This is a genomic window from Streptomyces sp. NPDC088553, from assembly GCF_044752965.1.
GTDB lineage: Bacteria > Actinomycetota > Actinomycetes > Streptomycetales > Streptomycetaceae > Streptomyces.
This window is the reverse complement of sequence record NZ_JBIVMG010000005.1, coordinates 162,881-217,235: the sequence shown is the minus strand read 5'-3', so window position 1 is coordinate 217,235 and position 54,355 is coordinate 162,881. Positions and strand designations below refer to the sequence as shown.

Sequence of the window (54,355 nt, the reverse complement as noted above, 5' to 3'; positions counted from 1 at the left end):
CTGCACGCGACGCGGTTCGTCCTCATCGGCATCGGGTTCGCGATCGCGCTGCGGTCGCTCACCACCCTCTTCATGACCAAGGGCGACTTCCTCGTCGCCCAGCAGGCCCAGATCTGGATGACCGGCTCGCTCAACGGGCGCGGCTGGGACGAGTCCGCGCCGATCCGCTGGACGCTGCTGCTCATGCTGCCCGCCGTGCTGTGGGCGGCCCGCGCGCAGCGGACCGTGTCCCTCGACGACGACACGGCGACGGCGCTCGGCGTACGGCTCGGGCGGGTCCGGCTCGGGCTCGTCGCGGTGGGGGTCGTGCTCGCGTCCGTGGCGACGGGCGTCGCGGGCCCGGTCGACTTCGTGGCGCTGCTCGCGCCGCAGATCGCCCGCCGGATGACCCGTACCGCGCAGATCCCGCTGCTCGCCTCGGCGCTGACCGGAGCCGCGGTCGTCGTCCTCGCCGACCTGCTCGGCCGGCGGCTCCTGTCGCCGATCGAACTTCCGGTGGGCGTCCTCACGGCGGCCGTCGGCGCCCCGTACCTGATCTGGCTCATCGTCCGGAGCCGTACCGCAGCATCCGCAGGAGGCAAGGCGTGAGCAGGCTGACCGCGCGCGAGCTGACGCTCGCCTACGAGGACCGCACCGTCGTCCACGAGCTCGACCTGGCGATCCCCGACGGCAGGGTGACCGTGATCGTCGGCCCCAACGCCTGCGGCAAGTCGACCACCCTGCGGGCGCTCGGCCGGCTCCTGAAGCCGGCGGGCGGCGCGGTCCTCCTCGACGGGGAGGAGCTGGCGAAGCTCCCGACGAAGCGGATCGCCCGCTCGATCGGGCTGCTCCCGCAGACACCGGTCGCGCCGGAGGCGATCACCGTCGCCGACCTGGTCTCACGCGGCCGCCAGCCGCACCAGGCCTGGTGGAAGCAGTGGTCGGAGGAGGACGAGCGGGCGGTCGTCGAGGCGATGGACCGCACGGACGTGGCCGCGCTCGCCGACCGCTCGGTGGACGAGCTGTCGGGCGGGCAGCGGCAGCGGGTGTGGATCGCGATGGCCCTCGCCCAGGAGACGGACCTGCTGCTCCTCGACGAGCCCACCACCTACCTGGACATCTCCCACCAGGTGGAGGTCCTCGACCTGGTCCGCCGCCTCAACCGGCTGCGCGGCCGCACGGTCGTCCTCGTCCTCCACGACCTGAACCAGGCGGCCCGGTACGCCGACCACCTGATCGCCATGAAGGCGGGCCGGGTGGTGGCGGAGGGGCCGCCGGGGGAGATCGTGACGGAGGAGCTCGTACGGGACGTCTTCGGGCTCGCGTCGGTCGTGGTCCCGGACCCGGTGACGGGGTCGCCGCTGGTGGTGCCGGGGGCGCCGTGGCATGCGGATGCCGATGCGGACGCGGGTCTGGATGACGGTGCCGAGGTTCCCGCGGGGTGAGCTGAGCCCGCCCGGTCGGTGCCGCCTGAGCCCGCCCGGTCGGTGCCGCCTGAGCCCGCCCGGTCGGTGCCGCCTGAGCCCGCCCGGTCGGTGCCGCCTGTGAGCTGCGCCCCCCGGTCAGTGCCTCCGGGCCCTCCACAGCAGGAACAGCGCCGACGCGACCGCCGCGCCCCGGAGGACCCACGGCCAGGTCTCCGAGATCGCCGCGCCCATCGCCTCGCCCCCCGCGGCCACCGGCTCGCCCCAGCGGCCCTCGACGCGGCCCCACAGCCAGGCCATGCCCGACGCGGCGGCCAGGCCCGGGATCACCAGGACGGCGCCCTTCACCTCGCCGGGGGTCAGCCGGCGGGAGGCGTACGCGATGAGCCAGCCCGCGGCCAGGGCGACGAGGGAGCCGAAGAGCGCGCCGCCGAGCAGGAGGAGCGCGGCGAGCAGGACGAAGGGGCTGGCGAGGCGGAGCCGGGAGACCGGCGCCGCCGCGGGCCCCATGTCCACGTCCGCGTCCGGCTCGGCCTCGGGGGCCGACCGCCTGCGGCGGAGGATACGGGCGAGGCGGCGGCGCTTGCCGGGGGACGGGTCCGGTTCGTCCGCGGCGCCCGCCCGGTTCTCGTCGTCGTACGCGTCCGCGTCGTCTTCCGCGACGGGTTCCTCGAAGAGGTCCGGTCGCTCGACGCCGCCCACGAAGCCGGGGAGGCCGTCGGCGGCGTCGACCTGCCACCAGTCCGTGTCGGCACCGGCTCCGGCACCGTCTCCGGCGAGGCCCAGGGCGTCGGTGGTGCCGGTGACCGTGGCGTCCGGGGCCGGGGCCGGCTTCGGCACCGCCGCCGGGGCCGCTCCCTCGCGTGACCGGCGGCTGCCCGGCACCCACCCGAGGCGCTTCCCCTCGCGCTTGCCCTCCCGCTCCCCCGCGCGAGGCTTCGGCACGGGCTTGCTCACCGGCTTGCCCACAGGCTTCTTCGCCGCTGTCGGTGCGGGCGTCGACGGCGGCTGCGGCGCGCCCGGGCCCTCCGCCCGTTCCACCACCTCGTCCGGGGTTCCCAGCGCGCCGAGGATGCCCCGTATCGCCGCCGGACTCTCCTCGCCGTGCGTGGCACGGCGGCGGTCGATCTCGTTGCGGAGGGTGGACACCAGCCGCATCCGGTCGCTCGCCGGCAGCTGGCGCTGCTGGGCCAGATCGCCGACCCGGCTCAGATAGTCGTAGACCAACTGGTCGCTCTCGATCCCCACGGTGCCCCTCCACGGCCGGTTCGCCCGGTACGGCCCGACGTTAGCGCCTGCGCAGCGGCTAACGTGGTCCGGATGGGGATCGGTGAGCTCGACCGGGAGGCGCACGTGCCCGAGGTAACTGGCGCCGCCGCGGCGCCCCGCACACTCGCGGAGGCGCTGCGCGCGCGGGGCGACGAGGGGCTCGCCGCGCTGTTGCGGGCCCGGCCCGATCTGCTGAGTCCCGTGCCGAACGATCTGACGCAGCTGGCGACGCGCGCCGGGACGCGGGGCTCGGTGGTGCGGGCCCTGGAGCGGCTCGACCGGTTCGCCCTCCAGACGGCCGAAGCGCTCGCGGTGGCTCAGGACCCGACGCCGTACCCCGTCCTCCTGGGACTGCTCACCGGCGACGAGGGTGACGCGGAGATCGAGGCGGCGCTGCCGGGTGCGGTGGCGCTGCTGCGCGAGCAGGCGCTGGTGTGGGGCGAGGACGACCGGCTGCGGCTGGTGCGGACGGCGCGGGAGTTGCTCGCGCCGTCGGCGCAGCATCCGTCGCCGACGGGTCTCGGGCCGACGGTGGCCGAGGCGACGTCGGGGATGTCACCGGGCCGGGTGCAGGAGATCATCGCGGCGGCGGGGCTGCCGGCGACGCACGATCCGGTGTCGGCGGTGGCGGCGCTGACGGAGCTGTTCACGGACCGGGACCGGATGGGGGCGCTGCTGGACACGGCGTCGCCGGACGCGTTGTCCGTCCTGGACCGGCTGGTGTGGGGTCCGCCGTACGGCGAGGTGACGGCGAAGCCGGCGGCGCCGGTGCAGTGGCTGCGCGACCACGGCCTGCTGCTTCCGGTGTCGCCGCGGACGATGGTGCTGCCGCGTGAGGTGGCGCTGCATCTGCGGGGCGGGCGGGCGCACCGGGCGCCGGAGCCGGTGGCACCGGTGCCGAGGGTGCTGCGGGAGTACCGCCCGCAGGTGGTGGACAGCGCGGCGGCCGGGCAGGCGCAGCTGGCGCTCGCGACGGTCGAGGAGCTGCTGAAGTCCTGGGACCGGGGCGGGCCGCAGGTGCTGCGGGCGGGCGGTCTGTCCGTACGGGATCTCAAGCGGACGGCGGCGGCGCTCGACGTCTCGGAGGAGACGGCGGCGTTCTGGCTGGAGCTCTGTTACGGGGCGGGGCTGCTCGCGTCGGACGGTGAGGCGGACGAGCGGTACGCGCCGACGCCGGCGTACGACGACTGGCTCGATCTGCCGCCGGCGGAGCGCTGGGCGCTGCTCGTCACGCCGTGGCTGACGGCGACCCGTACGTCGGGTCTGGTCGGCGGTCAGGACACGAAGGGCCGGACGCTGTCGGTGCTCGGCCCGGATCTGGACCGGTCGCCCGCGCCGGAGGTCCGGCACCGGGTGCTCGGGCTGCTCGCGACGCTGCCGCCGGGTTCGTCGGCGGAGCCGGAGTCGCTGTTCGCTCGGCTGCGGTGGGAGCGGCCGCTGCGGGGCGCGTCCGCCGCGGAGGGGGGCGGCGACCTGCGGTCGCAGCTGGCCCGCTGGGCGCTGGCGGAGGCGGAGCTCCTCGGGCTCACGGGGCGGGGTGCCCTGTCGGGTCCGGCCCGGGCGCTGCTGAACCTTCCGCTGGCGGAGGCGGCGTCCGCCGGGGCGCTGGGCGGGGGCGTGGAACTGTCGGTGGCGGCGGACCGGGCGGCGACGCTCCTGGCCCCGCTCCTGCCGGAGGCCGTCGATCACGTCCTTCTGCAGGCGGACCTGACGGCGGTGGCGCCGGGGCCGCTGCGGCGGCCGCTCGCGGACGCGCTGGCGGTGCTCGCGGACGTGGAGTCGAAGGGTGGCGCGACGGTCTACCGGTTCACGCCCGGGTCCGTACGGCGTGCGCTCGACTCCGGGCAGACCGCCACCGACCTGCACGAGTTCCTCAAGGCGCATTCCCGGACGCCGGTGCCGCAGCCGCTCGCGTATCTGATCGACGACGTGGCGAGACGCCACGGCCATCTGCGGGTCGGGGCGGCGTCGGCGTACGTGCGCTGCGACGACGACACGGTGCTGGGCGAGATCCTGGCGGACCGCCGCTCGTCGTCGCTCGGCCTGCGGCGCCTCGCGCCGACGGTGCTCGCGGCGCAGACGGATCCCGCGTCGCTGCTCGACGGGCTGCGGTCGATGGGGTACGCGCCGGCGGCCGAGTCGACGACGGGCGATGTCCTGATCACGCGGGCGGACGCGTACCGCACGGGCGCGCGTAGGGCCCCGGTGCCGGTGCCGGACGGCCCGCCGGCGCCCGACACGACGCTGCTCGGCGCGGCGGTCAAGGCGATCCGCGCGGGCGACCGGGCGGCGACGGCGGTCCGCAAGGAACCGGCGGCGGCCCCGGCGGCGGCGGGCGGCCTGCCGCGCACGTCGGCGGCGGAGACCCTGGCGACGGTCCAGGCGGCGGCGATGACGGGCTCGGCGGTCTGGATCGGCTATGTGAACGCGGAGGGCGGGGCGAGCCAGCGGGTGATCGCCCCGGTGCGGGTGGAGGGCGGCTTCGTGACGGCCTACGACCACACGGCGGACGAGGTCCGCACCTATCCGCTGCACCGGATCACGGGCGTGGCGGAGCTGGCGGACGACCAGGTCTGACGGACGCGTCCGGCGTCCGCGCCGTGGGCCTTCGCAGCATTCACCCCGGTCAGGCACACTGGAGGATTGGCCGTTACGGGAACGGCACGGTGTCGGAAGGACCTGATCACGTGAATGGACCTCTTATCGTCCAGAGTGACAAGACGCTGCTCCTGGAGGTCGACCACGAGCTCGCCGATGCCTGTCGGCGGGCCATCGCGCCGTTCGCCGAGCTGGAGCGGGCGCCCGAGCACATTCACACGTACCGGCTGACGCCGCTCGGGCTGTGGAACGCGCGGGCCGCCGGCCACGACGCCGAGCAGGTCGTCGACGCGCTCGTCGAGTACTCGCGCTATCCCGTGCCGCACGCGCTGCTCGTCGACATCGCCGAGACCATGGCCCGCTACGGGCGCCTCACGCTGTCCAAGCATCCGACGCACGGGCTCGTGCTGACCAGCACCGACCGGCCCGTGCTCGAGGAGATCCTGCGGTCGCGGAAGGTGCAGCCGCTCGTCGGGGAGCGGATCGACCCCGACACCGTCGTCGTGCACCCCTCCGAGCGCGGTCAGATCAAGCAGACGCTGCTGAAGCTGGGGTGGCCCGCCGAGGACCTCGCCGGGTACGTCGACGGCGAGGCCCACCGGATCGACCTCGCCGAGGACGGCTGGGCCCTGCGGCCGTATCAGAAGCAGGCTGTGGAGGGCTTCTGGCACGGCGGGTCCGGGGTCGTCGTCCTGCCCTGTGGTGCCGGAAAGACGCTGGTCGGGGCCGGTGCCATGGCGCAGGCCAAGGCGACCACGCTCATTCTCGTCACCAACACCGTGTCCGCCCGCCAGTGGAAGCACGAGCTGGTCAAGCGGACCTCGCTCACCGAGGACGAGATCGGCGAGTACAGCGGTACGAAGAAGGAGATCCGGCCGGTCACCATCGCCACGTACCAGGTGCTCACCACGAAGCGGAAGGGGATCTACCCCCACCTGGAGCTGTTCGACTCCCGCGACTGGGGGCTGATCGTCTACGACGAGGTGCACCTGCTTCCCGCGCCCGTCTTCAAGTTCACCGCCGATCTGCAGGCACGCCGCCGCCTCGGGCTCACCGCCACCCTCGTCCGCGAGGACGGCCGCGAGTCCGACGTGTTCTCGCTCATCGGGCCCAAGCGGTTCGACGCGCCCTGGAAGGAGATCGAGGCGCAGGGCTACATCGCGCCCGCCGACTGCGTCGAGGTCCGGGTGAACCTGACCGACTCCGAGCGGCTCGCCTACGCCACCGCCGAGGCCGAGGAGAAGTACCGCTTCTGCGCCACGACCGCGACGAAGCGGAAGGTGACCGAGGCCCTCGTGAAGAAGTTCGAGGGGCAGCAGATCCTCGTCATCGGGCAGTACATCGACCAGCTCGACGAGCTCGGCGAGCACCTGGACGCGCCCGTCATCAAGGGCGAGACCCCGAACGCCCAGCGCGAGAAGCTCTTCGACGCCTTCCGGACCGGCGAGATCAGCGTGCTCGTCGTGTCGAAGGTCGCGAACTTCTCCATCGACCTGCCCGAGGCGACGGTCGCCATCCAGGTCTCCGGCACCTTCGGCTCCCGCCAGGAGGAGGCACAGCGCCTCGGCCGGGTGCTCCGGCCGAAGTCCGACGGCCACCAGGCGCACTTCTACTCGGTGGTCGCCCGCGACACCATCGACCAGGACTTCGCCGCCCACCGGCAGCGGTTCCTCGCCGAGCAGGGGTACGCGTACCGGATCGTCGACGCGGACGAGCTGCTCGCGCCGTAGGGCGGCCGGGCGGGGCTCAGTCCATCAGCGCGAGGAAGGGGCCCGCGAACGCCAGGCAGTACTGGGCGACGACGAGGCCGCGGCGGGGCACGATCAGGGCCGCCACGCCCGCGGCGGCCCCGAGGGCCAGGGCCCAGAAGCCTGCCGTGATGAAGATGCCGCTCGAGCCGTCGCCCTCGATGGCGTCGCCGAGAGTGATCATGAAGGTGAACACCAGACAGGCGAGGAGGAGCGCCAGGCCTGCCCCGGCGGTGAGGCGCAGGTTCAGGGTGCTCCGGGCGTGGGTGCCGGTGCCGGTGCCGGTGTCGGTGCCGGTGTCGGTGCCGGTGCCGGTGTCGGTGTCGGTGCTCCTCGTCGTCATGTCCTGATCACATCAGGGGTACGGGGCGGGCACCAGGCGTACGGGTACTCAGTCGGGGCCGGGCGCGTACTCAGGACGCGGGTTCCTGACGCCGGCCTCCGGCGGGCCGTAGTCGCCCAGGAGGACGACGCCGGCCGCCGCGCCGCCGAAGGCGCGTATCGCGCGCAAGGCGGTGTCGAGGGGGCGGACCCGGGGGCGGGTCACGGTGGTCACGAGGGTGAAGGTCGTCGCGGTCATGTCTCCATGATGGAATTCGGACATTCATGACACATCGGTCTGGGGGGTGAACCTGGCCGGGGGCGGTGTCCGACGTGAGGCGGACCCCGTCCCCTACGGGGTGGAGAAGGGGGAAAACCGTTCGCCCCCGGCCCCGCCCAGGAGTTACACTCGCCAGCTTCCCCGCCTCCCTCCGTGGAGAGCCGCCGCCCGGTCGGTAACCGGCGGCCACCTCGACGTGTCCGCGTACTTCTCCCCGGAGGCTCCGCCGTGTCCGTGCCCGTGTCCGACGATCCCCTCGCGCGCGAGCGTGCCCATCTGACCTCCTCCCGCGCCGCGCTGCGCGCGATGCGCGAGGACGTGGAGGCGCTCGACATCAAGGACGTCACCGCGAACTGGGTGAACTCGCTGGTGCTCGGGCGGCAGATCGAGGACCGGATCAAGGCGCTCGCGGACCTGTCCCACACGCCGCTGTTCTTCGGGCGGCTCGACTACCTGCACACCACGCAGGAGGGCCAGCGCTTCTACATCGGGCGGCGGCACGTGCACGACGCCGACGGCGACCCGATGGTGATCGACTGGCGTGCGCCGGTCTCGCAGCCGTACTACCAGGCGTCGAAGAAGGACCCGCAGGACGTCGGGCTGCGCCGGCGCTTCGGCTACACGGGCGGCGAGCTCACCGCGTACGAGGACGAGCACCTCTCCGACCCCGAGGAGCTCGAACAGACCAGCCGGCTGCTCCAGGCCGAGATCGAGCGGCCCCGCGTCGGCCCCATGCGGGACATCGTCGCCACCATCCAGCCCGAGCAGGACGGGATCGTCCGGTCCGACCTCTCCGGGACCGTGTGCGTCCAGGGCGGGCCCGGGACCGGGAAGACCGCCGTCGGTCTGCACCGTGTCGCCTATCTGCTGTACGCGCACCGGGAGCGGCTGGCCCGGACCGGGACGCTGGTCATCGGGCCCAACCGGTCCTTCCTGCACTACATCGAGCAGGTCCTGCCCGCGCTCGGCGAGCTGGAGGTCAAGCAGGCCACCGTCGACGATCTCGTCGGCGGGCAGGTCGAGGTGCGGGGCACGGACGAGGCCGCCACCGCCGTCGTCAAGGGCGACGCCCGGATGGCGGAGCTGCTGCGGCGCGCGGTGCGTTCGCACGTGGCGCTGCCCAAGGAGTCCCTGATGGTGGTGCGCGGCTCGCGCCGCTGGCGGGTGCCCGCGTACGAACTGGAGGAGATCGTCCGGGAGTTGATGGACCGCGACATCCGGTACGGGGCCGCCCGTGAGGCGCTGCCGCAGCGCATCGCGCACTCGGTCCTGGTGCGGATGGAGGAGGCCGGTGAGGCGCCCGACGACCGGGTGCAGAACGCCGTCGCGCGCAACACGGCCGTGAAGGCCGTCGTGAAGGAGTGCTGGCCGCTGGTGGAGCCCGCGAAGCTGGTGCTCCGGCTGCTCGGCGACGCGGAGTTCCTGGCGGAGCACGCCGAGGGGCTGTTCACCGAGGACGAGCAGAAGCTGCTGCTCTGGGCGAAGCCCGCGCGGAGCGTGAAGACGGCGAAGTGGTCGGCGGCGGACGCGGTCCTCGTCGACGAGGCGCGGGACCTGGTGGAGCGGACGCACTCGCTCGGCCACGTCGTCCTCGACGAGGCGCAGGACCTGTCCCCGATGCAGTACCGGGCGGTGGGCCGGCGGTGCACGACCGGCTCGGCGACCATCCTCGGCGACCTCGCGCAGGGCACGACGCCGTGGGCGACGGCGAGCTGGGCGGAGGCGCTCGGGCACCTGGGGAAGCCGGAGGCGGTGGTGGAGGAGCTGACCGCCGGTTTCCGTGTGCCGCGTGAGGTCATCGCGTACGCCTCGCGGCTCCTGCCGCACATGTCGCCGGGGCTCGCGGCGGTGGAGTCGGTGCGGGAGAATCCGGGTTCGCTGGACGTACGGCACACGGACGCGCTCGACCGGGACGTCGTCGCGGCCTGTGTCGAGGCGCTGGGCCACGACGGCTCCATCGGGCTGATCGCCGCCGACGCGCGGATCGCCCCGCTCACGGAGGCGCTGACGGCCGCCGGGCTCGCGTACCTCTCCCCCGGTGAGGAGACCACGGCCGAGTCCCGGCTGACGCTGGTCCCGGCCTCGCTCGCGAAGGGCCTGGAGTACGACTACGTGGTCCTGGACGAGCCCGCGGCCGTCGTCGACGGCGAGCCGGACGAGCGGACCGGTCTGCGCCGGCTGTACGTGGCGCTGACCCGTGCCGTGTCCGGGCTGACCGTCCTTCACTCCGCCCCGATCCCCTCGCAGTTGGAGCAGCCGTGAGCCGACCCGGCGCACCGCATCACGTCGAGGTGTGGGTGGGGGATCTCGCGGTGGCCGAGGCCAGTTTCGGCTGGCTCCTCGGCGCCCTCGGGTACGAGCCCTTCCAGCGCTGGGAGGGCGGTCGCAGCTGGGCGCTCGGCTCCTTCCACCTCGTCGTCGAGCAGTCCCCGGCCCGCACGTCGGACCGGCACGACCGGCTGAGGCCCGGCCTGAACCACCTCGCGTTCCACGCCGGCGACCGGGCCGCCGTCGACGCGCTCGTCGACGCCGCGCCGTCGCACGGCTGGCGGCTGCTGTTCGCCGACCGCCATCCGTACGCGGGGGGGCGAGGGCGTCTACGCGGCCTACCTGGAGAACGCCGACGGGTTCGAGGTGGAGCTCGTCGCCGCACCGGAGGGCGACGCGGACGCATCGGCCGGCGACCGATGAGTTTCTTCGAGAGCGCCGGTCTATAGGTTTGTGTTCGCTGCTGAGCGCCAGGGCTGAGCGGCCGTCATGAACCTTACGGGAGAACCCAGATGCGTACCCTGATCAGCTCCGTCTTCGTCTCGCTCGACGGTGTCGTGGAGGCTCCGGGCGGCGAGCCCGGTTACCGGAACTCGGGCTGGACCTTCAAGGAGGTGGAGTTCGTTCCGGAGGCGTACGCGCTGAAGAGCCAGGAGCAGGAGGAGGCCGGCGCGATGCTGCTCGGCCGGGCCAGCTACGAGGCGTTCAGCGCCGTCTGGCCCGGCATGGAGGACTTCGCCCGCTACAAGACGCTGCCGAAGTACGTCGTGTCCACGACCCTCACCGAGGACGACCTCGTCGACAACTGGGGCGAGACCACGATCCTGCGCTCGCTCGACGAGGTCGCGGCGCTGAAGGAGACCGAGGGCGGCCCGATCATCATGCACGGCAGCGCCTCGCTGGGCCGTGCGCTCTCCGACGCCGGTCTGATCGACCGGTACCACCTGCTCGTCTTCCCGCTGCTGCTCGGCGCGGGCAAGCGGCTGTTCAGCCAGACGGACAAGGACACGCAGAAGCTGGAGCTCGTCGAGCACGAGACGTACTCCAACGGCATCCAGAAGAACGTCTTCGACGTCGTCCGCTAGACACTCCTAGGGGGTGATCGACCCCGCGTACTCCGCGAGCGCCTCGGTGCGGGTGCGGCGGGCGACGGCCGCGAGCACCGGGTTCGTCTCGCGGTAGTAGTGCTCGGTCACCAGGCCCCAGGCCAGGGCCCAGCCGCGCCCCCGTGCCCAGGTCGCGTCGTCGACGCGGGCCGCCTCGCGGAAGAGCGGGCGGGTGCGGGCGGTGAACAGGGTCCAGGCGGGCATCGTGTCGCAGGCCGGGTCGCCCGTACCGACGCCGCCGAAGTCGATGACGGCGCTGAGGCGGCCGTCGCGGCCGAGCAGGTTGCCCGGCAGCAGGTCGCCGTGGACCCAGACCGGCGGGCCGTCCCACTGCGGGAGCCGCAGGACGGCCTCCCAGGCGGCCGTGGCGAGGTCCGCGTCGATCAGGCCCTCGGCGCCGAAGTCGCGGATGACGCCCGGCAGGTGGCCTTCCTCCCAGCTGGTGACGTGGCCGCCGCGGAAGGACGCGGGCCCGTCGCTCGCGTCGACGGCGCGCAGGGCGGCGCCGAAGCGGCCCAGCGCGACGGCCGCGTGGGCGAGGTCGGTGAGCGGGACGTCGTACGTGTCGTCGCCGTCGAGCCAGCGGTAGACCGACCAGGGCCACGGGAACTCGGCGCTCGCCGCGGCCCGCCCCACCGGGACCGGGACGTCCAGCGGCAGGTGCGGGGCGAGCAGGGGCAGCCAGCGCTGTTCCTTCTCGACGTGGCGCGCGGCGTAGGGGACGCGGGGCAGCCGTACGACGAGGTCGTCGCCGAGGCGGAACATCACGTTGTCCGTCCCGGCCGAGTCCACGCGCCGTACCGGGAGGCCCGCCCACTCGGGGAACCGCCCGGCGACGAGCCTCTCGGCGAGTGCGGTGTCGATGTCGAGCTCGCCGGGTTGCATCGGGGTGGCTGCCATACCGGGGAGGCTAACGAGCGTTCGCCGCCGCGGGCGAGGCATTTTCGCGCCCGCCCCGAGCCGGTCCGGAGGGCCGGTCCCGAGCGCCGCACCCGGGCCGCCCGTCCCCCGAGCCGCCGCGCCGCCGGTCCCGGGCCGCCCGTCCCCGAGCCGCCGCGCCGCCGGTCCCGGGTGCCCGCCCGAGCCGGTCCCGTGCGCTCGGGCCCGCCGCCGGAACCCCTACGCGTCCAGCGCCTCGCGCCACGTCCGTACCGCGTCCGCCGAGACCGGGGCCGCCCAGCCCTGGGGGCGGGCCGCACCGCCGATGTGGAAGGCGTCCAGGCCCGCCGCGCGCAGACCGGGGAGGTGATCGAGGCGGAGGCCACCGCCGACGAGGATCTGGGCCTCGTAGCCGGGTTCGCCCGCGCGGGCGGCCTCGGCCTTGAGGGTGGCAAGGCCGTCGTCGACGCCGGTGGCGGCGCCGGCCGTCAGATAGGTGTCGAGGCCGGGCAGGTCGGCGAGCCGCTTGCGCAGTCCGTCGCGGTCTGCGGTGCGGTCGATCGCCCGGTGGAAGGTCCAGCGGCAGCCGTCGAGGACGGCGATGAGGCGCTCGACGGCCACCAGGTCGGGCTCGCCGTCGGGGGTGAGGAAGCCGAGGACGAACTCGTCGGCGCCCGCCTCGCGCAGGTCCAGGGCCCGGGCCACCAGGGCGTCGACGCCCTCGGGGCCGCCGGCCGAGAAGCCGTCTGCGAGGCGGAGCATCACGCGCAGCGGGATGTCGACGGCGGCGCGGATGGCGGCGAAGCCGGTCCGGGACGGGGTGAGTCCGTCCGCCGCCATGTCGGTGACGAGTTCGAGCCTGTCGGCTCCACCGGTCTGGGCAGCGACCGCGTCTTCCTCGTCGAGGGCGATCACCTCAAGGACTGCACGGTTGCTCATCGAGCCCATTCCTCCATGAATGCGTCTCTACAGGTCTAGTCCAATGACCAGCCTAGCCGTGCGCGTGGTCTCCCGCATCGTGCGTGGCCTCACCGGCTGCGGGAACGGGCGCCTTGCCGGCGGCGGTGGACCCCGCCCCGGTCGCGCCCGCCGTCACCGTGAAGGCCGCCGTCCGCACCGTCCCCTCGTGCTGGAAGTCGAGGAACAGGCGGTACGTGCCGGCGCTGGGTGCCGTCGCCGTGAAGGAGACGTCGGGGCCGGGGCCGCCCTCGTTGGGGTGCACGTGGAGGTAGGCGAGGTCGCCGTCGCGCAGGGCGACGAGGTGCCCGTATGCCCCGAGGTAGGGCTCCAGGTCGGTGACCGGCTTTCCGGCCTTGGTGACGGTGAGCCGGAGTTCGCCGGCCTTGCCGGGGTTCAGGGTGCCGCCGAGGCGCACCTGGTAGCCGTCGACGGTGGCGGTCGGGGCGACGGCGGGCAGCGGCTTCGGCGCGTACGCCCCCGGGACGGAGAGGTCGACGCCGAGCGTGACGTTCCGGGCGCCGGGCGCGGCGGGCTTGAAGTCGGCGAAGGCCTTGTAGCCGCCGGCGGCGGGCAGGTCCGCGGCCACCGACCAGGTGCCGTCGGCCGCCTTCACGGGGTGCAGGTGGCGGAAGGTGTTGAGGTCGCGCGAGGCGACGATGAAGTGCAGCTCCTTGCCGTGCTCGGTGGTGAACGCGGTGACCTTCCTGCCGGCCGAGTCCTTGATGGAGAACGTCAGGGTGCTCCTGCCCGCGGCGGGGACGGGGGTCTCCATGGCCAGGGTGTAGCCGCCCTCGGAGATCTGGAGGCCGCCGGGGGTGTCCGCGGCGGCGCCGGGGGTGTCCGCGGCGGCGCCCTCCTCGTGCCCGGCGTGGCCGTCCGCCGCCGCGCTCTTCGACGGCGCGGGCGCGGCCGCGTGCTCCCCGTGCCCGGCCGTCCTCGGCTCCTCGACGGGGCCGACGCCCGTGCCCACTCCGTAGGCGGCCCCGAAGGTCGCGGCGAGCGCGGCGGCATAGGCAGTGATCTTCACTCCGGTGTTCATGGCTGCTCTCCCGTACGTGGGTGGTGGCGGCGTCGGTAGCCGTTCCATGCACTTCACCATACCCCTGGGGGGTATCAAGTCAAGCCAGGGAACTGCTTGCGTGGAATACGGGAGGGGGGTATACATTGGAATCGAAGCCGATACCCCCCGAGGGTATCCCGCCCCACCGGAACCGACCGAGGAGAAGCCATGGGCTCCTGCTGCACCCCCGACAACAGCTGCTCGACCACCACGGAGGCCACCGCCGTCGCGGTCGCCGACAGCACCGTCACGGTCTACGCCGTCACCGGCATGACCTGCGGCCACTGCAGGACCGCGATCACCAAGTCCGTCAGCGCGCTCGACGGCGTCATCTCCGTCGACGTCGACGTGGACGGCGGCCTCGTCACCGTGACCACCGGCGGCGAACCCGACGACGCGGCGATCACCGCGGCGGTCGACGACGCGGGCTACGAGCTCACCGGCCGCGCCTGACCGACAGCCCCCTCGGCCGCCGGGGCCCGCCCACCATCCCCGGGCCCCGGCCCCCGACACCCGTACGCACGAGGAGCAGGAAGAGCTAATGACAACGACGACACCGGGCAGCGCCCAGGTCGAGCTCGCCATCGGCGGCATGACCTGCGCCTCGTGTGCGGCCCGCATCGAGAAGAAGCTCAACCGGATCGACGGGGTCGAGGCCACCGTCAACTACGCCACCGAGAAGGCGAAGGTCACCTTCGACGCCGACATCGACGTCGCCGACCTCATCGCCACCGTCGAGGCCACCGGCTACACCGCGGCCGAGCCCGCGCCCCCACGGTCCGAGACCCCCGGCGCCCCCGACGGCCCCTCCGACGAGGAGCGGGCCGACGAGGAGCTGCGGCCCCTCAAGCAGCGGCTGGTCACCGCCGTCGCCCTCGCCGTGCCCGTCATCGCCATGGCGATGGTCCCGGCGCTCCAGATCGAGTACTGGCAGTGGCTGAGCCTCACGCTCGCCGCGCCGGTCGTCGTCTACGCCGCCTGGCCGTTCCACCGCGCCGCCTGGACGAACGCCCGGCACGGCGCCGCCACCATGGACACGCTGATCTCGGTCGGCACGATCGCCGCCTTCCTGTGGTCCCTGTGGGCGCTGTTCCTCGGGACCGCCGGTACGCCGGGGATGACCCACCCGTTCGAGTTCACCATCGCCCGGACCGACGGCGCCGGGAACATCTACCTGGAGGCTGCGGCCGGCGTCACCGCCTTCATCCTCGCCGGCCGGTACTTCGAGGCCCGCTCGAAGCGCAAGGCGGGCGCCGCCCTCAAGGCGCTGATGCAGCTGGGCGCCAAGGAGGTCACCGTCCTGCGCGGCGGCCGCGAGGTCACCGCACCCACCGCCGAACTCCAGGTCGGCGACCGCTTCCTGGTCCGCCCCGGGGAGAAGATCGCCACCGACGGCACCGTCGTCGAGGGATCCTCCGCAGTGGACGCCTCCATGCTCACCGGCGAGTCCGTCCCGGTCGAGGTCTCCGTCGGCGACTCCGTCACCGGCGCCACCCTGAACGCCGGCGGCCGCCTCGTCGTCGAGGCCACCCGCGTCGGCGCCGACACCCAGCTCGCCCGGATGGCCAAGCTCGTCGAGGACGCGCAGAACGGCAAGGCCGCCGCCCAGCGCCTCGCCGACCGGATCTCGGCCGTCTTCGTCCCCATCGTCATCGCGCTCGCGCTCGGCACCCTCGGCTTCTGGCTGGGCACGGGACAGGGGCTGACCGCCGCCTTCACCGCCGCCGTCGCCGTCCTGATCATCGCCTGCCCCTGCGCCCTCGGCCTGGCCACCCCGACCGCCCTCATGGTCGGCACCGGCCGCGGCGCGCAGCTCGGCATCCTCATCAAGGGACCCGAGGTCCTGGAGACCACCCGCAAGGTCGACACGATCGTCCTCGACAAGACCGGCACCGTCACCACCGGCCGGATGACCCTCATCAAGGTCCACACCGCCGAGGGCGACAGTGCTGCCGGCGAGATGGACGTCCTGCGGCTCGCGGGCGCCCTGGAGCACTCCTCCGAGCACCCGATCGCCCAGGCCGTCGCCACCGGCGCCGCCGCCAAGGTGGGCACCCTGCCCACCCCCGAGGACTTCGCCAACATCCCTGGACTCGGCGTCCAGGGCGTCGTCGACGGCCACGCCGTCCTCGTCGGCCGCGAGAAGCTCCTCGACGAATGGTCCATGGCGCTCCCCGCCGACCTCAAGTCCGCGAAGGACACCGCGGAGAAGGCCGGCAGGACCGCGATCGCCGTGGCTTGGGACGGCGAGGCCCGCGCGGTCCTCGAGGTCGCCGACGCGGTGAAGGAGACCAGCGCCGAGGCCATCAGGCGGCTCCGCGCGCTCGGCCTCACCCCGATCCTGCTCACCGGTGACAACAAGGCGGTCGCCGAGGCCGTCGCCGCCGAGGTCGGCATCGACGAGGTCATCGCCGAGGTCATGCCGCAGGACAAGGTCGACGTCGTCAAGAGGCTCCAGACGGAGGGCCGTTCGGTCGCCATGGTCGGCGACGGCGTCAACGACGCGGCCGCGCTCGCCCAGGCCGACCTCGGTCTGGCCATGGGCACCGGAACGGACGCCGCCATCGAGGCCGGCGACCTGACCCTCGTACGGGGAGACCTGCGGGCCGCGGCCGACGCGATCCGGCTCTCCCGCAGGACGCTCGGCACGATCCGCTCGAACCTCTTCTGGGCCTTCGCCTACAACGTGGCGGCCCTGCCGCTCGCCGCGGCCGGACTGCTCAACCCGATGATCGCGGGCGCGGCCATGGCCTTCTCCTCGGTCTTCGTGGTCGGCAACAGCCTCCGGCTGCGGGGTTTCCAGGCCGCCGACAAGTGATGTGACGCCGACTAGCGATGTGACGGGGAGACTGCCGTGGCCGGTTACGGACAGCACAAGGAAGACATCATCAGACGCCTGCGCCGGATCGAGGGCCAGGTCAGGGGGGTGCAGCGGATGGTCGACGAGGACGTCTACTGCATCGACGTCCTCACCCAGGTCTCCGCGATCAACGCGGCCCTCCAGTCCTGCGCGGTGGCCCTGCTCGACGAGCATCTGAGCTGCTGCGTCACGGAGGCCATCGCCCAGGGCGGGGACCAGGCGAAGGTGAAGGTGGGCGAGGCGTCGAAGGCGATCGCCCGGCTGATCCGGACGTGACCGGGTGCCACGGATCCGGGCGCGGCCCGGTGACCTGACGGACTAGGCAGGCGGGGTCAACCGCCCTTGCGTGAGGGACAGTCGGCGGACAGCGTGAGACTCAGCCGGAGACAGAGGCCGAGCAGCTGCCGGAGGAGCACCAGCTCCACCGTTCCGGGCGGACCGGAGCCGCAGACCGTCACGCAGGGGCGGTTCCGCGTAGGGATCTTCAGGAGGGTCGACATCCCGCCAGCGTACCCCTGGGGGGTATACCTGAGCGAGGGGACCGGCCCGTACGATGAGCCGCCCGTAGGGGGAGGGGATGCACGTGCGCCGGCTGGGAGAGCTGGAGGCCGAGATCATGGACCGACTGTGGGCCTGGCAGCGGCCCGCCACGGTCCGCGAGATCGTCGACGACATCAACCGCGGCCGGCGGGTCGCCTACACGACCGTCATGACCGTCGCGGACATCCTGCACCGCAAGGGCTGGCTCCGCCGCGAGAAGGCCGGCCGGGCCTGGCTGTACGAGCCCGTCCGCAGCCGCGAGGAGTACACCGCGGGCCTGATGCGGGACGCCCTCGGCGACAGCCAGGACCGGCCCGCCGCCCTCCTCCGGTTCGTCGAGGTCATCTCGGACGAGGACATGGACGCCCTCGACGCGGCCCTCCGCGCCGCCCGCGGGGACCACGACCCGCACCCCGGCGGCGGGGGCGGGGGCGGCGCGTGAACGTGAACCATCACGTCCTCGTCCCGCTCGGCCTCTTCGTCCTCACCGGCTTCCTCGTCCCCTGGCTGCTCGTCCGGGCGCGCTGGGCCCAGCAGGCACCCCGGCTCGCCCTCGGCGTGTGGGCCGCGTGCGGCACCGCCTTCGCAGCCGCGACCGCCCTCCTGCCGGCCCAGCTGGTCCTGTCGAGCGCCAGCAGCCACCGCCTCGCGGACATGATGTTCGCGCTCGAACCGCCCACGGTCGAGCAGCTCCTGGGCCTCGACGGGCGCGAGCGGTTCGCCCTCGCGCTCTCCCTCGCCGTGCTCTCGCTGCCCGCCGCCGCGTTCGTCCGCCGGCTGGTCAGGGCCCGCCGGGTGCGGGTGCGGCACGCGGGGGTGCTGCGGCTCGTCGGACGGTACGACCCCGCGCTGCGGGCCACCGTCCTCGACGACGAGCGCCCCGCCGTGTACTGCCTGCCGGGCCGCTCGCGCCGGGTCGTCGTCTCCTCGGGCGCGGTGGACACCCTCACCCCCGCGCAGCTCGCGGCGGCGCTCGCGCACGAGCGGGCCCACATCGCGGGGCGCCACCATCTCCTCGTGGCCGCGGCGGAGGCCTTCGCCGCCGTGTTCTCGCGCCTGCCGCTCGCGCGGCACGGGGAGGGCTCCGTACCGCTGCTGCTCGAAATGGCCGCGGACGACCGGGCGTTGCGCCGGTGCACGCGGGACGCGCTGGCCACGGCGCTGTACGCGCTCGCGTCGGGGCGGGCGCCGCGGTCCGCGTTCGCGGCGGGCGGGCCGTCGGCGGCGCTGCGGATGCGGCGCATCCTCACCCCGCACAGCGCCGGACATCCCGTCCTGCGCGGTCTGATGACCATCGCGGCCGCCGGTCTCGCGATGACGCCCTTGATCGTCGCCTGCTGTTCCTTCCCCGGTTAATTGACTCGCTTCAGTACGTCCGATCAGTACGTCCGACCTGTCGAACCGCGCTATTTACTAAGCGAATTCGTAGATTTCGCATCGGTCACGAACAACTGAATTCCCCGCTATTGTGGGTATGTTGGGGCTCGGGCTCGGCACGTCGAAGGGTACAGAACCGATGCAGCTGGCTGGCGTTCGGACGGCCGCGGCCGGCGATGCGACGACGATATCCAGGCTGCTCGCCGACGTCATTCGGAGCAGCTACGCGGGAATCCTGGACGAAATCCCGATGCGACGGCTGATCTCCGCACAATGCGCACTCCCCCGCATACGCGCGGAAATTGAAATTCCCGGGGGCGCGCCCGGCTGGCTCGGCTGGCTCGTCGCGACCGACACGGAGGGCACGGTCGTCGGTGTCGCCGCGGGCGGTGTCCCGGTGCCGGGCGAGGGCGAGGTGTACGCCCTCGCGGTGGCGTCCGGCTCCCGCCGCCGGGGCGTGGGTACGGCCCTGCTCGCGGCGGCCACGGACCGGATGCGGAACTTCGGGGCCGGGGACCAGCGGGTGGAACTCCCCGCGGAGGCGGACCCGGCCCTGCCCTTCTACACCCACCTGGGCTTCGCCGCCCTCTCCGCCAGGCGCTGGAGCAGAACGCTGTAGCGGCAGCCGTACTCCCGGGCGTGGCAGATCCACGCCATCGCGTGTTCACGCAGCCCGATCCGCTGGATCGGGGTTCCTCCCCCAGGTCAGGATGGGTCCAGCGGCGCGGGCCCCGGCGGCACGGGTACCTCGCCCGGACGGCATGGACCGAGCGAGCCCCTGGAGGAGCGATGCACACACCGAGCGGCACTTCCCTGCCCGTCGTGCCCGCGACGTTCGCTCCGGTCCTGCCGTCCCGATACGGCCGGGAGCCGGAACCGGGCCCCGGGGCCGGCGTCCGGGTCACCTCGGACACCCTGCCCGGGCTCGAATCCGTCTCCCCCGCCGACGAGAACTCCGGCTGGCTGCACGACGCCCTGCTCGGCCCGCACAGCGCGGACATCATCCGGTACCTCAGCCTCGCCCGCTCCACCGGCGGACCCGTTCTGGACCTCGGCTCCGGCGCCGGGCGGCTCGCCGTCCCGTTCGCCCGGCACGGCTTCGCCGTGGAAGCCGTGGACCGGGACGCCTCGGCCCTTGAGCGCCTCGACGGCTGGGCCCGCCGGATCGGTCCGCAGGTGGCCGGGCTCGTCGTCACCCACCGGACGGACCTCACCGAGCTCCGGCTCGACGGCAGCTACCGGCTCGCGCTGCTCGCGGGCGCGATGGTCACCGCCGTACCCCCGGCACGGCGGCCCGAGCTGCTGCGGGAGGTGGCGTCCCATCTGCAGACGGGCGGGGCGCTCGCCCTCGACTACACGGCGCACCAGCTGCCGGGGCTCATCGCGGAGCCGCGGCGGACCTGGGCGTTCCAGGTGCCCCGCTTCGACGGCATCGACGAGTGGGTGGTGGCCCGGCAGGTCTTCGACCTGCCGTCGATGAGCGAGCGGATCACGTACTACGCGGCGAGGACCGGGAAGCTGTCCACCGAGCGGGTCGTGCTGACCACCGACAAGTGGATCGTCGACCCCGAGCGACTCTCGGCGGAACTGCACGCGGCGGGCCTGCACATCGAGGGCCGGCGGCGGCACCGGATCGACGAGCGGACCGAGTCCGTCCTGCTCGTCTGCCGGACGGACGACTGACCGGAGGGACGGCTGGACGCACCGCCGGAGGCACGTCCGTCCGGCCGGCCGGACGGACGAAGAGCCCTGACGAGGTTGACGAGCAAGAGGTACGATGCCGACAAAAGTTTGAGCCGACCAGATGGCGGGCGGGCGGAGAAGATGGCAGTCGTGGAAGAGCTGACGGGCCGCGAGGCGGTGATCCAGCGCCTGCGCGACGTCGGGCTGCGGGTCACGGGCCCGCGCCTGGAGGTGCTCACGGTGCTCGCCGCCGGCGGCCATCTCGACGTCGAGGCGATCACCACGACCGCCCGCGAGCGGCTCGGCACGCTGACCAGCCAGGCCGTGTACGAGATGCTGCGGCACTTCCAGGAGACGGGCCTGGTCAGCAAGTTCGACCGGCCCGGCCTGCCCGCGGTCTTCGAGATCTCGGGTCCCGCGCACCAGCACGCGCTGTGCACGGTGTGCGGCCGCGTGGAGAACGTCGCGGCGGCCGCGCCGAAGCCGCCCGAGGGCGCCCTTCCGGAGTGGCGGGTCGACGACGCGGAGATCGTGTTCAAGGGCCTGTGCCCCGATTGCCGGGCAGGCGCCCCCGGCGCCTGACCCCTGTTCAACTCCGTGCGTGTCGTTCGATTTTGTGGCAGGGTCTAGCGGGGCGATTCAACAGGATCCGCGTGGATCCGAGGGGAGTCTGCTGCGCCGTGTCCAGAAACGCCGCCGTGTCCCGCGCGGGCAGCGAGCAGGCTCTCGCCGTCTACCAGGAGCTCCGCACCCGCCCCGGCAGCACCTTCGACCAGGTCGCGGACGGCCTGGAGCTCTCCGCCGAGGAGCGGGAGCGATGTCGCGAGGAACTCGCCGCGTTAGGACTCACCGCCTCGGGCCGCTCCGGCGACCGGACCGTCGTCGACCCCGACGTCGCCCTGCTGCGGCTGCTCCGCCGGGAGCGTGACCGGCTCCAGGAGCGCCTCGCCGCGACCAGCCGTGCGCACACCGCCCTCGAATCCCTCGCCGGACCGTTCCTGCGCGCCGGGGCCGCGCCCCGCTCCGAGGTCGAGGTGGAGATCGTCACCGACCCGCAGCGGGTGCTGCGCGAGCTGACCGAGCTCACCGCCTCCGTCCGTACCGCCGTCCACGTCATGCACACGGGGTCCGTACGCCGTGAGGACATGGCCGCCGAGCTGGACCGGGACCGCTGCCGGGCGGCCCGCGGGGTGCGGGTCCGCGCCATGTACAGCCGGCGGGTCGGCACCGTGCCCGAGATGACGCAGCACCTGGCCGACCGGGCCGCGCTCGGCGTCGAGCTGCGGCTCTCCCCCGTCGTCCCGATGAACATGGTCCTCGCCGACGAGAACTTCGCCCTGCTGCCGACGGACCCGCACGACCCGGACTCGCCCACCATCCTGGCCCGCGGCCCCGGCCTCGTCCGCTCCTATCTCGCCCTGTACGAGTACTGCTGGCAGGCGGCCTCCCGGTACGGCGAGGAGCCCGGCGGGAGCGGCGGTGACGGCGACGGGCTGTCCGACCAGCAGCGGGTCGCGCTGCACATGCTGGCCTCGGGCATCAAGGACGAGCAGATCGCGCGGAGTCTCGGGGTGTCGCTCCGGACCGTCAGCCGGCTGCTCTCGGAGGTCATGCAGGAACTGGGCGCGGCGAGCCGCTTCGAGGCCGGGGTGAAGGCGGCGCGGCTCGGCCTGCTCGACGGCGAGGGGTCCGAACAGGGTTCCTAGTACGAGGAGTTCCGGTGCGACACGGTAGGTGCAGGTACGGGTACGGGCATTGCAGGACGGACTCCCGCCGAGCCGTATGACAAGGTGAGGGCGGGGCGACTCGGAGGATGAGGGGGTCACTTCGCCATGGTCACTGGGGGCGACGGCATCGGGGACGGCACGACCGAGGTCCTGCTTGCCGTGTACCAGGAGCTGCGCCGTCGGGGCGTCTCGGACTTCGGGGAGGTCCGCAGGGAACTCGGGCTCGCGCCGGAGGAGTACGAGCGATGTCGCGGCGAACTCCTCACCCTGGGCCTGATCGTGCCGACGGGCCAGGCACACGCCACCGTCACAGCCCTGCGGGACGGCAGTTGGCGTTCCGAGACGGACACGGTGGCGGCGATCGACCCGGAGATCGCGCTGCTCCGGCTCCTGGAGCGGGAGCGTGAGCGGCTGCGGGAGCACCTGGCGGAGGCGGACGAGACGTACAGCACGCTGGAGATCCTCGCGGGTTCCTATCTGCGGGCCGAGGCGCTGACGAAGGCGGAGGCGCACGTCGAGGCGCTGACCGACTACCGCAGGATCCAGCAGGCCATCGAGGACATCACCGATGTGATGCAGGAGAGTTCGGCGGCGCTGCACCCGGGGACGCCGGGTCGGCAGAACCCGGACCGGATGCTCGACCGGGACCGGCGGCAGATCGCCAACGGGGTGCGGGTGCGGGCCATCTACGGCCGGCAGGAGGCCACGGACCCGCAGATGGAGAAGTTCCTGGGGCAGCGGGCGGAGCTGGGTGTGGAGATCCGCCTGGCCCCCGTGGTCCCGATGAACATGATCATCGCCGACCAGCAGTTCGCCCTCGTGCCGATCCGTCCCGAGGAGCCGGGCGAGGGCGCGATCCTGGCGCGGGGCAGCGCGCTCGTACGGCCGTATCTGAGCCTGTACGAGCACTGCTGGCACACGGCGACGCCGTACGGCGACGAGGCGGCGGCGGAGGCGGGCGGCGACGGTCTCTCGGAGCAGCAGCGGGCGGCGCTGCACATGCTCGCCTCGGGGATGAAGGACGAGCGGATCGCGCGCACGCTCGGGGTGTCGCTGCGGACGGTCAGCCGGATGATCTCGGAGCTGATGCAGGAGCTGGGCGCGACGAGCCGCTTCGAGGCGGGGGCGCGTGCGGTGCGGCTCGGCTGGCTGGACTGACCTCCGGAACGAGGGAATGGGCCGGAGGTCGCGGAAAATACCGGGGCCCCGCAATCGTGGCAGCGATTGCGGGGCCCGGCGGCGCGAGAATACGGCCGGCGAAATTCGCGAGGGTGACGTCAGTTGGTCGGGGTCGGCTTCGGCGGAACGACCGGCCAGCCGTTGTCCTCGGCGACGCCGGCGACGGTCTGCGGGGTGACCGTGTGGTCGATGTCGGAGCCGACGGCGAAGGTGGCGCCGCCCGCGACGGCGGTACAGGCGGCCACCGCGACCAGGAGCTGACGGACGGTCTTGCGGATTCCGGTGTTCTGCGCAATGGACATGATTCCTCCAGGACTTGGAATGTGAATTCCGCTTCCGGGGGCCCGTGCCGCCGGGCGTTCCCTGAAGACATCTCCATTCTGTCCCGGCCCCCGAATCGAATCCATAGCTCGCCTCTGCGTGGACTCGCCATGGCGTGGATGCGTCAATCCGCCTTCCCCGCAACGGAATTGGCGCATCCGGAGCTCCCCATATCTTTGGTCGAACCAAAAGAGATGCTAGACTTGTGCTACGGCCTTCTCGTTCCTCCAGGAGAGAGGGGCCGACGGGGCAGGGGCGTGCCGCCGCCCCTGCCCCACCGCCCGCTCCCCGCCCGGGAACACCGGCCGGCGCGTCTCCGCCAGCGCCCCCCGGTACACCTCGACGGTGCGCGCGGCCGACGCCCGCCAGCTCATCCCGTGGGCGTGCCGCACCGCCGCCTCCCCCATCGCCCCCACCGCCTCCGGATGTGCGGCGAGCCGACCGAGCCGGCGCGCGTACTCCACCGGGTCGTGACCCCGCACCAGCATCCCCGTCACCCCGTCCCACACCGCCGTCGGCAGCCCGCCGACCGCCGCCGCGAGCACCGGAGTCCCACAGGCCTGCGCCTCCAGGGCCACCAGACCGAAGGACTCGCTCCGCGAGGGCACCACCAGGACGTCCGCCGCCCGGTACCAGTCCGCGAGCCGCGCCTGCGGTACGGGAGGGAAGGACCGCAGCACATCCGTCACCCCGAGATCCGCGGCGAGCTGCCACGCCGACCCCTCGCGGGTCGCGCCCGAATGCCCGCCGACCACCGGCACCAGGAGCCGGCGGCGCAGGTCCGGGGACTCCCGCAGCAGCTCGGCGACCGCCCGTACGAGCACGTCCGGGCCCTTCAACGGCTGGATGCGGCCCGCGTACAGCGGCACGAACGCGTCGGCCGGCAGCCCGAGCCGGGCCCGCGCCGCCGCCCGCCCGTCCCCCGGGTGGAAGGTCCGCAGATCGACCCCCGGACGCACCACCTCGGTCCGCTCCGCCGCCGCCCCGTACAGCGACCGCAAGGCCTCCGCCTCGTCCGCCGTGTTCGCGATCAGCCGGTCGGCGGCCCCCACCACCTGGCGCTCGCCCCTGACCCGCAGCTCCGGCTCGGGGGTGTCACCCGCGGCCAGCGAGGCGTTCTTCACCCGGGCCAGGGTGTGGGCGGTGTGCACCAGCGGGATCCGCCAGCCCACCGAGGCGATCCGGCCCGCCTGCCCGGACAGCCAGTAGTGCGAGTGGACCAGGTCGTACCGCCGCTCCTCCTTGAGCAGGGCCAGCGAGAACGGCACCACCAGATCGGGCATGGCCTCCTTGGGCAGCGCCCGGCGCGGCCCCGCGTGCAGATGCCGGACCCGCACCCCGGGGGCGAGCTCGACGAGCGGGGGCAGGCCCTCGCCCCGGCAGCGGGTGAACAGATCGACCTCCGCGCCCTGTTCGGCCAGGGCGCGGGAGAGCTCGACCATGTAGACGTTCATGCCGCCGGCGTCCCCCGTCCCGGGCTGGTGGAGCGGCGAGGTGTGGACGCTGAGCATGGCGACGCGCAGGGACACGAGGACTCCTGGGGAAGAGGGGCCACGTGTCCCTGCGCGTCGCTCGCGCGCGGTCACGCGGCGGAGAGCTACTTATGTACTTAGTTGCTTAGTAGTGTGGGGCTTCAAGGGGACTTCAGAACCCGAAGACCGGGCCCGACGGGGGTGCCAGCCGAGTCCCCGGAAGGGGTGCCGTCAGGGCCTGCCAGTCGACCGGGCGTCCCGGCGCCGCCTGGAGCGCCGCCGCCAGCCGGTCCGCACCCTCCGGCATCACCGGCCGCGACCACGCCGCCAGGGCGGAGGCCACCGCCAACTGGGCCGCGAGCGCCGGGAGATGACGGCAGGAGGTGCTGGGCCGGCAGCGTTCGTGGGCGTTGACATGACCGAAGTCGGCGGCCGAGCGGACCATCTCGTCCAGGACGGCGACCGCCCGGCGCGGGTCGAAGGCATCGGGGCCGTACGCCTCACGCAGGTCGTCGACGCCCCGGTGCAGCCGCCGCTCCAGGATCTCCCAGCCCGTGCCGCCGGGCAGCGCCTGCGGGGCGAGCCCGCCGCACTCCTCCCGGACGGCGGCGAAGAGCCGGGACAGCCAGCTGTTCCAGTTCTCGTCCAGCTCGCGGCGGGCGGTGGCGAGCCGCTCCCGGTGGAAGACGGTGCGGCGGCCCAGCGGGCGGGCCTGGAGCACATGGCGGCGCAGGGTGTCGGAGCCGTACTCGGTGAGCAGGTCGAGCGCCCAGACGTTGCCCTCCTGGACGCCCTCCTCGATGACGTACGACTCGTTGACGTTGAAGTCCTGCGGCAGCTTGATGTCCTGCGCGAGGAGCAGCACCGGCAGCAGCACGGCGTGGCAGAAGGCGTGCCCGAAGCCGCAGAAGTGGATCGCGCGGCGGGGCAGCGGGCCCTGCACGTCGTAGCCGAAGAGATGCATCGCGGCGGCCTCGAAGCAGCCGTCGATCCGGTGGTCGGGAAAGCCCTCGACGGGCACCTGGAGACCCCACTCGGCGGGGTGGCCGACCGCGATGTCCGGCAGCCCGTCCTCGACCAGCGACTCGCACAGCGCGGCCAGCCGCGGCGGCAGCCCGGCCGTCGCCCAGTAGTCGGCGAGCGTCTCCCGGAACGGCTCCAGGGGTACGTAGAGCCGGCGGCAGCGGCGGGCCACCGCCGGGGTGTCGCAGAGCGCGCAGCGGGCGCCGATGAGGTCGCCGCCGTCGTTCGGCCGCGCGCACTCGTGACACATGCCGCCGTCGCTGACCGCGCCGCAGTGCGGGCAGGTGCCGGTGGCGTGAGCCCCGTACAGCCAGCGGTCGCACGGCTCGCAGTACGGCAGGAGGCGGGTGCGCGGGGCGATGACGCCCTGCGCGAAGAGCCGCCCGAAGAGGTCCTGCACCCAGCGCCCGTATCCCTTGTCGCGGCGCGGACGCACGATGTGGTCGAACTCCACGCCCGACCGCAGCCAGTCCGCGGTGATCGCGGCCCGGTAGCCCTCCGCGACCTCCTCGGGCTTGCGGTGGTGGCGCAGCGCCCGGACCTCGACGGAGCTTGCGTGGTCGGCGGTACCGGTGGTGAACCGGACGGCCTCGCCCTCGGCGCGCAGATAGCGGGTGAGGACGTCGGCGGCGACGTACGGCCCGGCGAGGTGGCCGATGTGGAGTTCGCCGTGGGTGGCGGGAGGGGTCGCGGTGATCCAGACAGGGGTGCTCATGGGACCTCCTTGACGCTGTGGTGCGGTGGGCTTCAGCGGTCGCGTGCGGCGGAGCGCTGTCGGCGCAGGGCGGGTCAGCGGGCTCGGGCTCGAAGGGGTGACGGGGTCGGCGCGGTCGGCGCGGTCAGCGGGGCTCGAAGTGGAAGGAGCGGATGAAGCAGTCGCGGGGCTGCTCGACCGCGTAGACGACGCATTCGAAGAGCGCCTGCGTCGTCAGCTTCTCGTCGGGCGCGATTCCGTCCGGGTTCGAGCCGTCCCATTCCGCGAAACGCGGGTCGGAGGTCGAGAAGTCCGGCGGGAAGAGGGAGAACACGCGGACGCCGGAGGGGCGGAGGCGGCGCGAGAGGATGTCGGCGAATCCGGCCTGGGCGCTCTTCGCCGCCCAGAAGGCCTCGTGGGCGGCGCCGGCGGCCGCGGCGGAGGCGCCCTCGGCGTCGCGGACGGCGACCATGTTGACGATGTCGGGCCGCAGCGAGCCGCGCAGCAGGGGCAGGAAGTGCTTCACCATGAGGACCGTGCCGCCGGCCGTCGACTCGATCGTCTCGACGATCTCGGCGTCGCTGGCCGCCTCCAGGTCCATGCCGTCGAGCCAGCGGGCGCCGTTGTTGACCAACAGGTCGACCCGGTCGGTGCGTTCGCCGACGCGGGCCGCGAACTCCCGGATCTCGGCGGGCCTGCTGAGGTCGCAGCCGAAGGCGTGGATACGGTCACGGGCCGAGCCCATGACCTCGGTACGGGTGCGTTCGGCGGCCTCGACGGTCCGCGCCGAGACATAGACCTCGGCGCCGAGATGCGCGAATCCGACGGCCAGCGCGCGACCGAAATAGCGGGACGCTCCGGTCACGACGACACGCAGATTCTCGAATTTCATGTGTGTCTGCTCTCCCCACGGAACGGATACCGATACCGATTGCCGGTCCATTTCAGCGTGGCAGAGGAAGCGGACCCCGGGCCTGGTGAGAGGGGTGCGCGTTCACGCCGTTGCGTGGATACGCCACGGCAGTTCGAGCCTTTCGAGCAGCTCGGCGCGCTTGTGGTGGACGCGGACGCGGTCGGGCCCGGTGGAGACGGTGACGGTGCCGCCGGGGGTGTGGACCTCGCCGTCCACCGGCGGCACGACGGTCCCGTCGAGCGCGCCGGCGGCGGCGAGGGCGGCGGCGCCGGTCAGGGCGAGCCGAGGGTGCCAGCCGCCGACGGTGAGCGCCCGGACGGCGATCCCGCCGGGGCCCTCGGTGAAGACGGCGATCTTGGGGAGGGCGGAGTGGGGCGGATGCCCGAGGAGCCGGGCGGCGTGGGCGCGGAGCCCTTCGAGCCGCTCCCGGAGCCTCTCCTCGGGAAGGTGTCGGGCGTCGACGAAGACGTACGGGTTGCCGTAGCGGACGAGGGAGACGGGGGTGCCGTCGAGGAGGTCGAGAGGGCGGCCGGTGGGGAGGGTGCCGGGGGCGGTGGGGGCGCGGAGGAAGTGCAGGGTGTACGCGCCCCGCTGTGTCTCGGGCACGCACGCGACGGTGTCGCCGGTGGTCACGGCGCGGACGGTGACGGGACCGGGGCGGCCGTCGGCGACGACGCAGGCGAGGAGGGAGTGGCCGCAGCCGGCGCGGAAGTCGAAACGGCCGTCGGGGAGGGCCTGGACGAAGCGGTAGTCGAGGCGGGCGGGGTGGGTGGGCCCGGCCCCGGCCCCGTACAGGGCGATCTTGCCGATCCCCGCGTAGGGAGTGCCGGCGAGGGCCTGCCGCAAGGCCGCGAGCTCGCGGGCGGAGGCGAGCGCGCCGGGGGGTAGGTGGTCGAGCCGGAGGACGAGGGTGGGGCCGGGGGCGTCGTGGGCGCGAACGAGGGCGGCGGAAGTGGCGCTCGTGGCGGGGGCGCCACGGCCGCCTGCCGTTGCCCCTGCGGCGCGGACGCCACCCCCGCCGCCGCCCGTTGTGGGCATGCGTTCCGCTGGGGCGGAGGCGCCGCCGGGCGCGCCGTCCCGTGTGCCCACCCTCCCCCGGACTTCGTCCGGGGGGACCCCCACCGCCCCTGGGGGTCCCCCCGGACGGAGTCCGGGGGAGGGGCGATTGCCCACCCGGGGGGCGGGCGCGGACGCGGGCGTGGCGGGTTTCGTCGACCGGGCGGGGGCGGGACGGCGGGGTCCCGGGGAGTCAGGCCGCACAGCCGGTGGGGATTCGCATGCCCTGGACCACCTCCGTCCACAGTTCGTGGACCGCCAGGGCCCAGAGCGCTTGGGCGTCATGCTGCGACGGGCGTTCCTCGTGCCGGGTCAGGAGTTTCTGCACGCGGTCCGCGCGGACCTTCCCGCCCAGGACCAGCCGCGCCGGGGACAGCAGCTCCCGGACCGTTTCCAGGAGCGGGCCGCCCGGTGCGAGCATCGCCGACAGCGGCAGGGTGAAGGGCTGTTTGGGGCGGCGCAGGACTGCCGAGGGAAGCAGTTCCTCCCCCGCCTCGTACAGCGCCCGCTTCCCCGTCCGCGCCGCCGTCGGCAGCGCACGCGCGTGCGTCACCACCGCCGGCTGGCAGAACGGCATCCGCGCCTCGACCGCCCACGCCATCGACAGGTGGTCCACGCGCCGCAGGTGGTACGCGGGCAGCCGCCAGCGCGTCTCGAAGGCCGTCATCGCGGTGAGCCGGTCCTCGCCGACCGCCTCGGCCGAGCGCAGCTCCTGCTCGATGCGGTCGGCCGCCGACCCCTGATCGGCGATGTGCGCACGGTAGTTGGCGGTGTACAGGTGCTCGCGGAGCAGCCTCGGCGCCGCCGAGAGCGCGTCCGCGTACGTCCCCGCCCAGTCCGTGCCCGCCGGCGCCGCGAGGGCCGCCCGCATCCGGTCGTACCCGCCGAAGAGTTCGTCGGCGCCGTCGCCGGTGAGCGCGACGGTGAAGCCGTTCTCGCGGACGGCGCGGAACAGCGCGTACGTGGAGAGGGTGATGGGGTCGGCGTTGGGCTGGCCGAGGTGGCGGACGGTCCGGGTGAGGAGGGAGCCGATCTCGTCGGGGTCGACGGCGACCTCGTGGTGCACGGTACGGGTCCGGCGCGCGACGGAACGGGCGTACGCCGCCTCGGAGTCGGGCCACCGGCCCCGGTAGGTGAGGTGGAAGGTGTGCAGCGGCGGCGCGTCGTTCTCGCGGGCCTGTTCGGCGGCGAGCGCGGTGACGAGCCCGGAGTCGAGGCCGCCGCTGGCGATGGCGCAGACGGGCACGTCGGCCTCGGCGAGCCGCCGCACCTCGTGCCGCAGGACGTCCTGGGTGTCGCCGACGGGCGTGCTCCGGTGCGTCCCCCGGCGGCGAACGACGGGCGCGGCACCGGGCCGTACGAAGGCGGTGGCTCCGGGCGGCAGGACGCTGACGCCGTCGAGCGCGGTGTGCGTGGAGAAGGACGTACGGGTGGCGAGGACCGTGTCGAGGGAGTCCTCGCGCGGGGAGATCCGTACTCCTTCGAAGGCGAGGAGCGCGGGGATCTCGGAGGCGAACCGGGTGGATCCGTCGTACGGGTCGTGGTGGAGATGGATCGGTTTCATGCCCATGTCGTCGACGGCGAGGACGAGTCGGGTGCTGCCGGGGCGCAGGTCGAGCATGGCCACGGCGAACATGCCGTCGAGGCGCTCGGCGAACGCGGGTCCGTACTCGGCGTAGAGCGCGGGCAGCAGCGTGCCGTCGCAGCGGTCGGGGAACCGGTGGCCGCGGGCGGCGAGGGCGCGGCGCAGCTCGGCGTGGTTGTAGATCTCGCCGTTGAGGACGGCGAGGACGCCGGGGAGGTGCGGCAGCCGGTAGGGCTGCTGTCCGCCGCAGGGGTCGGTGACGGCGAGCCGGTCGCAGCCGAGGGACCAGCCGGGTCCGGTGAGCACGGCGTGTTCGTCGGGTCCGCCGTGGCGCTGGCGGGCCGACACGGCGGCGAGTTGCGCCGGGTCGGGGCGGTCGGCGTGGGCCGCCGCTCCGGCGGCGAAGGAGCCGAGAATCCTGCACACAGCGGTCACCCTCCAAGCACATCACTCACTCACCCATGCAAACCAATGATTTGAATCTACCAAGTTTTTGAATGGCGCGTAAGTGCCATGTCCTGTTCACGCCACGGCACGGCCTTGCGACGCCCCCGCCGCCCCAACAGGCTGACCCCATGAGGGACATGGAGGACTACGACCACACCGCCCGCACCGCACCCGAGTCGCTGCTCGTCGTGGCCGCGCACCCCGACGACATCGAGTTCTGCGTCAGCGGCACCGTCATGCAGTGGATCGAGCGCGGCACCCGCGTCACGTACTGCATCGTCACGGACGGCGGCGCCGGCGGTTACGACGACAGGCTCCCCCGCCAGGCCATGGCGGATCTGCGCCGCGCCGAACAGGTCCACTCCGCCAAGCTCAGCGGCGTCGCCGACGTCCGCTTCCTCGGCTACCCCGACAGCTTCGTGGAGGCCTCCGTGGAACTCCGCCGCGACCTGTGCCGGGTGATACGGGAGGTACGGCCGCAGCGCGCGATCATCCCCTCCCCCGAGATCAACTGGGCGCGGGTCGCCGACCTCCACCCCGACCACCGCGCCGTCGGCGACGCCTGTCTGCGCGCGGTCTACCCCGAGGCCCGCAACCCCTTCGCCCACCCCTCCCTGCTGAAGGAGGAGGGCCTGAAACCGTGGATCGTCCACGAACTGTGGCTGATGACCGGCCCCACCCCGAACCAGTACGTGGATGTCACCCCGGTCTTCGAGCGCAAGGTCGAGGCACTGCGCATCCACACCTCCCAGACGGCCCACTTCGACGACCTCGCGGGACTCCTGCGCACCTGGCTGGGCGAGCACGCGACGGCGGGCGGGCTGCCGGCGGGACGGATGGCGGAGGCCTTCCAGATCGTGCACATCGACTGAGCGCGGGCCCCCGCCGACGGCCGGCCCGGGCCGGGACGGTCGGCCTTGTGACCTTCAGGGGCGCGTGAGACCGTGAGCGCCACACGTGGGGGCGCGTGGGACCAACGCGCGCGTGACGAGGGGGAGTTGACGGCATGGGGATCGAGCTCGACAGCGCGACTCGGCTTGCGGTCCAGAAGTACGGCCTGTCCTGGCCGGAGGTCGACGAGGACGTGTACGCCCTCCTGGCAGCCGGTCTGGACTCGTTCGCCGCGCTCATCGACGACGACACCGCGGTCGCCGGCAAGTGCATGGACCGCCTGCTCCCCTCCGGGAAGGGCGAAGCGATCACCGCCCTGGCGGAGCACTGGGACCGGGTCAAGAGGGACGACATGACGCCCCTCGGCACCGCGGCCCGGGCCCTGGCGCTCAGGGTGAGGGAGCTGCCGGGCACGATCGCCGCGCTCAAGCTGTCCGTCACGAACACGGCCGTCGCGCTCACCGCGAACGAGGCCGCGGCCGATGCCGCGGTGGCCCTCAGCCCGGCAGGCCCGGCCACGGTCGCGCGCGCGAACGCCGAGACGGCACGGAAGGCGAACGCCGAATACCGGTCGGACGTCCAGAGCCTCCGGAAGGCGCTCCGAACCGTCCTCACGGACCCCGCCGTGATCGCCCTGGAGAAGATCCCGAACGATCTCGCGGGCACGTCCGGCGACGGCGGGGGCGGCTCCGGCGGGTCCCACTGGAAGGACGCCTTCGACCGGGCGGGCGGCGGGGCCGAGAAGGGGATCGCCGACGGCATCGCCACGGGCGCCGCGGCAAGCGGGGCCCACGGCCGCGCGATCGGCAGCGTCCTGAAGGTGGACCACGAGGAACACCAGCTCGCGGCCCGCAGGATCGCCGAGGTCGGCGGCGAGGTCCTCGGCGACACCGGCACCAAGCTGAACGAGGCCGTCGGAGAGCACGGCACCGCCAAGGGCAGCGGCGCCCTCGGCATCGAGCTGGCCGAGGCCGTCGACCTGGTCCTCGACCGGCTCGCCGCGGCCACCACCGCCGTCGGCAACCACCTGAGCACCGCCCTGCCCGACGCGATCCTGCTGGCGTCGAGCAGCCAGCAGGACACGGACGACGGCAACAGGCGGCGCATGGCGCAGCTGGACTGAGGACGGCGGTCAGCCAGTCGGCCGGTGCGCCGGTCCGCCGGTCCGCCGGTCCGCCGGTCCGCCGGTCGGGGCGTGTCTCCCGTCCCCGGTGCGGGAGACACGCGGGCGGAGGGAAGCGATTCCTCCGCGTGACCGGCGGGTACGTGGCGGACATGTCAAAGTGGCGTTGGTGGATCCTTGCCCTGTTCGTCGTCTGGACGGTCCTCGCGCTCCAGTGGACGGACGTCGGCTGCGACTACCCGGAGGCGTACCTCGCGGTGGTGCGCTTCGGGACCCCGGAAGGCCTGGAGTTCCTGCCGGCCTGCGGGGGTTAGGACTGCTCGTACGCGCCCACGCGTCGCCCGCGCACACCGCTCCGAACGCCCCTACGATCGAGGTATGACCTCTCGCCACGGTTCGTCGCTGTCGCTCTGGTCGCGGGACTCGTTCCTCTCCGTCGCCTCGGTCGGATCGACGCTCTCGATCGGCTCGGTCGGGTCGTTCCTGTCCGTCGGCTCCGTCGGTTCCGCGATGTCGGCCGGCTCGGTGGGCTCCTGGGCGAGCGTCGGTTCCCTGCTCTCCGCCCAGTCGTGCTGGTCGGTGCTCTCCTGGCGCTCGCGCCGGGGCGTGCTCGCGGCGGGCGCGGTGCTCGCGGGCGCGGTGCTCGCGGTCGCGGGAGCCGTGGCGGTCGCGGGAGCCGTGGCGGTCGCGGGAGCCGTGGCGGTGTCCGCCTCGACCCCGGCGTCGGCCCCGGCCTCGCTCAGGCCGTCGCGTCGATCTTGTCCTTGAGCGCGGTCAGCAGTCCCTGCACGAGTCCGATCGTCGCCTCGTCGACCAGGTTGCCGTCGGCGTCGAAGCGGTCGTTCGACTGGAAGACGTGCACCTCGGGCTTCACGACGACGTCGGCGTCGACGCAGACGAAGATCTGACGGAGCGCCAGCTGTGCGCGGACCGTGCCGAACGCGCCCGGTCCTGCGCCGAGGATCGCGGTGGGCTTGCGGCGCAGAGGCACGCCCTCGGTGCGGGTCCAGTCGGTGCTGAGCCAGTCGATCGCGTTCTTGAGGACGCCGGGGATGGAGTAGTTGAACTCCGGGGTGGCGATGAGCACGCCGTCCGCCTCCGTCACACGGCGGCGGAGCTCCTCGACGGCGGCGGGGCGGCGGTCGGGGGTGTCGATGTCGAAGTCGTACGGCGGGATGTCACGCAGGCCCTCGTAGATCTCGATCGCCAGGCCGCCGGGGTTGAACTTCTGGGCGGCGCGCAGCAGTTGCGTGTTGTGCGAGTCGGCGCGGAGCGAGCCGGAGATGGCGAGGATCGTGGACTCGGTCATGGAATGCCCCCTGTGCGTCAGTGAATGGATCCGGCCGGCCGGCTGCTGCCGCGGCCCGACGACCAGAAAGCTAAACCGATCGGTTCAGTCTGTCAACAGAACCGTTCAGTCTTGACACTGAACCGAGCGGTGTAGTTGATTCCTTCCATGGCCACCACCCGTACCGACCAGGAATCCCGGACGCGGACGCGGACCCGGACCCGGACCGGCCTCCTGCTCGCCGCCCTCGCCGCGCCCGCCGCGATGGGGGTGTCGGGGCCGAGCCTCGCCCTCCCCGAGGCCGCCCGCGAGCTGGCCGTCTCCCCCGCGTCGGCCGCCTGGCTGATGACGGCCTTCGGGCTCGGCATGGCGGCCGGCACCCCGCTGCTCTCCGCCGTCGCCGGGCCGCGGCGCGGCACCGCCGGGGTCATTGGGGCGGGCGCCGCCCTCGTGGCCCTCGGCGCGGCCCTCGTCCTCCTCGCCCCGGCCCTGCCCCTGGCCGTCGCCGGGCGCGTGATCGAGGCGGCGGGCGCGGCCGGGCTCAACGTCGCGGCCTTCCAGATCGCGGGCCGCGACCGCTCGGGCCGTACCGCGGGCGTGGTCGCGATCGGCAGCGCGGCCGGCGGCACGGTGGGCCTGTTCGCCGGGGCGGCCCTGGCGGGGGCGGTCGGGTGGCGCGGGGCCCTGGTCCTTCCGCTGCTGAGCCTGCTCGCCGTGCTTCCGGCGCGGAGGGCGGCGGGCGGCACCCCTCCTCGTACAGGTGCGGACGGACGGCTGTCCGCGCTCCCCCTCGACGTCCTGCGCGCTCCGGCCTTCCGTGTCGCCGCCGGACTCATGCTCGCCGTCGCCACCGTCAACTTCGGTCTGCTGTACGCGGCTCCGCGTCGCGTCGCCGCACTCACCGGCTGGAGTTCCGTGGAGACCGGGGCCGTCGCCTCGCTCGCCGCGCTCGCCGGGGCCCTGCTGTCATGGCCGCTGGTCCGCGCGGCCCCGGCGCTCGGGGCCCGTCGTGTCCGCGCCGTCCTCGCCCTCGGGTCGCTCGCCGCGGCCGTCCTCGCGATGGCCGCGCCCTGGCCGGCGGTCGTCCTGTTCGCCTCGGGGACGAGCGCGCTGGTCACGGCCGGAGCTCAGGGGCTGCTCACGGGTGCCGCGACCGACGGGCTGCCGGCCGCCCGGCACGGCCTCGCCATCGGCCTGTTCAACCTGGCCTTCCTGATCGGCGTCGCGGCCGGCCCCGCCCTCGCGTCGCGCTTTACAGACCAAACCGTTCAGTTCATATACTGACGGTCCCGCCACCACAGCTAAGGAACACCCATGGGAGCCGGAGCCGACATCCAGGACGACGCCACCGACGAGTACGGCATCCCGATCATCCCGGACCCCGCCGACGCCGCCTCGCGCAAGCGCCAGGCGATCATCGACGCCGCCCTCGCCGAGTTCCTCGCCGAGGGCTACTCCGCGGCCTCGATGGACGCGATCACCCGCGGTTCCGGCGTCTCCAAGGCGACGATCTACAAGCACTTCGGCAGCAAGGAACGACTGTTCCTCGCCGTCATCGGCGGTGTGCTCCCGAAGACGTACGCGGATCTGGAACCCTCCAACTCCACCCTCGCCGACGCCCCCGACCTGCGTGCCGCGCTCGTCCGGCTCACCACCGACTGGGCCCGCATCCTGCTGCGCCCCGACATCATGTCGCTGCGCCGGCTGGTGATCGGCGAGATAGACCGTTTCCCGCAACTCGGGCAGCTCTGGTACCGGGTCAGCTACGACATGAACAACGGCCCGCTCGTCGAGGCCTTCACCGAGCTCGACGCCCGCGGCACCCTCGACGCGCCCGATCCGGCGCTCGCCGTGCAGCAGTTGGTCGCGGCCACCGTGGGCGTGCCGCAGCTCGTCCGTACCTTCTCCCCCGACGCCGAGATCAGCGACGCGGAGCTGACGCGGGTGATCGCTTCGGGAGTGGATCTGTTCCTGGCGCGGTACGCCGCCCGTCCCTGACGCGCCTCCTCGACCACGCCCACACCAGCAGCGCCGCCGCCCAGCCCCCCGTCGTGAGGAGCTGGGTGCGGCTCGCCGGATCGCCCAGCATGAAGAGCAGCACCCCGCCGATCCCCGCGAGCGCGAGCACCGCGCCTCCGGAGGGGCCGTGCAGGCGCAGGTGCGAGGCGGCGATCAGCGCCCAGACCAGCAGGATCGCGGCGCCGATGGAGTTGAGCAGGAACGGGAAGACCGTACGCGGCCAGAGCAGGCTGAGGACGACCGAGACGAAGCCGAACGCGGCGGAGGCGAGGACGGCCGCGTACGGGACACCGGCGCCGGTGCTCACCCGGCCGAGGGCGCGGGGCGCGTCACCCCGTCCGACCAGGGCGAACAGCATGCGCGAGGAGCCGTAGATGTTGGCGTTCATCGCCGACAGGAGCGCGACGAGGACGACCGCCTTCATCAGGTCGGCGGCGCCGGGGACACCGGTGCTCGCGACCACGGCGGCGTACGGGCCCTCGGCGACGCCCGGGGCGTTCCACGGCACGAGGGTGACGATGACGGCCATCGAGCCGAGGTAGCAGACCGCGACCCGCCACATGACGGCCCGTACGCCGTTGCGGACGGCCCGGACCGGGTCGTCGCACTCGGCCGCGGCGATGGTCACCGTCTCCAGGCCGCCGAACGCGAAGACGGCCGCCACCATGCCGACGGCGACGCCGTGCCAGCCGTGCGGCAGGAACCCGCCGTGGCCGGTGAGATGGGCGGTGCCGGGGGACGGATGGCCGGGCAGCAGGCCGGCGAGGACGACGGCGCCGAGCACGAGGAAGCCGACGATCGCGGCGATCTTGAGGCCGGCGAACCAGAACTCCAACTCGCCGAAGTTCCGTACGCCCGCCAGGTTGCTCACCGTGAAGACGCTCATGAAGCCGGCCACCCACACCCAGCCGGGCACGGCCGGCACCCAGCCGCCGACGATGTGCGCGGCCCCGACGGCCTCGGCGGCGACGCTCACGACGAGCAGCGCCCAGTACATCCACCCGGTGAGCAGCCCGGCCCACGGCCCGAACGCCCGGCGGGCGTGCTCGGCGAACGAGCCGGTGACCGGGTGGGCCGCCGACATCTCGCCGAGCATCCGCATGACCAGGACGGTCAGGGCGCCGGCGCAGACGTACGAGACGAGGATGCCGGGCCCGGCGGCGGCGATCCCGAACCCCGAACCGACGAAGAGCCCGGCGCCGATCGCACCGCCCAGCGCGATCATGGCCAGATGCCGCTGCCGCAGACCGGCAGCGAGTACCCGCCCTGTCATGTTTCCCCCCGAATTCCGGACGGTCAGCGGAACGGATTCGCCGCTGATCCCCGGGAAGGGTAAGCCGGTTCAGGCCACGAGCCCGGGACCGTCCATCGCTCAGGAGCGGGCCACGAGCCGTACCGCCAGGACGACGATCAGCGTGCTCGACGCGAGCACCGTGGTCAGCCGGCCCCGGGCTCCCGTCAGGGTCCGTCCGAGCAACGTCCCGCCCAGGGCGAGGAGCAGCTGCCAGCTCGCCGAGGCGACCAGGGCCGCGAGGACGAAGGCCGTCCGGTCGGGGAGCGTCGCGGGCGCCGAGGGGCCCGTCGCGAGGATGAGCGCGGCGAAGTAGATCACCGTCATCGGGTTGAGGATCGTGATCCCCAGGAAGGTGAGGTACGCGCGGGCCGGGCCGAGGGCCGTCCCGTCGTCGCGGGAGGCGAGCCCGCCCGTCCGGTACGCGGCGAGGGCCGCGTACGCCGCCCGTACCGCGAGCACCACGAGCACCACGGCCGAGGCCCACCGCAGCGGGGTCATCACGGGCGTCAGCAGCGGAACGAGCGCCGAGCCGCCGGCCACCGCGAGCACGGCGTACACGCCGTCCGCCGTGGCGACCCCGAGCGCCGCGCCCACGCCCGTACGCCAGCCGGTACGGGCCGTCACGGCCACCAGGTACGCCCCGACCGCGCCGACCGGGATCGCGATGCCGTAGCCGGCGAGCAGGCCGGCCACCACCGCGGCGGTCACGCGACGGCGGGGATCGCGCCTCCGGGGGAGCCGGGCTGCTGCTGTCGGCGGTACGCCGAGCCGTCCTTGGTCCGGGCGAGGAAGCCGCCGATCACGAGATACCGCCGCAGGGCGGAGAAGTCCTCGTGGACGGTGAGCAGGGCCTGGTTGACCTCGGGCTCGCGGTAGTCCCGGTCGGGAGCGAAGAGGCTGTCGGTGAGGTGCGCGAGGAGGGCCTCACGGCGGGCCGGCCTGCGCGGGATCGCCTTGAGGCGCCCGTCGGCGGAGAACAGGTCCGCGACCGGGCGGGGCGGACGGGCCTCGTCGGAAGGGCGGGAAGGATGACTGGTCATGGCGGAGAAGCCTGGCGTCCACCGGCACGCCCCGCAAAGGGTTTTCGCCCCTCGCGGCGACGAGCCCCGATCGAGCGGGGGGTGCGGGCCTCGCGCAGCGGACGTGACGGATGCCCCGGCCGGCCATTGATCGCCGCCGCGGCGGTGCCGTACCGTGCGCCGTTTGTCCATTCACAGACCTTGATGGGGGTAGGCAGATGAGACGGACAGCGCGCCGCTTGGCGGTGCTGTGCTCCGCACTGTTCGCGGTGATGGCCATGACGCCCGTGCAGGCCCAGGCGGTGGAGGCCCGCCCGGTCCCCGTCACCGCGAGCGACAAGTACGCGCTCAAGTCCGTCGGCGCCGGCGGGCTCTACGTGTCGGTGGAGGTCGACACCACCGGCGCCGGGCAGGCCATGCTCCGTGCCCGCAAGGCCGCGGCCACGCTCGACGACCTGGGTTCCTGGGAGAAGTTCACGCTGCACACCGACGACAAGGGGTTGAGCACCACCCTGCGTTCGGAGGGCAACGGCAACTACGTCACGACCGAACGCGGCTACACCGGCACCCACCAGAACCTGCTCCGGGCCCGCGGCACCACGGCCGGCGACTGGGAGAAGCTCCAGCTGGAGAAGCAGACGGACGGCACCTACGCCCTGAAGGCCGCCACGAACGACGGCGACAAGTACGTGACCGCCGAGGTGCAGGACCCCGGGAACGACGCGGGGCTGCTGCGTGCACGAGGGGACTCGGTCGGCTCCTGGCAGAAGTTCCAGCTCGTCCACCTGGGCGAGGAGAACGCGAGTGACGAGGGCGGCCGCCCCGCCCCCGCCTCCCCCGCTCCGGCTGCCGACTTCCGCGTGATGTCGTGGAACGTCTGCGCCAACCACAACGCCGCCTGCGCCAACCACCGGGTGGAAGGCCCCTCCCTGGGCGGCCAGATCGCCGACCGGATGGGCACCACGGCGGAGGCCCAGCAGTACCGTGCCGTGTTCCTCCAGGAGATGTGCGAGTCGCACGCCAAGGCCATCGAGACCTCGCTGGAGGCGAAGACGGGGACCGGATGGGACGTACGCTTCGCCCCCATCAGGTTCACCGTCGACAACTCCGCGGTGAAGGCCGCCAGGACCTGCGACAACTCCGGTTCGGCGGCAACCGGGTGGAAGGACCGCGGCTCCTACGGCATCGGCCTCGCCGTGCCGGACTCCAACGTCTGGTACCACTCGTACGACCTGCCGTCGCCGCAGAACAGGACCATCGAGGGCGCGTGGGTGCGCATGGAGCAGCGGACCGCGATCTGCGCCGTTCTCCCGGCCCAGGCCCTGCAGTTCTGCACGGCCCACTTCAGCGCCGGCCTGAAGGAGGACGACCTGGACGGCACGAAGCGCCGGGAGCAGGCCGCGGAGCTGCAGAAGATCGTCCGCTCGTACACGATGCCCGGCTACCGGACCGTCTACGGCGGCGACCTCAACGCCACCCCGCCGGACTCCGAGTCGCCGGACGCCCCCAAGGACGTCACGGCTTCGGCCTACGCGGCGGACAAGGAATGCGACGAGGGGCTCTGGAGCGCGCGGCCGCGTGACGGCCGGGCCACGAAGCCGATCATCAAGTCCGACCCGGCGCAGAACCGCTTCATCAAGATCGACTACCTGTTCGGTCCGCCCTCCGGGACGGTCGTCTCGTGCGACGTGCCGGCCGACGCGGGCCGGTCGGACCACTATCCGATCAAGGCGCGCTACCGCTTCTGAGCACGGCGCCCACCCGTACCGGTCCGGTCCGGTGCGCCCCGCGGGGGCTCCGGACCGGACCGGTCCACCGGCTCACCTCACGATGACGTTCACGGCCTCCTGGATCGTGGGCAGGATCGTACGGACGCCACCCCGGTCGAAGATCGGCCGGGCCTTCTCCGCGAAGGCGAGGAAGGCGTCCTCGGACTCCCAGAAGTCCACCACCCGCCACCCCCCGCTCCCGTCGGGCCCGGCGGCGTGCGCGATGAACCCCGCCGGCGGAAACCAGTCGGAAGCCTCCAGGAGCCGGGTGGTCTCCTCGTACTGCTCCTGCGTGCCGCCGGGGATCTCGACGGTGACGATGACAGCCATGCCGCTGCTCCTGTGCGTGGGGGATTCGGGCGCGGGCGCGCGGAATCCCGACCAGCACACCAGCGGGCTGGACCGCCCGCACGGCGGCGCACCCCGAACGAGCGACGATCGTCCGCGCCGGACGGGCCGTTCGCCGCCGCCCGATCTCACCGGTCAGTCGACGAGGGCCGCGCCGACCACCTGCTGGATGTGCGTGAGCGGACTGGCGGCCCCGGTCGAGTTCAGCGAGTACGTGACACGGTGCCGGAGGTCCTTGGTGGCGAAGAACCCGTTGTCCCAGCCGGGCCGGGACCCCGTCTTGCCCCAGACGACCTCCTGGTCGCCGAGCCGGTAGCTCATGAGACCGCCGACGCTGAAGCAGGCGGGCCCGCCGAAGCAGTTCGTGTTGCCGGCGGCGCTCCTCACCCGCGGCACGTCGAAGACCAGCTTCTGCTGGGCGGGCGGGAGCAGACGGCCCCGGAACAGTGCGGTGAAGAACCGCTCCAGGTCGGCGGCGGTGGAGATCATGCCGCCCTCCGCCCACGGGTAGGGGCTCTGCTCCGTGACGTCGTGCCCGGCGACGTACACCGTCGCGTGCGGCGAGGGGATGCTCAGGTCGTCGGCGGCGGGCAGGCTGGTGTGGCGGAGGTGGAGGGGCCGGATGATCCGCCGCTCCAGCTCGTCGGCGAGGGAACGGCCGGTGACCTTCTCGACGAGCAGGCCGAGGACGAGGGAGTTGAGCCCGTTGTACTGCTGCTCGGAGCCGGGCGCGGGCGGCGGCTGGGTCGCGGCCGCCGCCGCGGCGAACGACGCGCGCAAGGAGTCCGCGGGCCGCACGGACGTGAACTGCCATCCGGGCCCGTCCTTCGGCCCCGGGGTCGGGGCGGGCATGGGCAGCCCACTCGTGTGGTCGAGGAGCTGACGGACGGTGACCCGGTCGTACGCCTCGGGGAGCAGCTCGGGGACGTACCGCCGCGCGGGTGCGTCGAGTGCGATCCGGCGCTCGGCGACGAGCTGAAGCACGACGGTGCTGGTGAACGTCTTGGTGACGCTGCCGATCCGGAAATGCGCGTCGGCGGTGACCGGGCCGACGGCGACCCCCGCCCCGTCCCGTCTGACGAGCGCACCCGCGACGACCGGGTCGGGCATGCGGCTCAGGACCCCCTGGAGGGCGGGGTTCAGGGCGGCCGAGCCCTTCAGAGTCGCCGCCGGGGTACCGGTGGCGGGCGTGACACCGGCGCCCGGCTGAGCGGCACCGGCGGAGCCGGCGGTGACGGCCGCGACAGCGGTGACGGAGGCGGCCAGGGCGAGGCCGGTGGCGGCGAGACGAAGGCGCATGGGGTGCTCCGGAGCGGTGGGGACGAGTCGTTCTGACACCCCCGACTCTGGTGCGCACAGGGCTCGTAGCCCATCGGTGATCACCCTGACCGGCCCCCGACCGGCCCCTGACACACCGCCCGTCTGACCCCTGACCACGATCCCGGGGTAACCCCGACGAGGAGGGACACGCCGCCGCCGTCCAGGGCGGCTGCGGGTCACGACGCGCGAGCGGGCCTAGACGCCCGGGTTCGGCTTCCAGTCCTGGAGGAGGAGTCCGAGGATGACCTCGTCCAGGAACTCGCCCATCACCCAGGCCGAGGACCGCAGTACGCCCTCGCGGACGAAGCCGTTGCTCTCGGCGGAGCGGAGCATCGCGGTGTTGTCCGCCAGGGTCTCGATCTGCAGCCGCTGGAGGCTGCGCACGACGAAGCCGTAGTGGCACAGCGTCGCGACCACGTCGGTGCCGTAGCCCTTGCCGCGGGCGGACGGCAGCAGTCCCAGGCCGATGTGCGCGGACCGGTTGTGGGTGTCGATGCCCCACAGGTTCGCGGAGCCGATCAGCGTGCCGCCCTGCAGCTCGACGATGGAGAAGGAGACATGGCCCTCGGCCGTGTCGTCCACGACGAGCCGCCGGTCCTTCGAACCGGGCGTGATCGGCCGCCAGGGCCCGGCTTCCGCTCGCGACGCGTTGACCACGTCGTCGTAGAGCTCGGCCCGCAGGATCGGGATGTCTTCCTCGTACCGGGCCCTGAGCCCGACCTTGCTACCCCTCAGCATGAGAGCTTCCTACCCGACCCGGTTCGCCGACGGCAAACCAATAAGGGGGCTGATCAAGGCTGTTACGGTCGTTCCCATGGCCACCACGACACTGCGGATACCCACGCCCGACGGCCGGGCCGACGCCTTCGCCGCCTTCCCCGACGAGGGCCGGCAGCACCCGGGCGTGCTGCTCTACATGGATGTGTTCGGTCCTCGGCCGCGGCTTGAGGAGATGGCGCGGGAGCTCGCCGGGCACGGGTACTTCGTGCTCGTGCCCAACGTCTACTACCGGGAGGGGCCGGCGCCCCTCATCGAGCTTCCCGAGCACATCGGCGAGGAGGAGCGGCCCGCGCTCTTCGAGCAGCTCATGCCCTTCTACCTCGCGCACACCACCGACCGCGTCCTGATCGACGCCGACGCCTATCTCTCGTTCCTCACCGGCCGGCCCGAGGTCGCCGACGGGCCCGTCGGCGTCGTCGGGTACTGCCTGGGCGGCGTCCTGGCGATGCGTACCGCCGCCGCCCACCCCGACCGGGTCGCCGCCGTCGCCGGTTTCCACCCCGGCGCCCTGATCACGGACGCGGCCGACAGCCCGCACCTCCTCGCCCCGAAGGTCACCGCCGAGGTGCACTTCGGGATCGCCGAGGGCGACATGACGCCCGAGGAGTTCGGCGGGCTCAACGAGGTCCTGGAAGCCGCCGGCGTCCGTCACAGCAACGAGATCTACCCCGGCACCGAGCACGGCTTCACCATGGCCGACACGAGCGCCTTCAGCCCGTCCGGGACGCAGCGCCACTGGGACCGACTCCTGCCCCTCCTCACCCGCACCCTCGCGGACTGACCACCGCCGCCGCACGGAGGCGCGGCAAGGCTCGGGGTCGCGCCTCGGAACGTGGGGCGGGGGCTCGTCAGGGAGGCGGCGGGCACGGTCAGCGGTAGATCAGGAGTTCCTGTTCCGTCGCGCCGCTCAGTTCGTACCGGGTCCGCACCAGCGGGCGCCCCGCGTAGATGCGGATCAGCGTCGACGCGTCGCCCTTGAAGACGGCCGTAGGGCGGCCCGCGATCTCTTTGCCCAGGGAGACCCGGGGCAGCGTGCCGTCCTCCAGGACGCCCACCAGGCGCGGCGTCTCCCGCTTGCGGCTCGTCACCGTGAGGAGCGGGAGCGCCAGCTCCAGCGCCTTGCCGCAGTACGCGCCCGGTTCGCCGAAGGCCTCCCGTACGTCGCCCGCGTGGACCCATTCGCCGAGCGCCACCGCGTCGAGCCGGCCGTCCTCGCGTGCGGCGATCACCGGGCCCGCCTCCGTCAGGCCGCGTTCCAGTTCGTCGAGGATGCGGCCCAGCGGCCAGTCCTCGCGTTCGGCGACGTCGCAGGCGTTCGCCTCGGGCAGGAACACGCCCTCCTCCAGGCGGTCCTCGACGATCCTGACCAGGGCCGCGCCGCAGTGGGCGAGGACCTGCCTCGCCGTCCACCCGGGGCAGGCGGTGCGGAGCTCGTACGCCTCCTCGGGTGTCCGGCGCAGGAGGGGCATCAGCAGGTCCCGTTCCGTCCTGAGGAGCCGGTCCGGGAGCCACGGGTCGCGCCCGTCATCGTTCGTACACATCATCAGTAGCGGTAGTGGTCCGGCTTGTACGGGCCCTCCACCGGGACCCCGATGTACGACGCCTGCTCCGGGCGGAGGGTCGTCAGGCGTACGCCGAGGGCGTCCAGGTGCAGGCGTGCGACCTTCTCGTCGAGGTGCTTGGGGAGGGTGTACACGCCGACGGGGTAGTCGGCCGTCTTCGTGAAGAGTTCGATCTGCGCGAGGGTCTGGTCGGCGAAGGAGTTCGACATCACGAAGGACGGGTGGCCGGTCGCGTTGCCGAGGTTGAGGAGGCGGCCCTCGGAGAGGACGATCACCACCTTGCCGTCCTCGAACGTCCACGTGTGGACCTGCGGCTTGACCTCGTCCTTCACGATCCCGGGGATCTTCGCCAGGCCGGCCATGTCGATCTCGTTGTCGAAGTGGCCGATGTTGCCGACGATCGCCTGGTGCTTCATGCGGGCGATGTCGGACGCCATGATGATGTCCTTGTTGCCGGTGGTGGTGATGAAGATGTCGGCCGTCTCCACGACGTCCTCCAGGGTGGCGACCTGGTAGCCGTCCATCGCCGCCTGGAGCGCGCAGATCGGGTCGATCTCGGTGACGATCACCCGTGCGCCCTGGCCGCGCAGCGACTCCGCCGAGCCCTTGCCGACGTCGCCGTAGCCGCAGACCACGGCCGTCTTGCCGCCGATGAGGACATCGGTGGCGCGATTGATGCCGTCGATGAGCGAGTGGCGGCAGCCGTACTTGTTGTCGAACTTCGACTTCGTCACGGCGTCGTTCACATTGATCGCCGGGAAGAGGAGCGCGCCCTCGCGGTGCATCTCGTACAGGCGGTGCACGCCCGTCGTGGTCTCCTCCGTCACCCCGCGGATGCCGGCGGCGAGGGTCGACCAGTCGAGCGGGCTCTTCTCCAACAGCGCACACATGACGGCCAGTTCCTCGTTGGCGGCCTCCGGCAGCTTGCCGGTCTTCTGGTACTCGACACCCAGGTGGACCAGGACCGTGGCGTCACCGCCGTCGTCGAGGATCATGTTGGGTCCGTCGGCGTCCGGCCAGGTCAGCGCCTGCTCCGTGCACCACCAGTACTCCTCCAGGGTCTCGCCCTTCCAGGCGAAGACCGGGATGCCGGCGGCGGCGATCGCCGCCGCCGCGTGGTCCTGCGTCGAGTAGATGTTGCAGGAGACCCAGCGGACCTCGGCGCCGAGCGCCACCAGGGTCTCGATGAGGACCGCAGTCTGCACGGTCATGTGGAGGGAGCCGGTGATCCGCGCCCCCGCCAGGGGCTGCGTCCCGGCGTACTCGCGGCGGATCGACATCAGGCCCGGCATCTCGTGCTCGGCGAGCGTGATCTCCTTGCGGCCGAAGGCGGCCAGGGAGAGGTCGGCGACCTTGTGGTCCGTGAAAGTGTCAGACATGGACAACGCTCCTCGCGCTCATGATGGTTCGGTGGATTTCCAGGGCCGCCGTCGACCTGTTCAGCGTGATGTGGTGCAGGCCCGGCGCACCCTCGTCGAGCAGCCGCAGGCCCATCGCGGTCGCGTGCTCGACGCCGACGCGGTACGCCGCCGCCGGGTCGTCCTTCGCCGCCTCCAGGCGGTGCGCCAGGTCCTCGGGGAACGCGGCGTCGCTGAGCTCCGCGAAGCGCCGGATCTGGCGTACGTCGGTGGCCGGCATGATCTCCGGGATGATCGGGGTGTCGCAGCCGGCGGCCGCGACCCGGTCCCGCAGCCGCAGATAGTCCTCCGGGTCGAAGAACATCTGCGTGATGGCGTAGTCGGCGCCCGCCCGGCACTTGGCCACGAAGTGCGCCAGGTCGTCGGCCGGACCCGCCGACCTCGGGTGGCCCTCCGGGAAGGCCGCCACACCGATCCGGAAGTCGCCCGACGACCGGACCAGCTCGACCAGTTCATGGGCGTACGTGAATCCCCGCGGGTGCGGTGTCCACGGGCCGCGCGGATCGCCCGGCGGGTCTCCGCGCAGGACCAGGACGTCCCGTACCCCGGCGTCCGCGTACGCGCCGATGATGCCCCGCAGTTCGGCGACCGAGTGACCGACGGCCGTCAGATGGGCGACCGGGCGCAGGGTGGTCTCGGCCGCGATCCGCTTGGTCACCTCGATGGTCCGGTCGCGGGACGAGCCGCCCGCGCCGTACGTCACCGAGACGAAGTCCGGGGACAGGGCCTCGACCCGGCGGATCGCCTCCCACAGCGTCCGCTCGCCCTTGTCCGTCTTCGGCGGGAAGAACTCGAACGAGAACGTCGGGTCCACGGGGGTCGGGCTCATCCGCGGCCTCCCGCGTTGAAGTAGCTCGCCTCCGGGTGGTGGACGACGATCGCGTCCGTCGACTGCTCGGGGTGCAGCTGGTACTCCTCCGACAGCTCCACCCCGATCCGCTCGGGGCGCAGGAGCGCGGCGATCTTCGCCCGGTCCTCCAGGTCGGGGCAGGCCGGGTAGCCGAGCGAGTAGCGGCAGCCCTGGTACTCGGTGCGGAGCATGCCGTCCAGGGACGCCGGCTCGGAGGAGCCCGCGATGCCCCAGTCGGCGCGCACCCGCGCGTGCCAGTACTCGGCCAGCGCCTCCGCCAACTGGACGGAGAGGCCGTGGAGTTCGAGGTAGTCCCGGTAGGCGTCGGCGGCGAAGAGCCTCGCCGTCTCCTCGCCGATTCGGGAGCCGACGGTGACCACCTGCATCGCGACGGCGTCGATCTCGCCGGAGTCCTCCGCGCGGTGGAAGTCGGCCAGGCAGAGGCGGCGGCCCCGCTGCTGGCGGGGGAAGGAGAAGCGGGTCCGCTCGCCTCCGTCCTCGTCCAGGACGATCAGGTCGTCGCCCTTGGACACACAGGGGAACCAGCCGTGGACGACGGCTGCTTCGAGGAGGTGGTCCGTCTGGAGGCGGTCGAGCCAGGCACGCAGCCGCGGCCGGCCCTCCGTCTCGATGGTCTCGGCGTCCTTGAGGCCCCACTGGCCCTTGAAGAGGGCGGTCTCGTCGAGCCAGGGGGCGTACTCGGCGAGCTGGATGCCCTTGACGACCCTGGTCCCGAGGAAGGGGGGCTCGGGTACCGGGTTGTCGGAGGCGACGTCGGAGCGGCCGGCCGGCTCGGGCTCCCGGACCTCCGCCGCGAGCGGCGGGGTCTCGCGCCTGGGAACGCGCCGCTGCTTGAGCGGGGGCAGTACGGCTCCGGGGACGCCGCGCTTGACGCCCATGAGCGCGTCCATGAGGCGCAGGCCCTCGAAGGCGTCGCGGGCGTAGCGGACCTCGCCCTGGTAGATCTCGTGGAGGTCCTGCTCGACGTACGCCCTGGTGAGGGCGGCGCCGCCGAGGATCACGGGGAAGCGTCCGGCCAGGCCGCGGCCGTTCAGCTCCTGGAGGTTCTCCTTCATGATCACGGTGGATTTCACGAGGAGGCCTGACATGCCGATCACGTCCGCCCGGTGCTCCTCGGCGGCCTCCAGGATCGCGGAGACGGGCTGCTTGATGCCGATGTTGACGACGTTGTAGCCGTTGTTGGAGAGGATGATGTCGACGAGGTTCTTGCCGATGTCGTGGACGTCGCCGCGGACGGTGGCCAGGACGATCGTGCCCTTGCCGACCTCTCCCTCGCCGTCGGCCGTTCTCTCCATGTGGGGTTCGAGGTAGGCGACCGCGGTCTTCATGACCTCGGCGGACTGCAGCACGAACGGCAGCTGCATCCGGCCCGAGCCGAACAGCTCGCCGACCGTCTTCATGCCGTCGAGCAGGATCTCGTTGACGATCTCCAGAGCGGGACGGGACGCGAGGGCCTCGTCGAGGTCCGTCTCCAGGCCGTTCTTCTCGCCGTCGACGATCCGGCGCTTCAGCCTCTCGTCCAGGGGCAGGGCGAGGAGTTCCTCGGTCTTGCCGGCCTTCAGGGACTTCGCCGTCGCGCCCTCGAACATCTCCAGGAACCGCTGGAGCGGGTCGTAGCCCTCCCGGCGGCGGTCGTGGATCAGGTCGAGCGCGACCTCCACCTGCTCCGGCTCCAGGCGGGCGATCGGCAGGATCTTCGACGCGTGGACGATCGCCGAGTCCAGGCCCGCCTTCACGCACTCGTCGAGGAAGACCGAGTTGAGGACGATCCGCGCCGCCGGGTTCAGACCGAAGGAGATGTTGGAGAGGCCCAGGGTGGTCTGGACGTCCGGGTGGAGCCGCTTGAGCTCGCGGATCGCCTCGATCGTGTGGATGCCGTCCCTGCGGGACTCCTCCTGACCGGTGCAGATGGTGAACGTGAGGGTGTCGATCAGGATGTCCGACTCCCTGATCCCCCAGTTCCCCGTCAGGTCCTCGATGAGCCGCTCGGCGACGGCGACCTTGTGCGCGACGCTGCGGGCCTGGCCCTCCTCGTCGATGGTCAGCGCCATCAGCGCCGCGCCGTGCTCCTTCGCCAGGGCCGTGACCTGCGCGAACCGCGACTCGGGGCCGTCGCCGTCCTCGTAGTTGACGGAGTTGACGACCGCCCGGCCGCCGAGCTTCTCCAGGCCCGCCCGCAGCACCCCGATCTCCGTCGAGTCGAGGACGATCGGCAGCGTCGAGGCCGTCGCGAACCGGCCGGCCAGCTCCGCCATGTCCGCGGTGCCGTCCCGGCCCACGTAGTCCACGCACAGGTCCAGCATGTGCGCGCCCTCGCGGATCTGGTCCCGCGCCATCTCGACACAGTCGTCCCAGCGGCCGTCGAGCATCGCCTCGCGGAACTTCTTCGAGCCGTTGGCGTTGGTCCGCTCACCGATCGCCAGGTACGCGGTGTCCTGCCGGAACGGCACATGGCTGTAGAGCGAGGACGCGCCCGGTTCCGGTTCGGGCCGGCGGTCGAGGACGGCCGCGCCCCGCACCCGCTCCACGATCTCCCGCAGGTGCTCCGGGGTCGTACCGCAGCAGCCGCCGACCAGAGCGGGGCCGTACTCGCGGACGAACGCCTCCTGCGCGTCGGCCAGTTCGGCAGCCGACAGCGGGTAGTGGGCGCCGTCGGAGGTGAGGACGGGCAGACCGGCGTTGGGCATGACCGAGATCGGGATACGGGCGTGCCGGGACAGGTGCCGCAGGTGCTCGGCCATCTCGGCCGGGCCCGTCGCGCAGTTCAGGCCGATCATGTCGATGCCGAGCGGCTCCAGGGCGGTCAGCGCCGCACCGATCTCGGAACCGAGCAGCATCGTGCCCGTCGTCTCCACGGTGACCTGCACGATGACCGGCAGGTCCACGCCGACCCAGTCCAGGGCCCGGCGGGCGCCGATGACGGCCGCCTTCGTCTGGAGGAGGTCCTGCGAGGTCTCGATGAGCAGGGCGTCCGCGCCGCCCCGGATCAGGCCCTCCGCGTTCTGCCGGAAGGCCTCGCGCAGCGGCTCGTACGTGACGTGGCCCAGGGTCGGCAGTTTCGTACCGGGGCCCATGGAACCGAGGACCCAGCGGGGGCGTCCGTCGGCGGCCGTGTGCGCGTCCGCCGAGGCGCGGGCGATCCGGGCGCCGGCCTCGGACAGCTCGTACACCTGGTGTTCGATGCCGTACTCGGCGAGCGCGGCCAGGTTCGCCCCGAAGGTGTTCGTCTCGACGCAGTCCACGCCCACCGAGAAGTAGGCGTCGTGGACGGAGGCGACGATGTCGGGGCGCGTGAGGTTGAGGATCTCGTTGCAGCCTTCGAGGTTGCGGAAGTCGTCCAGCGTGGGGTCGGCGGCCTGGAGCATCGTGCCCATCGCCCCGTCGGCCACCACGACCCGCCGCGCGAACTCCTCCCGCAGGGACCTGCGTACGACGGTCACGTGAGCCCCCTCAGATGGGTGACGAGCGTGGCGGTGCAGCCGGGGCCGTACGTCGTCCGGATCCGGTCCAGGAGCGACTCCCGGTGCAGGCGGTACTCCTGCGTCCCCACGTAGTCGAGGACGGTCGCGGCCACCGCGCAGCCGAGCTGCGCCGCGCACCGCTCCGGGACGCCCCACAGCCGGCCGGCGAGGAATCCGGACCGGAAGGCGTCCCCGACGCCGGTCGGGTCGACGACCGCCGGGACCTCCACGGCCCGCACGGCCAGCGGCTCGCGGCCCTCGCCCCTGATCCGGACGCCCGCGTCGCCGTGGGTGGTGACCCAGGTGCCGACCCGGCGCAGCACGTCCGCCTCGGTCCAGCCGGCCTTCTCCAGGAGGAGCGCCGCCTCGTACTCGTTGGTGAACAGGAACCGCGCCCCGTCCACCAGCTCCCGCACCTGCGCGCCGTCGAGCCGCGCCAGCTGCTGCGACGGATCGGCGGCGAAGGGAATCCCCAGGTCGCGGCAGGTGCGGGTGTGCCGCAGCATGGCCTCGGGGTCGTCCGGGGAGACCAGGACGAGTTCCAGCCTGCCGGTGCGCACCACGACCTCCCGCAGGTCGATCTCGCGCGCCTCGGCCATCGCCCCCGCGTAGAAGGTGGCGATCTGGTTCTGGGCCCGGTCGGTCGTACAGACGAACCGGGCGGTGTGGAGCGACTCGCTGACGCGCACCGAGTCGGTGTCCACACCGTGGTCCTTCAGCCAGACCCGGTACGGCTCGAAGTCGGCGCCGACCGCGCCCACGAGGGCGGGACGGAGGCCGAGGACACCGAGTCCGAAGGCGATGTTCGCTGCCACTCCGCCACGCCTGACCTCCAGGTTGTCGGCGAGGAACGACAGGGAGACCCGGTCGAGCCGGTCGGCGAGCAGCTGCTCGCTGAACCAGCCGGGGAAGGTCATCAGGTGGTCGGTCGCGATGGATCCCGTGACAGCGATACGCATGGCCTACTCCCCTCCCTCTTTCTGCGCCTCCGGAGCGCTCAAGTCGGCGTCGACGGTCGACCGTGCTCGGTCGCTCGTTCCTGCCGACCTGCGCGCGCTCTCCCTTTCGACGCCGCCGCGCTCCTGCGGCGCGGGCACCGCCTTCTTCAGGGCCTCCACGCGGTCCGTGCGCTCCCATGTGAACTCGGGGAGTTCACGGCCGAAGTGGCCGTACGCCGCCGTCTTCGCGTAGATCGGCCGCTTGAGGTCCAGGTCGCGGATGATCGCCGCGGGCCGCAGGTCGAAGACCGCGCTGACGGCCTCCTGGATCCGCTCGTCCGGCAGGGTGCCCGTGCCGAAGGTCTCCACGAAGAGACCGACCGGCTCGGCCTTGCCGATGGCGTACGCCACCTGCACCTCGCAGCGGCGGGCGAGGCCGGCCGCGACGACGTTCTTCGCGACCCAGCGCATCGCGTACGCCGCCGACCGGTCGACCTTCGACGGGTCCTTCCCGGAGAAGGCGCCGCCGCCGTGCCGGGCCATCCCGCCGTACGTGTCGATGATGATCTTCCGGCCGGTGAGTCCGGCGTCACCCATCGGACCGCCGACCTCGAAACGCCCGGTCGGGTTGACCAGGAGCCGGTAGCCGTCGGACTCCAGGCTGACGCCCTCCTCGACGAGCTCCTTGAGGACGTGCTCGACGACGTACTCGCGCACGTCGGGGGTGAGCAGGCCCTCGACGGAGATGTCGGCCGCGTGCTGCGAGGAGACGACGACCGTGTCGAGGCGGACCGGGCGGTCGCCGTCGTACTCGATGGTGACCTGGGTCTTCCCGTCCGGGCGCAGGTAGGGCACGGTGCCGCTCTTGCGGACCTCGGTGAGGCGGCGGGAGAGCCGGTGGGCGAGCGCGATCGGCAGCGGCATCAGCTCGGCCGTGTCGTCGCAGGCGTAGCCGAACATCAGGCCCTGGTCGCCGGCGCCCTGCGCGGCCAGCTCGTCCCCGGCGCCTTCCACCCGGGACTCGTACGCCGTGTCCACGCCCTGCGCGATGTCCGGCGACTGGGCGCCGATGGACACCGAGACACCGCAGGAGGCACCGTCGAAGCCCTTCGCGGAGGAGTCGTAGCCGATGTCGAGGACGGCCTCGCGCACCAGCTTCGCTATCGGCGCGTACGCCGTCGTGGTCACCTCGCCGGCGACGTGCACGAGCCCCGTGGTGATCAGGGTCTCCACCGCGACCCGCGAGGACGGGTCCTCGGCGAGCAGGGCGTCGAGGATGGTGTCGCTGATCCGGTCTGCGATCTTGTCGGGGTGCCCCTCGGTCACCGACTCGGAGGTGAAGAGGCGGCGGCTCATGCCTGGGCCTCCGCGGGGGTCTTGAAGAAGTGCTGCTCGATGGCACCGAGGGTGCGGATGGACTCGACCTCAAGGGTTTCCATCTGGATCGCGGTGCCGCTCTCCTGCTCCAGGAGGAAGACGAACTCGACGAAGGACAGCGAGTCGATGAGCCGGTTCTCGATCAGGTCGAGGTCGGACGCGATGTCGTCGCGCTCGGGGTGACGCTCGAGGATCCAGTTCTTCACCGTCTGCAGGCCGTCGGCCATGGTTGCTCTCCTTTAGCTGCTAATGGATGGGTGTGGCGGGCGCGATGATCGGTGCGGCCACCGCCACCGCGTAGTCCACGTCGTGGCTGATGGACACGGTGATCTCGGTGATGCCGGACTCCGCGGCCATCTCGGCGGCCGCCCGGTGCAGTTCCACGAGCGGCCAGCCGCCCTCGGAACGCCGCACCACGATGTCCGGCCAGGGCAGGAACCTGCCCCTGACCCGTAAGGTCTTGAAGGCCGCTTCCTTGGCCGCGATCCGCCCGCACAGGCTCAGTACGTCGAGACCGGAGGAGGTACGGCAGTCGGCGAGCTCGCCGGGGGTGAGCATCCGCTCGAAGAACCGCTCCCCGTACTGGGCGAGGAGCCTGCGGACACGGTTGACGGACACGATGTCCATGCCGAGGTTCGCCCACCCCAGGCCGCCCGCCGGCGGGGCGGCGGGACGGGCCGGCACGTCAGATCACCGGCCCGGCCGCGCCACTCGCACCGGCCCGCGTGCGGGCGTTCGCGTCGAGCACCGCCTCGGTCGCCGCCTGCCAGCCGCCGTGGCGGCGGGTCAGCGCGGACAGCCAGCGTTCGAGGCCGAAGGCGACACAGCTGGTGAAGGCCGGTCCGCCGGTCGACTCCAGGGTGATGTCGCAGCGGTCGCCGAAGAAGTTCCGGTGCGTGTTGACCGAGGCGATCGCCAGGTCCTCGTACAGGAACTCGTACTTCACCGGGGTGAGCCGCTGGAGGAGCGCCTTCGAGCCGCCCTTGTCGAAGAAGGGGTCGCAGGCGGCCTCCTTCGTCAGCGGCAGGTCGAGCGCCGCGGCGAAGGACCGGATGCGGGCGGTGAAGTCGGCGAGGTGCGTCTCGGCGTGCTCGCGCGCGCCGATGGCGACGATCTCCCGCATGCGGAAGCCGAGTTGGCGTCGCATGCCCTCGTAGTGGGTCTCCTTGCGGAAGCACCAGGAGCAGATCGTGACGAGGGTGTCGTCGGCGACCCGGCTGCCCTGGTGGTCGAGGTAGACGGCGTAGCAGGACGCCGAGGGCAGTCCGAGGCCGGCCGGTTCGAGGGCGGCGGCGGGCCACCGCCCGTGCTCGCCGTCGAAGGGGGCGCTGAGGCGTCCTTCCAGGTCGAGCGGGGCGGCGAGGACGGCCTGGTGCGGGAAGTTGTCGTAGTAGTCCAGCTTCGCCAGGTCGGCGGCCGGCAGGAGCGGGGGCATGGTCATCGGGCGGGCGCCCGCGGTCACACCCCAGCTCTCGAAGGTGTCGTCGAGGAGCCGCAGCAGGCGGGTCCCCTCCGGTCCGATCGAGGGGAGGCCCCTCGTGTCCCCGACGGTTCCGGGGGTCGTCACGGTCATGGTCGGTGCACCTCTCGGGTGAGGGCGTCGCTCAGACGACGGGCAGCGTGTCGTCGGAGAAGATCCCGGTCTTCAGGAAGAAGGCGAGCGGCTTGCGGATCGCCTTGCGCTCGTGGGGGCGGCGGCTCTCGTCGGCGACCAGCGCGTTGCGCAGGGCCAGCGGGTCGGGGATGCCGGCGTCCCGGTACACGTGGGGGTTGTAGAGGGAGTTGACGCTGTAGACGACGTACCGCTTGAGGTACGCCTCCACCTCGCGGACCCGCTCGGCGCTCACCGCCTGGCGCATCCGGCCGTACAGGAGGGAGACCAGCTCGCGCCCGAAGGCGATGTGGCGGGACTCGTCCTGGTGGTGGATGCGGTTGACCTCGCGGATGGTGTGGCAGAGCGAGGTGTCCTTCGCCATCCGGGAGTTGTAGTGGTCGACGAGCTCCTCGAAGAAGAGGATGCGGGTGAAGACGAGGAAGTTCTCGACCTCGGGCTCCCAGGCGGCGTCGGCGCGCATGGCGGTGGAGCCGTAGATCTTGTGGCCGTAGCG

At 72.8% G+C, this 54,355-nt stretch carries 55 protein-coding genes (2 of these 55 cut by a window edge); 25 read left to right on the top strand and 30 right to left on the bottom strand.

Features of this window, described 5'->3' with window-relative positions; all coding sequences use genetic code 11:
• Positions 1–588: the 3' portion of a FecCD family ABC transporter permease gene (locus ACIP8Z_RS17760; protein ID WP_402084310.1), read on the top strand. It extends 501 nt beyond the left edge of the window; 588 of the gene's 1,089 nt are visible here — the last part of the coding sequence; its start codon lies beyond the left edge, outside the window; the stop codon is at positions 586–588.
• The gene (locus ACIP8Z_RS17755; RefSeq protein ID WP_402084309.1) at positions 585–1,424 is read left to right on the top strand and encodes an ABC transporter ATP-binding protein; all 840 of its coding nucleotides are present in this window, start codon (positions 585–587) and stop codon (positions 1,422–1,424) included. The genes ACIP8Z_RS17760 and ACIP8Z_RS17755 overlap by 4 nt, the downstream gene beginning before the upstream one ends.
• 117 nt (positions 1,425–1,541) lie before the next feature.
• On the opposite strand, the gene ACIP8Z_RS17750 is transcribed toward ACIP8Z_RS17755, so the two are convergent.
• The gene (locus ACIP8Z_RS17750) at positions 1,542–2,651 is read right to left on the bottom strand and encodes a hypothetical protein (protein WP_402084306.1); all 1,110 of its coding nucleotides are present in this window, start codon (positions 2,649–2,651) and stop codon (positions 1,542–1,544) included.
• A gap of 72 nt (positions 2,652–2,723) precedes the next feature.
• On the opposite strand from ACIP8Z_RS17750, the gene ACIP8Z_RS17745 reads away from it, so the two are divergent.
• Positions 2,724–5,249 (top strand): helicase C-terminal domain-containing protein, encoded by a 2,526-nt coding sequence (locus ACIP8Z_RS17745; RefSeq protein WP_402084303.1) that lies wholly within the window; start codon positions 2,724–2,726, stop codon positions 5,247–5,249.
• Positions 5,250–5,359: 110 nt separating this feature from the next.
• Positions 5,360–7,000 carry a DNA repair helicase XPB gene (locus ACIP8Z_RS17740; protein WP_030322109.1) on the top strand — a complete coding sequence of 547 codons (1,641 nt, stop codon included), beginning with the start codon at positions 5,360–5,362 and terminating at the stop codon, positions 6,998–7,000.
• Positions 7,001–7,016: 16 nt separating this feature from the next.
• Here the strand turns inward: ACIP8Z_RS17740 and ACIP8Z_RS17735 are convergent, their stop codons facing one another.
• Both ACIP8Z_RS17735 and ACIP8Z_RS17730 read right to left on the bottom strand, forming a co-directional pair.
• Complete coding sequence (locus ACIP8Z_RS17735; RefSeq protein WP_402084300.1) at positions 7,017–7,361, bottom strand: hypothetical protein; 345 nt, start codon at positions 7,359–7,361, stop codon at positions 7,017–7,019.
• Positions 7,362–7,409: 48 nt separating this feature from the next.
• Positions 7,410–7,598 (bottom strand): hypothetical protein, encoded by a 189-nt coding sequence (locus ACIP8Z_RS17730; protein WP_055601050.1) that lies wholly within the window; start codon positions 7,596–7,598, stop codon positions 7,410–7,412.
• A 255-nt stretch (positions 7,599–7,853) separates the two neighbouring features.
• On the opposite strand from ACIP8Z_RS17730, the gene ACIP8Z_RS17725 reads away from it, so the two are divergent.
• The 3 genes from ACIP8Z_RS17725 (at position 7,854) to ACIP8Z_RS17715 (ending at position 10,972) form a co-directional block, all read left to right on the top strand.
• Positions 7,854–9,881, top strand: coding sequence for a HelD family protein (locus ACIP8Z_RS17725; RefSeq protein ID WP_402085285.1), 2,028 nt, complete (start codon positions 7,854–7,856; stop codon positions 9,879–9,881).
• Positions 9,878–10,336, top strand: coding sequence for a VOC family protein (locus tag ACIP8Z_RS17720; protein ID WP_402084297.1), 459 nt, complete (start codon positions 9,878–9,880; stop codon positions 10,334–10,336). The genes ACIP8Z_RS17725 and ACIP8Z_RS17720 overlap by 4 nt, the downstream gene beginning before the upstream one ends.
• 63 nt (positions 10,337–10,399) lie before the next feature.
• Entirely contained in the window at positions 10,400–10,972 is a 573-nt protein-coding gene (locus tag ACIP8Z_RS17715) for a dihydrofolate reductase family protein (protein ID WP_319311027.1), read from the top strand.
• Between the two features lie 6 nt (positions 10,973–10,978).
• Here ACIP8Z_RS17715 and ACIP8Z_RS17710 read toward each other — a convergent pair whose 3' ends face one another.
• The 3 genes from ACIP8Z_RS17710 to ACIP8Z_RS17700 form a co-directional block, all read right to left on the bottom strand.
• Positions 10,979–11,893, bottom strand: a complete 915-nt coding sequence (locus ACIP8Z_RS17710; protein WP_402084294.1) for an aminoglycoside phosphotransferase family protein — start codon at positions 11,891–11,893, stop codon at positions 10,979–10,981.
• A gap of 219 nt (positions 11,894–12,112) precedes the next feature.
• The gene (locus ACIP8Z_RS17705; protein WP_402084293.1) at positions 12,113–12,811 is read right to left on the bottom strand and encodes a copper homeostasis protein CutC; all 699 of its coding nucleotides are present in this window, start codon (positions 12,809–12,811) and stop codon (positions 12,113–12,115) included.
• Positions 12,812–12,863: 52 nt separating this feature from the next.
• Positions 12,864–13,871 carry a hypothetical protein gene (locus tag ACIP8Z_RS17700; RefSeq protein ID WP_402084291.1) on the bottom strand — a complete coding sequence of 336 codons (1,008 nt, stop codon included), beginning with the start codon at positions 13,869–13,871 and terminating at the stop codon, positions 12,864–12,866.
• Positions 13,872–14,060: 189 nt separating this feature from the next.
• Here ACIP8Z_RS17700 and ACIP8Z_RS17695 point away from each other — a divergent pair, with 189 nt between their 5' ends.
• The 3 genes from ACIP8Z_RS17695 to ACIP8Z_RS17685 all read left to right on the top strand — a co-directional run bounded on the left by ACIP8Z_RS17695 (position 14,061) and on the right by ACIP8Z_RS17685 (position 17,028).
• Complete coding sequence (locus tag ACIP8Z_RS17695) at positions 14,061–14,345, top strand: heavy-metal-associated domain-containing protein (protein WP_030322092.1); 285 nt, start codon at positions 14,061–14,063, stop codon at positions 14,343–14,345.
• A gap of 88 nt (positions 14,346–14,433) precedes the next feature.
• Positions 14,434–16,710: a heavy metal translocating P-type ATPase gene (locus ACIP8Z_RS17690; RefSeq protein ID WP_402084288.1), complete on the top strand. Its 2,277-nt coding sequence runs from the start codon at positions 14,434–14,436 to the stop codon at positions 16,708–16,710.
• Between the two features lie 36 nt (positions 16,711–16,746).
• Positions 16,747–17,028, top strand: a complete 282-nt coding sequence (locus ACIP8Z_RS17685; RefSeq protein WP_015035316.1) for a metal-sensitive transcriptional regulator — start codon at positions 16,747–16,749, stop codon at positions 17,026–17,028.
• 56 nt (positions 17,029–17,084) lie between these two features.
• Here the strand turns inward: ACIP8Z_RS17685 and ACIP8Z_RS17680 are convergent, their stop codons facing one another.
• Entirely contained in the window at positions 17,085–17,252 is a 168-nt protein-coding gene (locus tag ACIP8Z_RS17680; protein ID WP_383584904.1) for a hypothetical protein, read from the bottom strand.
• Positions 17,253–17,335: 83 nt separating this feature from the next.
• On the opposite strand from ACIP8Z_RS17680, the gene ACIP8Z_RS17675 reads away from it, so the two are divergent.
• The 7 genes from ACIP8Z_RS17675 (at position 17,336) to ACIP8Z_RS17645 (ending at position 23,237) form a co-directional block, all read left to right on the top strand.
• A complete protein-coding gene (locus ACIP8Z_RS17675) occupies positions 17,336–17,734 on the top strand; it encodes a BlaI/MecI/CopY family transcriptional regulator (protein WP_402084286.1) in 399 nt (132 codons plus the stop codon).
• Positions 17,731–18,648, top strand: coding sequence for a M56 family metallopeptidase (locus ACIP8Z_RS17670; RefSeq protein ID WP_402084283.1), 918 nt, complete (start codon positions 17,731–17,733; stop codon positions 18,646–18,648). The genes ACIP8Z_RS17675 and ACIP8Z_RS17670 overlap by 4 nt, the downstream gene beginning before the upstream one ends.
• 160 nt (positions 18,649–18,808) lie before the next feature.
• A complete protein-coding gene (locus tag ACIP8Z_RS17665; protein WP_402084280.1) occupies positions 18,809–19,288 on the top strand; it encodes a GNAT family N-acetyltransferase in 480 nt (159 codons plus the stop codon).
• A gap of 170 nt (positions 19,289–19,458) precedes the next feature.
• Entirely contained in the window at positions 19,459–20,352 is an 894-nt protein-coding gene (locus ACIP8Z_RS17660; protein WP_402084278.1) for an SAM-dependent methyltransferase, read from the top strand.
• A 141-nt stretch (positions 20,353–20,493) separates the two neighbouring features.
• Entirely contained in the window at positions 20,494–20,934 is a 441-nt protein-coding gene (locus tag ACIP8Z_RS17655) for a Fur family transcriptional regulator (RefSeq protein WP_402084276.1), read from the top strand.
• Between the two features lie 98 nt (positions 20,935–21,032).
• Complete coding sequence (locus ACIP8Z_RS17650) at positions 21,033–22,058, top strand: LuxR C-terminal-related transcriptional regulator (protein WP_402084273.1); 1,026 nt, start codon at positions 21,033–21,035, stop codon at positions 22,056–22,058.
• A 126-nt stretch (positions 22,059–22,184) separates the two neighbouring features.
• A complete protein-coding gene (locus ACIP8Z_RS17645) occupies positions 22,185–23,237 on the top strand; it encodes a LuxR C-terminal-related transcriptional regulator (protein ID WP_402084270.1) in 1,053 nt (350 codons plus the stop codon).
• A gap of 119 nt (positions 23,238–23,356) precedes the next feature.
• Here ACIP8Z_RS17645 and ACIP8Z_RS17640 read toward each other — a convergent pair whose 3' ends face one another.
• The 6 genes from ACIP8Z_RS17640 to asnB form a co-directional block, all read right to left on the bottom strand.
• Entirely contained in the window at positions 23,357–23,560 is a 204-nt protein-coding gene (locus ACIP8Z_RS17640; RefSeq protein WP_402084268.1) for a hypothetical protein, read from the bottom strand.
• 216 nt (positions 23,561–23,776) lie between these two features.
• Positions 23,777–25,090: a D-inositol-3-phosphate glycosyltransferase gene (gene mshA, locus ACIP8Z_RS17635; protein WP_402085282.1), complete on the bottom strand. Its 1,314-nt coding sequence runs from the start codon at positions 25,088–25,090 to the stop codon at positions 23,777–23,779.
• 133 nt (positions 25,091–25,223) lie between these two features.
• Positions 25,224–26,789, bottom strand: coding sequence for a class I tRNA ligase family protein (locus tag ACIP8Z_RS17630; protein ID WP_402084265.1), 1,566 nt, complete (start codon positions 26,787–26,789; stop codon positions 25,224–25,226).
• 124 nt (positions 26,790–26,913) lie between these two features.
• Positions 26,914–27,660 (bottom strand): SDR family oxidoreductase, encoded by a 747-nt coding sequence (locus tag ACIP8Z_RS17625; protein WP_209496170.1) that lies wholly within the window; start codon positions 27,658–27,660, stop codon positions 26,914–26,916.
• Between the two features lie 102 nt (positions 27,661–27,762).
• A complete protein-coding gene (locus ACIP8Z_RS17620) occupies positions 27,763–28,719 on the bottom strand; it encodes a hypothetical protein (protein WP_402084262.1) in 957 nt (318 codons plus the stop codon).
• A 211-nt stretch (positions 28,720–28,930) separates the two neighbouring features.
• On the bottom strand, positions 28,931–30,748 hold the full coding sequence (gene asnB, locus ACIP8Z_RS17615; protein WP_402084260.1) for an asparagine synthase (glutamine-hydrolyzing): 1,818 nt from the start codon (positions 30,746–30,748) through the stop codon (positions 28,931–28,933).
• A gap of 149 nt (positions 30,749–30,897) precedes the next feature.
• Here asnB and ACIP8Z_RS17610 point away from each other — a divergent pair, with 149 nt between their 5' ends.
• The 4 genes from ACIP8Z_RS17610 (at position 30,898) to ACIP8Z_RS17595 (ending at position 33,551) form a co-directional block, all read left to right on the top strand.
• A complete protein-coding gene (locus tag ACIP8Z_RS17610) occupies positions 30,898–31,641 on the top strand; it encodes a PIG-L deacetylase family protein (RefSeq protein WP_402084257.1) in 744 nt (247 codons plus the stop codon).
• 134 nt (positions 31,642–31,775) lie between these two features.
• Positions 31,776–32,783 carry a hypothetical protein gene (locus ACIP8Z_RS17605; protein ID WP_402084254.1) on the top strand — a complete coding sequence of 336 codons (1,008 nt, stop codon included), beginning with the start codon at positions 31,776–31,778 and terminating at the stop codon, positions 32,781–32,783.
• Positions 32,784–32,935: 152 nt separating this feature from the next.
• Entirely contained in the window at positions 32,936–33,097 is a 162-nt protein-coding gene (locus tag ACIP8Z_RS17600) for a hypothetical protein (RefSeq protein WP_402084252.1), read from the top strand.
• A gap of 64 nt (positions 33,098–33,161) precedes the next feature.
• Complete coding sequence (locus tag ACIP8Z_RS17595; protein ID WP_402084249.1) at positions 33,162–33,551, top strand: hypothetical protein; 390 nt, start codon at positions 33,162–33,164, stop codon at positions 33,549–33,551.
• On the opposite strand, the gene ACIP8Z_RS17590 is transcribed toward ACIP8Z_RS17595, so the two are convergent.
• Positions 33,523–34,092, bottom strand: coding sequence for an NADPH-dependent FMN reductase (locus tag ACIP8Z_RS17590; RefSeq protein ID WP_402084247.1), 570 nt, complete (start codon positions 34,090–34,092; stop codon positions 33,523–33,525). The genes ACIP8Z_RS17595 and ACIP8Z_RS17590 overlap by 29 nt on opposite strands.
• Positions 34,093–34,239: 147 nt before the next feature.
• Between ACIP8Z_RS17590 and ACIP8Z_RS17585 the strand changes: the two genes are divergently transcribed.
• Complete coding sequence (locus ACIP8Z_RS17585) at positions 34,240–35,355, top strand: MFS transporter (RefSeq protein WP_402084244.1); 1,116 nt, start codon at positions 34,240–34,242, stop codon at positions 35,353–35,355.
• A gap of 30 nt (positions 35,356–35,385) precedes the next feature.
• Positions 35,386–36,069, top strand: coding sequence for a TetR/AcrR family transcriptional regulator (locus tag ACIP8Z_RS17580; RefSeq protein WP_402084241.1), 684 nt, complete (start codon positions 35,386–35,388; stop codon positions 36,067–36,069).
• Here the strand turns inward: ACIP8Z_RS17580 and ACIP8Z_RS17575 are convergent.
• The 3 genes from ACIP8Z_RS17575 to ACIP8Z_RS17565 all read right to left on the bottom strand — a co-directional run bounded on the left by ACIP8Z_RS17575 (position 35,993) and on the right by ACIP8Z_RS17565 (position 38,424).
• On the bottom strand, positions 35,993–37,363 hold the full coding sequence (locus tag ACIP8Z_RS17575) for an amino acid permease (RefSeq protein WP_402084238.1): 1,371 nt from the start codon (positions 37,361–37,363) through the stop codon (positions 35,993–35,995). The genes ACIP8Z_RS17580 and ACIP8Z_RS17575 overlap by 77 nt on opposite strands.
• Positions 37,364–37,462: 99 nt before the next feature.
• Positions 37,463–38,092 (bottom strand): LysE family transporter, encoded by a 630-nt coding sequence (locus ACIP8Z_RS17570; protein ID WP_402084235.1) that lies wholly within the window; start codon positions 38,090–38,092, stop codon positions 37,463–37,465.
• Entirely contained in the window at positions 38,089–38,424 is a 336-nt protein-coding gene (locus tag ACIP8Z_RS17565) for a DUF2087 domain-containing protein (protein ID WP_402084232.1), read from the bottom strand. The genes ACIP8Z_RS17570 and ACIP8Z_RS17565 overlap by 4 nt, the downstream gene beginning before the upstream one ends.
• Positions 38,425–38,621: 197 nt before the next feature.
• Between ACIP8Z_RS17565 and ACIP8Z_RS17560 the strand changes: the two genes are divergently transcribed.
• Positions 38,622–40,151 (top strand): endonuclease/exonuclease/phosphatase family protein, encoded by a 1,530-nt coding sequence (locus tag ACIP8Z_RS17560; protein WP_402084229.1) that lies wholly within the window; start codon positions 38,622–38,624, stop codon positions 40,149–40,151.
• A gap of 72 nt (positions 40,152–40,223) precedes the next feature.
• On the opposite strand, the gene ACIP8Z_RS17555 is transcribed toward ACIP8Z_RS17560, so the two are convergent.
• The 3 genes from ACIP8Z_RS17555 to ACIP8Z_RS17545 all read right to left on the bottom strand — a co-directional run bounded on the left by ACIP8Z_RS17555 (position 40,224) and on the right by ACIP8Z_RS17545 (position 42,578).
• Entirely contained in the window at positions 40,224–40,502 is a 279-nt protein-coding gene (locus tag ACIP8Z_RS17555) for a hypothetical protein (RefSeq protein ID WP_402084226.1), read from the bottom strand.
• A 153-nt stretch (positions 40,503–40,655) separates the two neighbouring features.
• Positions 40,656–41,819: a serine hydrolase domain-containing protein gene (locus tag ACIP8Z_RS17550; RefSeq protein ID WP_402084223.1), complete on the bottom strand. Its 1,164-nt coding sequence runs from the start codon at positions 41,817–41,819 to the stop codon at positions 40,656–40,658.
• Positions 41,820–42,035: 216 nt separating this feature from the next.
• Complete coding sequence (locus ACIP8Z_RS17545) at positions 42,036–42,578, bottom strand: GNAT family N-acetyltransferase (RefSeq protein WP_402084220.1); 543 nt, start codon at positions 42,576–42,578, stop codon at positions 42,036–42,038.
• 76 nt (positions 42,579–42,654) lie between these two features.
• On the opposite strand from ACIP8Z_RS17545, the gene ACIP8Z_RS17540 reads away from it, so the two are divergent.
• Positions 42,655–43,401: a dienelactone hydrolase family protein gene (locus tag ACIP8Z_RS17540; RefSeq protein ID WP_402084217.1), complete on the top strand. Its 747-nt coding sequence runs from the start codon at positions 42,655–42,657 to the stop codon at positions 43,399–43,401.
• Between the two features lie 88 nt (positions 43,402–43,489).
• Here the strand turns inward: ACIP8Z_RS17540 and ACIP8Z_RS17535 are convergent, their stop codons facing one another.
• The 10 genes in view from ACIP8Z_RS17535 to ACIP8Z_RS17490 are tightly spaced (at most 31 nt apart) and all read right to left on the bottom strand, a layout consistent with a single transcriptional unit that may run on beyond the window.
• Entirely contained in the window at positions 43,490–44,161 is a 672-nt protein-coding gene (locus ACIP8Z_RS17535) for a maleylpyruvate isomerase family mycothiol-dependent enzyme (protein WP_402084214.1), read from the bottom strand.
• A 2-nt stretch (positions 44,162–44,163) separates the two neighbouring features.
• Positions 44,164–45,561 carry an adenosylhomocysteinase gene (gene ahcY, locus ACIP8Z_RS17530; protein ID WP_402084211.1) on the bottom strand — a complete coding sequence of 466 codons (1,398 nt, stop codon included), beginning with the start codon at positions 45,559–45,561 and terminating at the stop codon, positions 44,164–44,166.
• Positions 45,554–46,429, bottom strand: coding sequence for a methylenetetrahydrofolate reductase [NAD(P)H] (metF, locus tag ACIP8Z_RS17525; RefSeq protein WP_402084209.1), 876 nt, complete (start codon positions 46,427–46,429; stop codon positions 45,554–45,556). Before metF ends, ahcY begins: the two co-directional genes overlap by 8 nt.
• Complete coding sequence (gene metH, locus ACIP8Z_RS17520; protein ID WP_402084207.1) at positions 46,426–49,911, bottom strand: methionine synthase; 3,486 nt, start codon at positions 49,909–49,911, stop codon at positions 46,426–46,428. The genes metF and metH overlap by 4 nt, the downstream gene beginning before the upstream one ends.
• Positions 49,908–50,891: a carbohydrate kinase family protein gene (locus ACIP8Z_RS17515; protein ID WP_402084204.1), complete on the bottom strand. Its 984-nt coding sequence runs from the start codon at positions 50,889–50,891 to the stop codon at positions 49,908–49,910. The genes metH and ACIP8Z_RS17515 overlap by 4 nt, the downstream gene beginning before the upstream one ends.
• Positions 50,892–50,894: 3 nt before the next feature.
• Entirely contained in the window at positions 50,895–52,226 is a 1,332-nt protein-coding gene (metK, locus tag ACIP8Z_RS17510) for a methionine adenosyltransferase (protein WP_402084201.1), read from the bottom strand.
• A complete protein-coding gene (locus ACIP8Z_RS17505) occupies positions 52,223–52,474 on the bottom strand; it encodes a phosphopantetheine-binding protein (protein ID WP_402084198.1) in 252 nt (83 codons plus the stop codon). Before ACIP8Z_RS17505 ends, metK begins: the two co-directional genes overlap by 4 nt.
• 19 nt (positions 52,475–52,493) lie before the next feature.
• Complete coding sequence (acpS, locus tag ACIP8Z_RS17500; protein WP_051820623.1) at positions 52,494–52,931, bottom strand: holo-ACP synthase; 438 nt, start codon at positions 52,929–52,931, stop codon at positions 52,494–52,496.
• 1 nt (position 52,932) lies between these two features.
• Entirely contained in the window at positions 52,933–53,820 is an 888-nt protein-coding gene (locus tag ACIP8Z_RS17495) for a hypothetical protein (RefSeq protein ID WP_402084195.1), read from the bottom strand.
• A gap of 31 nt (positions 53,821–53,851) precedes the next feature.
• Positions 53,852–54,355, bottom strand: the 3' portion of a protein-coding gene (locus tag ACIP8Z_RS17490; RefSeq protein ID WP_402084193.1) for a diiron oxygenase. The gene runs 390 nt beyond the window's last position; the window shows 504 of its 894 coding nt (coding positions 391–894); its start codon lies beyond the right edge, outside the window; it ends in the stop codon at positions 53,852–53,854.

Coding starts and splice junctions, on each gene's coding strand:
- ACIP8Z_RS17605 (WP_402084254.1), top strand. CDS start 31,776: ATGGGGATCGAGCTCGACAGCGCGACTCGGCTTGCGGTCCAGAAGTAC.
- ACIP8Z_RS17610 (WP_402084257.1), top strand. CDS start 30,898: ATGAGGGACATGGAGGACTACGACCACACCGCCCGCACCGCACCCGAG.
- ACIP8Z_RS17710 (WP_402084294.1), bottom strand. CDS start 11,893: ATGGCAGCCACCCCGATGCAACCCGGCGAGCTCGACATCGACACCGCA.
- ACIP8Z_RS17590 (WP_402084247.1), bottom strand. CDS start 34,092: ATGACCGAGTCCACGATCCTCGCCATCTCCGGCTCGCTCCGCGCCGAC.
- ACIP8Z_RS17555 (WP_402084226.1), bottom strand. CDS start 40,502: ATGGCTGTCATCGTCACCGTCGAGATCCCCGGCGGCACGCAGGAGCAG.
- metK (WP_402084201.1), bottom strand. CDS start 52,226: ATGAGCCGCCGCCTCTTCACCTCCGAGTCGGTGACCGAGGGGCACCCC.
- ACIP8Z_RS17540 (WP_402084217.1), top strand. CDS start 42,655: ATGGCCACCACGACACTGCGGATACCCACGCCCGACGGCCGGGCCGAC.
- ACIP8Z_RS17545 (WP_402084220.1), bottom strand. CDS start 42,578: ATGCTGAGGGGTAGCAAGGTCGGGCTCAGGGCCCGGTACGAGGAAGAC.
- ACIP8Z_RS17695 (WP_030322092.1), top strand. CDS start 14,061: ATGGGCTCCTGCTGCACCCCCGACAACAGCTGCTCGACCACCACGGAG.
- ACIP8Z_RS17630 (WP_402084265.1), bottom strand. CDS start 26,789: ATGAGCACCCCTGTCTGGATCACCGCGACCCCTCCCGCCACCCACGGC.
- ACIP8Z_RS17600 (WP_402084252.1), top strand. CDS start 32,936: ATGTCAAAGTGGCGTTGGTGGATCCTTGCCCTGTTCGTCGTCTGGACG.
- metF (WP_402084209.1), bottom strand. CDS start 46,429: ATGAGCCCGACCCCCGTGGACCCGACGTTCTCGTTCGAGTTCTTCCCG.
- ACIP8Z_RS17585 (WP_402084244.1), top strand. CDS start 34,240: ATGGCCACCACCCGTACCGACCAGGAATCCCGGACGCGGACGCGGACC.
- ACIP8Z_RS17700 (WP_402084291.1), bottom strand. CDS start 13,871: ATGAACACCGGAGTGAAGATCACTGCCTATGCCGCCGCGCTCGCCGCG.
- ACIP8Z_RS17595 (WP_402084249.1), top strand. CDS start 33,162: ATGACCTCTCGCCACGGTTCGTCGCTGTCGCTCTGGTCGCGGGACTCG.
- ACIP8Z_RS17705 (WP_402084293.1), bottom strand. CDS start 12,811: ATGAGCAACCGTGCAGTCCTTGAGGTGATCGCCCTCGACGAGGAAGAC.
- ACIP8Z_RS17640 (WP_402084268.1), bottom strand. CDS start 23,560: ATGTCCATTGCGCAGAACACCGGAATCCGCAAGACCGTCCGTCAGCTC.
- ACIP8Z_RS17565 (WP_402084232.1), bottom strand. CDS start 38,424: ATGACCAGTCATCCTTCCCGCCCTTCCGACGAGGCCCGTCCGCCCCGC.
- ACIP8Z_RS17580 (WP_402084241.1), top strand. CDS start 35,386: ATGGGAGCCGGAGCCGACATCCAGGACGACGCCACCGACGAGTACGGC.
- ACIP8Z_RS17575 (WP_402084238.1), bottom strand. CDS start 37,363: ATGACAGGGCGGGTACTCGCTGCCGGTCTGCGGCAGCGGCATCTGGCC.
- ACIP8Z_RS17515 (WP_402084204.1), bottom strand. CDS start 50,891: ATGCGTATCGCTGTCACGGGATCCATCGCGACCGACCACCTGATGACC.
- ACIP8Z_RS17665 (WP_402084280.1), top strand. CDS start 18,809: ATGCAGCTGGCTGGCGTTCGGACGGCCGCGGCCGGCGATGCGACGACG.
- ACIP8Z_RS17560 (WP_402084229.1), top strand. CDS start 38,622: ATGAGACGGACAGCGCGCCGCTTGGCGGTGCTGTGCTCCGCACTGTTC.
- ACIP8Z_RS17745 (WP_402084303.1), top strand. CDS start 2,724: ATGGGGATCGGTGAGCTCGACCGGGAGGCGCACGTGCCCGAGGTAACT.
- ACIP8Z_RS17535 (WP_402084214.1), bottom strand. CDS start 44,161: ATGTGTACGAACGATGACGGGCGCGACCCGTGGCTCCCGGACCGGCTC.
- ACIP8Z_RS17620 (WP_402084262.1), bottom strand. CDS start 28,719: ATGCCCACAACGGGCGGCGGCGGGGGTGGCGTCCGCGCCGCAGGGGCA.
- ACIP8Z_RS17730 (WP_055601050.1), bottom strand. CDS start 7,598: ATGACCGCGACGACCTTCACCCTCGTGACCACCGTGACCCGCCCCCGG.
- mshA (WP_402085282.1), bottom strand. CDS start 25,090: ATGCTCAGCGTCCACACCTCGCCGCTCCACCAGCCCGGGACGGGGGAC.
- ACIP8Z_RS17505 (WP_402084198.1), bottom strand. CDS start 52,474: ATGGCCGACGGCCTGCAGACGGTGAAGAACTGGATCCTCGAGCGTCAC.
- ACIP8Z_RS17655 (WP_402084276.1), top strand. CDS start 20,494: ATGGCAGTCGTGGAAGAGCTGACGGGCCGCGAGGCGGTGATCCAGCGC.
- ACIP8Z_RS17645 (WP_402084270.1), top strand. CDS start 22,185: ATGGTCACTGGGGGCGACGGCATCGGGGACGGCACGACCGAGGTCCTG.
- ACIP8Z_RS17715 (WP_319311027.1), top strand. CDS start 10,400: ATGCGTACCCTGATCAGCTCCGTCTTCGTCTCGCTCGACGGTGTCGTG.
- ACIP8Z_RS17625 (WP_209496170.1), bottom strand. CDS start 27,660: ATGAAATTCGAGAATCTGCGTGTCGTCGTGACCGGAGCGTCCCGCTAT.
- ACIP8Z_RS17660 (WP_402084278.1), top strand. CDS start 19,459: ATGCACACACCGAGCGGCACTTCCCTGCCCGTCGTGCCCGCGACGTTC.
- ACIP8Z_RS17495 (WP_402084195.1), bottom strand. CDS start 53,820: ATGACCGTGACGACCCCCGGAACCGTCGGGGACACGAGGGGCCTCCCC.
- ACIP8Z_RS17680 (WP_383584904.1), bottom strand. CDS start 17,252: ATGTCGACCCTCCTGAAGATCCCTACGCGGAACCGCCCCTGCGTGACG.
- ACIP8Z_RS17550 (WP_402084223.1), bottom strand. CDS start 41,819: ATGCGCCTTCGTCTCGCCGCCACCGGCCTCGCCCTGGCCGCCTCCGTC.
- ACIP8Z_RS17735 (WP_402084300.1), bottom strand. CDS start 7,361: ATGACGACGAGGAGCACCGACACCGACACCGGCACCGGCACCGACACC.
- ahcY (WP_402084211.1), bottom strand. CDS start 45,561: ATGTCTGACACTTTCACGGACCACAAGGTCGCCGACCTCTCCCTGGCC.
- ACIP8Z_RS17690 (WP_402084288.1), top strand. CDS start 14,434: ATGACAACGACGACACCGGGCAGCGCCCAGGTCGAGCTCGCCATCGGC.